Source organism: Acidobacteriota bacterium, assembly GCA_018001935.1.
GTDB lineage: Bacteria > Acidobacteriota > JAAYUB01 > JAAYUB01 > JAAYUB01 > JAGNHB01.
Map to the genome: position 1 here is coordinate 1 of JAGNHB010000042.1, position 50846 is coordinate 50846.

Here is a 50846-nt window from a genome sequence, read left to right on the forward strand (position 1 = left end):
ACCTGGTGTCCACCTTGGGGCTCCGAGAGAAATAATCGTCTTAGGGTATAGTCACCTCTTGCTATATAACGTTCTCTTGCTATAGATTACACCTGTTTGTACGAATAAGTCGGAAAGTCGGGCTAGACAATGGGTCAAGTCCGGTTTGTCGAAGGGAAGACACCTTCCTGATCTGGGAAATGGTTTCGGGTGGTTTCATTACCCAGACGAATGAACTTGTCCACTTCGTGCTCGGGCACGCACAGGGAGCGGCCGGCGATAGAGTGCACCCCCTTCACCCGGACGGTGACGCGTCGGAGCAACTGCACGCGGTCATAGGCAAAACAGTTCCATGCTGTCTTTTCGGCATCGGTTGGTGTGCAACGATGCCTTCAGCATTGTTCCTGTTTGTCGTGTACTCGTCGTCGTCCAGTGAGCGATCCACGGGGAACTCGGTGAGTATTTTTCCGCTCACATTTTGAGCGCTCCCGGATCACCTGGTGGACCTCTTCCGACACCAGGAGACAGAACTGTCAGGGCTTGGCCACAGGCTTCATCTCAATCCTTCCTTATTGTCCTCTAACTCGCTCATCAAAAAAGATATGTCAAAAATCGGACTAGATCCAGACAGGAGCATCTAGCCCCGGGCATGTCCTCTAACAACAACTAAAGTCAAGTAAATAGCCCTTCTTCACATGAAAGCCGCAGGTGCATCATGTGCGATAGGTTGCGGAGCCAGGGGACCCATGCCAATAGCGGCTCAGATTTTTCGCGTGAAAAGCTCGAGAGTAGACAGAAAACTTCCCAGTTTTTTTTGGATTTCTTTTATTGCTTCTCACCGAGCGCCACGATCCTGCGCTCTGTTCCAAGCCGGAGGGTATCGAGGCGGTCCGCCCACCATTGCATCATTCTGGTGCGCTCATCAAGCCGCTGGGCGCGGTTGTAGATCGCCCGGATCCGGTCTTTCGGCTTATGTGCCAGTTGCAACTCCACGGCGTCAGCGCTCCATTTCATGCTCTCATTGAGCAGTGTGCTTGCCGTGGTGCGGAAAGAGTGTGCCACAAGTTGCTCTTTCCCATAGCCGAGCCGGCGCAGGGCCTGAAGCACCCCGGCCTCGGACATCGGCCGGCTGCCGCCCCACCCCGCAGGAAAAACGTACTCGCTCTCGCCAGTGACCGGCCGCAGCTCCTCCAGCTCCGCTACGACCTGGCGGGCCAGGGGCACAAGGTGCGGCAGAGCGTTTTTCATGAAATCTCCGGGGATCTCCACCAAGCGCTTTTCCAGGTCGACCCACCCCCATTTGAGACGGCGCAGTTCCCCGGGGCGAAGAAGCAACAGCGTCGTCAGGCGCAGCGCGGCTTTGACCACGGCGGTTCCCCTGTAGTCCCACATGGCCTGGAGCAACTGCCCGAGTTCATTCTCGTTGGTGATGGCGGGAAAGTGGCGCTGAGAGGGCTTCGCCAAAGCCCCCACCAAATGCGCGGCGGGATCGCTCTTGCATCGGGCGGTCGCGATACCATAGCGAAAAATCTGCCCGATTACCTGACGCTCCCGCCTGGCTGTCTCTTCGGCCCCCCGATCTTCTACCCGACGGAGCACGGCCAACACTTCGGGCGCCTCGATGTCCGCTATGGGTCTGTCCTTGAGCCAGGGGAACACATCACGCTCCAGGCGTTCCAGTATGGTTGCCCGGTGCGTGTCACTCCAACCCGAGGCGTTCCGCTCATACCACTCCCGCCCCACCGCCTCGAAAGTATCCCTCCCGCAATCGGCCATCCGGTCAGCCCTGCGGGCAGCGGCAGGATCACGTCCCGCAGCCAGCTGTTCTCTCAGTCGCTTCGCCTCCTCGCGAGCGGAACTTACCCCAACTTCGGGGTAAGTGCCGAGGGAAAGGAGTTGCTCCTTACCCCGAAAAAGATACCGCAGGCGCCACCACTTTCCCCCGGTCGGGGTCACGAGTACGAACAACCCGTGCCCGTCGTAGAGTTTGAATGCCTTTTCCGCCGGTTTCGCCTGCTTCACTTTAAGATCTGATAATTGAACGATTTGCTTGGGCATTGGGGTAACTCCCTCCGAGCGCTTCCCTGTTACCCCGAAAGTTACCCCGAAAATTTGCGGCTGTCAATGCATTCAAACGGTCTTGGGCGGAAAACCGAAAAACAAAAACCCCTGATTTCTCAGGGGTTTTTGACGTCCGCGCACGGCGGCGGAAATTTAAATGGCGGAGGAGGTGGGATTCGAACCCACGTGCCCCGTTTTGGCGGGACAAGTCGATTTCGAGTCGACCCCGTTACGACCACTTCGGTACTCCTCCGCCCGAAGAGGGTGCACGATACCACAAACGGAAAAGGCCGTCCACAGAAATTTCGGAGGTTCTCCGGGGTCCGGTCCAGGAGGCCTGATGGCGGGAGAGGCCAACCGCCGGAAGCCTCTCGCAAAGGCGCCAAGCCGGTCGCAGAATCCGTTGGAACGTCAGGGGCCTCTTTACACCCCTCGCGTAGAACCGGGATCGAAGACCCGAGAGGTTGGCCGACCCGGTCCGAAAACACCGCGAAAAAAAAGGGGACCCTCGCGGGTCCCCTTGGGGTTCTTGTTCAACCGAATCAGGCGGGCTTGGGTTCCGCCGGCTTGGACTTGAGCTGGTAGCGCTTCATCTTGAGGTCGCCGAGGGCCTTGTTCAGCTCCTCCCACTGGGTGTAGTCCTTGGTGAGCCACATCTTCTGGTTGTAGGCGACGATGAGGCCCTCGATGATCTTGACGTCGTTGGGGTCCTTCTTGCTGGCGTCGGCGTAGAACTTGAGCCCCTCGTCCACCTTGGTCAGGATGGGGAGGTACTCGGCGTCCTCCAGCCTGTCCAGGTCGGAGTTGCGCTGGATGCCCTTGTCCCGGAGTTCGCGGTCGCTCAGGGTGATGACGAACTCGCCCATCATGGCGAGCGGCTCCTTGTTCTCCGGGTCGACCTTCTGCCACTCGAGGATGGAATCCCGCGCCTTCTGGATGAACTGGTTCATCTCGTCCTCGGTGATGATGCTCTTCTGGCACTGGGTGAGACGGGCGTAGAGCTTGGCGATGTTGCGGTAGGCCGAGCTGCTCTTGCGGGTCTCCTTGAGGCGCTGGTAAACCTCGACGGCGCCCAGGGCCTTCTCCTTGTCCGCCACGTTGCTCATGGAGGAGCTGATCTGCTGGAGCTTGGCCTGTGCCAGGTTCTCCCAGGCCAGGTCGAGGTCGGGGTCCAGCTTGGTGGCTTCGGCGAAGAACTTCTCGGCGTCCTCGTACTCCTTGTCCTTGTAGGCCTGGATCCCCTTGTTGAGCTGATCCTTGGCCTTGAGCTTGCCGCAGGCGGTCAGGGAGAGCGCCAGCACGGCCATCAGCAGCACGCAAACAAAACGAATCTTCATCTGGCGCCTCCCGTCACATGTTGATGGTCTTCGTCATCAGGCCGATGTCCGTGACGCCCGCGAACTTCGCCGCCTCGATGACGGCGACGATGTCGCTGTACTTCGTCCCGGGCTGGCCCACCACGAAGAGCTGCTTGTCCATGCGGTCGGAGAAGGTCCGTTCCAGTTTCAGCCGCAGCTCGGTGAAATTCTTCCCTTCGTCGCGGCCCTTGCCGAAGATGACGAACTTCGGGTTGTCGGCCGGGTTGATCTGGATGACGATACTCTGGCTCTGCTGGGGCCGCTCCTGGTTCACCGACTTGCTGGGAACCTTGACCTCGAAGCCGTAGGGTTTCACCGGCGTGATCACCATGAAGATGATCAGCAGGACCAGGAGAATGTCGATATAGGGCGTGATGTTGGGGTCCGATTTGGGACCGCCCCCCGTCCCGACTGCCATTGACATGGTCGTTCTCCTTTATCCGATCATTGGGTCTGCTTCTTCTGATCGACCAGGAGGCCGAGCTGGCCGAAGTTGGACTCCCGCACCACCTCGATCACCCCGATGATCTCCTTGTATTTCACGCTTGCGTCGCACTTGAAAAACACCTGGCCGCCGATGTCCTTGTCCAGCTCCTGGGCCCGCTTGAGGCGGGGGACCAGCTCGGCCTGCCAGTTTCCCTCGATGCCCTTGTTGCCGAGGTAGACCTTGTTGAACCGGTCCATGCCGATGACCAGGGCGCCCTTCTTGTCGGCGGCCTCCATCTTCGAGGCTTTCTCCTTGGATTTCGGCATGTTCACGGAGATGCCCTTCTGCAACATGGGCGCCGTGATCATGAAGATGATCAGGAGCACCAGCATGATGTCGGCCATGGGCGTCACGTTGATGTCGGACGAGACACCGCTCACCGCGCCGCCGGAATGTTTTTTAGCCACGTACGGACCTCCGTTTCAGGAAGTAGTCGATCAGCTCGGACGCGGAATTGTCCATCTCCACCGTGAAGGCCTCGATGCGGGCGGTGAAGTAGTTGTACATCCAGACCGCGGGGATGGCGACCAGAAGGCCGAAAGCCGTGGTGAGCAGCGCCTCGGAGATGCCGCCGGCGACGCTCTCGATGCCGGCGCTCTCGCCGCCGCCCTTGGACATGCCCTGGAAGGCGTTGATGATGCCGACGGTGGTGCCGAAGAGGCCGACGAACGGGGCGGTGGAGCCGACGGTGGCCAGGGAGCCGGTGCCGCGCTTGAGTTCCTCGCGGGTCAGGGCGGCGGCGCGGTCGCAGGCGCGCCGGGAGGCCTCGATGACCTCACCCGGAATGTCCGCGGAGGTGTTGTGGGCCTGGAATTCCTTCAGGCCGGCCACGACCACCATGGCCAGGTGGGACTTGGCGTAGTTCTCGGAAACCATCAGGGCCTCTTCCACGCGGCCCTCGCGGAGGGCGTCGCCCACGGCGGGCGCGAACGCGCGGCTCTGCTTCTTGGCGGCCTGGTAGCGGAGGTAACGCTCGATCATGACGGTGAGGGACCAGATCGACATGATGGCCAGGCAGACGACGACGGCTTTCGCGGCGAAGCCCATCTGGGCCCACATGGAACCAAGATCAAACCCTTGGGATTCAAGCACGAACAAGTTCATTACAGTACCTCCAAGCGTATTTTAATTATCTCAGGGTGAAGTTGACCACCACGGTGCCTTCCACCGGGACGCGAATCCCGTTCAGCTCGGTGGGGGTGTATTTCCACTTCTTCACGGCCTCCATGGCGGCGGGGGCCAGCATGGGGTGACCGCTGTGCACGCTCACGCTCGCGACGTTGCCGCTCTCGTCCACGACGATCTTCAGGATGACGATGCCCTGGACGCGGGCCTTCTTGGCGATTTCCGGGTAAATGGGCTCCACGCGGTTTACCAGTTTCGAGGAGAGGACGTTCCCGCCGACCTTCACGGGCTCGGCCGGGGGCGGAGGCGGCGGGGGAGGCGGGGCGCCGACGCCGAGGTTCGCGGAGCTGTCGGACACCATGAGGCCGGGGGTGCCGGTGCGGGAGCCCGCGCCGCCGCCGCCGATGGCGGTGCCGCCCGGGAGGCCGGCGTCGGAATCGCCGCCGGTGTCGATGGGGGCGACCACGACCTTGTCGGAGACCTTTTCCTTGATCTCCGTCGGTTCCGTGAACTCGTTGGAGGTCACCACCTGGACGTCCTTGGTGTCGGTTTCCTGGACCTCCTTGGTCGCCTTGGCGGCCTCGCGCTTGGCCTGGGCCTGCGGGAAGCTGGCCTCCGGGTTGGGCGGGGCCGAGACGAAGGTCAGGAAGTTGAGTTCCGCGAGGATTTCGTTGAGGAAGAGCGGGACGATGAAGAGAGCCAGCAGAATGGTCGAGTGGAGGACGATCGAGATTATGAACGTGGATGATTTCTTGGTCTTCTCCCGCTTGGCGGCCGATTCAAGCAGTTGGTCGAACATGATTGCCTCCCGCGTCAGGATTACGGGCCAATACCGGCCCATGCTAGCACGATTTTCAAGCCTTCGCAAACAAAAATCGGATCAGGCGAACTTCAGGTTCTTTTTCACCTTGTCCGTGCCCAAATACTTGATCCACCAGCACATAACCGGGCTGGCGATGGCGATGGACGAGTAGGTCCCGACGATGATGCCCACGGTCAGCACGAAGGAGAAGCCCCGCAGCGCCTCGCCGCCGAACAGGAGCAGGCAGAAGACCGACACGAAGGTGAGTCCCGAGGTGATGATGGTCCGGGAGAGGGTCTGGTTGACCGCCCGATTGATGATCTCCTCGAAGGGGCGGTTCTTCTCGTCGGCTTTCTTCAGGTTCTCGCGGATCCGGTCGAAGACCACGATGGTGTCGTTGACCGAGTAACCGACCAGGGTCAGCATGGCGGCGATGGCCGTCAGCGAGATCTCCAGGTTGAACAGGGCCATGAGCCCCAGGCAGATGACCACGTCGTGGGCGATGGCGACGGTGGCGCCGACGCCGTAGGCCAGGCGGAAACGGAAGGCGATGTAAAGGAGCATGACGACCAGGGAGAGGATGACGGCCCACTGGGCTTTCTCACGCTGGACCTTCCCGAAGGTGGGGCCGACGCTGTCCACGCTGAGGATGGAGAAGCTCCCGGTGTAGAACCCCTTTTTCATCTCCTCCACCATCGCGCCCGGGAACGGCTTCTCGCCGTCGCCCACCGCGACCTTCGCGGTCTTCAGGGCGTCGAGGCCGGGGATGAGACCCGAGTGGGAGGTCCGGTAGTCGATCACGGCCTTCGCCAGGGCCTCGTACCCCTCGCGGGTCTTGGGGATGCCGTCCTGCTCGGTCAGCAGGACGCCCCGGGAGGTGAAGTACTTCACCAGGTTCGCCTTGGTGGCCTGGTTGGTGTTGTTGACGTCCATGAACTCGGCCGGGTACCGGTTCTCCCCGGTCATTTCCTTCAGATACTGGTAGAGTTGGCGGCTGAGGTTCTGGAACTGGTCCTTCTGCTCGGTCTTCACCATGCGGAGCTTGGCGCGGACCTCGTTGTCCCTGGCGCTGCCGAAGAGGGCCACTTCCTCGAACTCCTCGGGGAAGGTCTTCTTGAAATAGGCCCGGACCTTCTCCACGTCGGGCTTGGCGGCGAACTTCATCTGGACGATGGTGCCGCCCTTGAGGTCGATGGACAGGGAAAAGCCCTTCGTGAAGACGGCCACCCAGCCCACGACGGCCAGCACGGCCGAAACCGAGATGAACACCCACTTGAGGCTCATCCAGCGAATATTGGCGTTCTTGAACAGTTGCAGCATGATCTATCCTCTTCTTCTCTGGTTATTGACACCCGATTCCGTTCCGGGTTCCCTAGATCGACAACTTTTTCACGCGCCGCTGACCGAGGAACACCTGGAACATGGTCCGCGACACGAAGACGGCGGAGAACAGGTTGGCCACGAGGCCGGCGATGAGGGTCACCGCGAAGCCCTTGATCTGCACCGAGCCGAAATAGTAGAGCACCGCGCCCGAGGCGATGCTGGTGATGTGGGTGTCCAGGATGGTGACGAAGGCCTTGGCAAAACCGGCCTCCGTCGCGGCGTTGACGGTCTTGCCGAGGTGGAGTTCCTCGCGGATGCGCTCGAAGATCAGGACGTTGGTGTCCACGCCCATGCCCACCGTCAGGATGATGCCGGCGATGCCGGGCAGCGTCAGCGACGCGTGGAAGGCCCCCAGGAAACCCAGGAGGATCACCAGGTTCACCACCAGGCAGAGGACGGCGTTTACCCCGGAGAGGCGGTAGTAAAACAGCATGAACAGGACGATCAGCGCCACGCCCAGGAGGCCGGCGAAGATGCCGTCGTTGATGGACTTGAGCCCGAGGGAGGGGCCGACGGTCTTCTCGGCCAGGATGACGATGTCCGCCGGCAGCGCGCCGGACTTGAGGGCGGTGGCCAGGACCTTCGCCTCGTCCATCTTCTCCATCCCGCCGGAGATCCGGCCGCTCTCGGAAATCTTCTCCTTGATGTGGGGCGCGGAGATGATCACGCCGTCCAGCACGATGGCCAGCAGGCGCCCGACGTTCTTGGAGGTGGCCTCCTCGAAGCGGCTCGCGCCCTCGGAGTTGAGGCGGAAGCTGACGCCCGGGCCCCGCTCCTCGAGGGAGTAGGACTCCTCGGCCTTGGCTTCGCGCAGGTGCTGCCCCGTGACGACGGGGGCGGCCTTGACGAGCAGGTACCCGCCCGTGGTCTGGCTCTCGCTCTTGCCGGGTTCGTAGGGCAGCATCTCGTAGCCGTCGGGGACCTTGCCGCCGAACATCTTCAGGATCTCGTCCTGGGAACGCGGCACCGGGCGCTGCTCGTTGGTCATCTGGTCGTGAACCAGCTTGAACTCCAGCTGCGCGGTCTTCTTGAGCAGCTCCTTCACGTCCTCGGGGGTCTCGACGCCGGGGAGGTCCAGGCTGATCTGGTTGGCGCCGCCCGAGGACTGCTGCATGACGTTGTCCTCGAGGCCGTAGGCGTTGACGCGGCGCTGGAGGGTGTCGTAGGTGGACTCGATGGTCCGCTCGACCAGCTCCTTCTCGTACTGGCCCTTGAGGACCAGCTCGATCCTCACCTTGCCGGCCGTGGTCAGGGAGGAGTAGTCGAACTTGTCCATGACCCGGGCCTCGCCCAGCAGTTTCTTGAACTCGGCCTCGCGCTCGGAGGGGACCCCCTCCACCGTGACGGTGCGCTCCTCGGACTTCACGGAGTCCACCGTGACCTTGCCCTCGGCCAGCGTGCGAATCTGCTCGGCCACCTGGTGCACCTCGGACAGCACGACCTTGTCGGTCTTCGCCTCGAGTTCCAGGTGCATGCCGCCCTTGAGGTCGAGGCCCAGCTTGATCTTGTCCTTGCCCTGGGCGTCCTTGGGCGGGTAAAAGAAATAGACACTCCCGGCCAGAACCAGGAGCGTCACGACGATCTTGACCATGACGTTTTTGCCCATAACCGCTTTCCTGTGCCTTGCGTTTGGTATCGTCGGGGATTGCCCGGACGGATTACTTGGTTTCCGGGGTGGAGTCGGCCTGGCGGCCGGCCACCGAGGACTTCAGGACCTCGAACTTCACGTTGTCGGCGACCTCCACGATGAAGGTGGCGTCCTTGACCCGGTCGATCACCCCGAAGATCCCGCCGTTGGTGATCACCTTGTCGCCCCGCTTGAGCTCGGTGAGCATCACCTCGTGCGCCTTCTGCTTTTTCTTCATGGGACGGATCATGAGGAAATAGAAGATGGCGAAGAAGACGGCCAGCATGATGATAGGGGCGAAAGCCCCGGCCCCGCCTGCCTGGCCCTGCAGAATCGGGAAAAACCACGTCAGAGTGTTCATGTTGCTACCCCGGTGTGATAGTGATGGCCCCCGGAGGGGCGGCGATGCCTTTTCAGTGTTTCATTCCTGCGACGGGCGGTATCGTTGAAGGAACCGTTCCTTGAGTTCGCGGAAAGAATCAAAACGCAGAGATTGCCTGATTCGGCCCATGATGTCAAGATAAAAATGGGTGTTGTGGACCGTGTTCAGGATGGACCCGAGCATCTCCCCGCTCACGAAGAGGTGCCGCAGGTAGGCCCGCGAGTACCGCCGGCAGGTCATGCAGCCGCAGTCCTCGTCCACGGGCCGCTCGTCCCCGGCGTAGCGGGCGTTCTTGATGACCAGCTTGCCCCGGCTGGTGAGGAGGCAGCCGTTGCGGGCGTTGCGGGTGGGCAGGACGCAGTCGAACATGTCGACGCCGCGCGCCACGCACTCGAAGAGGTCCTCCGGGGTCCCGACCCCCATCAGGTAGCGGGGCTTGTCCGCGGGCAGGCGCTCGGCGGTCCAGGCCGTCATCCCGTACAGGTCCGCCTTGGGTTCCCCCACGCTCAACCCGCCGATGGCGTACCCGGGGAACCCCATGGCCTGGAGCGCCTCCGCGCACCGCTCCCGCAGGTCGGGGTACGTCCCGCCCTGGACGATGCCGAAGAGCCAGCGGTCGCCCCCGCCGAAGGCGTCCAGGCAGCGCCGCGCCCACCGGAGCGTCAGCTCCATGGACTGCCGGCACGCGTCGTGGCTGACGGGCCAGGGGGTGCACTCGTCGAAGGCCATGATAATGTCCGCCCCCAGGGCCTCCTGGATGCCGATGCTCATCTCGGGGGTCAGGAAGTGGGCGCTCCCGTCGAGGTGGGAGCGAAAGAAGACGCCTTCCTCGGAGATCTTCCGGAGGTCCTGGTGGCTGAAGACCTGGTAGCCGCCGCTGTCGGTCAGGATGGCCCGGGGCCAGGACATGAACCGGTGCAGCCCGCCCAGGTCGCGGATCCGCTCGTGACCCGGCCGGAGGTAGAGGTGGTAGGTGTTCCCCAGGATGACCCGGGCGTCCATGGCCTCCAGGAACTCGTGGGGGAGGGCCTTGACGGAAGCGGCGGTCCCCACGGGCATGAAGACGGGCGTCTCGATCTCGCCGTGGGCCGTCACGATCCGGCCCAGGCGCGCCTTCGAGGACGGGTCGGTGTGGAGGAGTTCGAAGCCCGGCACGGCCGCCATGCTCAGAGGGCCCCCGCCAGCAGGAGAAGGAGCGTCACCAGGTCCCCGGCGTCCTGGGCGCCGTTGCTGTTCAGGTCACCCGCCGTCGGCCCGTAGAGGGTCGCGGCGCCCCCGTCGGCCAGGATCACCGCCAGCAGCACGGCGTCCTGGGCGTCGCAGACGTGGTCGCCGTTGACGTCGCCGGAGGGCCGGATGCCGGCCAGGTGCGCCACGGTGCCCAGCGAAGCCTTGACGTAGTTCGTGAAGTAGTCCGGGTTCAGCGTCGTCCAGGTGTCCGTCGTCTTGTGGTAGTAGGGCGTGAAGTCGTTGTCGCTCTCGATGCCCAGCATGGCCGCGAAACCGTAGTCCCAGAAGGACGCGTGGTCGCTGTACTGGACGCCGTCGTTCAGGACGAGGGGGGTGAGGTAGAGGCCGTAGGTGCTCACCACGTCCTGGAAGAGGAGGCAGAGGTTCATGCTGTCGGGGAGGTGGGAGATGGCGTGCAGGTCGAGGTCGGGCCCGCCGCTGCCGTCGTAGGAGATCATGTCCAGGTTCACCACGCCGCGGATCTTCATCCCGTCGTTGAAGGCCTGGTTGGCGTAGAACCCGCTGCCGACGAGGCCCTGTTCCTCGCCGGTCCAGAGGGCGAAGACGAGGGAGTAGTCGAAGGCGTGGTCCTTGAGGATCCGGGCCGCCGCCATGACGCCGACCGACCCGCTGGCGTTGTCGTCGGCCCCGGGGGCGGTGGGCCCGGGGGGCATGTCGTCGAGGTGGCCGCAGATGATGACGTGCTGGTCGGGCCAGGTGGCGCCGGGCTTGCGTGCGACGACGTTGCGCTGGCCCGCCCCCTGGAAGGTGTGGTACGACGCCTGCAGGCCGAGCGACTGGAAGAACTCGTAGGCGTACTGGGTGGCTTTCTGGATCTGCTCGGTCTTGTAGGAGTTCCGGGTCACGAGGGTGAAGGGGGACCCGCCGATGGTGACGGCGTTGACGCCGCTGAGGTTCTTGACATAGAGCATCAGCCACTCGGTGGAGACGGCGTCGAGGATGCCCTGCACCTGGCTGTTGTAGGCGATGTCCGGGGAGATGGCCGACAGGCGGCGGGGAGCGAGGGGCTTGGGGTAAAGGGTCACCCGCCGGATCTCGAACCCCGACTCCGGGAGGGATTCCGCCCGCGCCGCCGCCGCGCGGACCAGGGCCTCGCCGGCCCCGGCATGCAGGACGGCCACGTCCGGCGGGAGGCGGTCGAGGAGGGCGCGGTCGCGGTAGTGGATGAACCAGTACTCACTCCCCTCGATGCGCCCGTCCAGCACGGTTGCGGGTACACCGGCCCCCTGGAGGAGCGCCGGCGCCCCGTCCGGGAGGGCCGCCAGGAGCGCCCCGTCGGAGAAACGCCCCAGCAGGGCCCCGCCCGTGTCCTCCAGGCCCGCGGCGTCCGGGGATTCGACCCGCACCAGGGACAGCCCGGCGACGGCGCTTTCCACGGCCGGCCCCGTGGGGGACGCGGAAAGTCCCCCGGCGGCAACCGAGAGGATGGCGACGACACACGCAATCAAACCCAACCTGCCCATTTTCATCTTCAACTCCCTGCCCAGCGGGGCTTCATCGTAAACCCTTCATGAAACCACGACCCGCCCCTTTTGTAAAGCCGCATTTTCAGGGATCAAGCGATGCGGGGGATGTGCCGGGGAAGATACGGGAGGGGGAGCCGGCCGGGGCCGTCGAGGGGCGGGCGGGGGAAGGGGGGTGAAAGGACATCAAGGACCCAGAGGACCAAAGGGACATAAAGGACTGATGAGCCCGCAAAAAGTCGCGAAAGGGAGATTTCCCGCGAATAACACGAATCTACGCGAATTTATAACACGAATAATATCTATTGATTGTTGATTTCTGATTCGCGTTCATCCGCGTGATTCGCGGGTAAAAATGACTTTTTGCGGGCCCATCAAGGACTGATAAGGTATGAGATTAATCTTTTGGGGTCCCTTGGGTCCCTTGGGTCCCTTGGGTCCTTTGGCGCTTTAGCGGTCGTGTTTTTACCAAGGTTATTGTTCATTTCCCCCGCGCGCCACCGGGTCCACACCCCGTCAGGGGTGAAACATTTGTAGTCAAAGCGCTGATTTTTTAAGGGATCCGCCCCGCGCGCCGCCGGGGGTAATTCGTGCCGCGGGACGCCATCTCGGGCCGGCGGCGCGCGGGGCGGGGGAAACGAGGGCCCCCCAAGCTACAAATGTTCGCTCCCTACGGGGGCGGGGCCGGTCGGTCGCGGGGCGAACGGTGGTGACCCGCCAGGCTCTCCAGAAACCCATTCGCATCACACATAAAAAAAGGTTGTGAAATGCGGTTTCTGGTCGACTGGACGGCGACCCCGCCGTCCCCCGCTATAAATATTTCACCCCTATGGCGAAGACGCAGAGGGCATGACCCTGACAGGGTGGGGACGCGGCGTACACGACCCTGGCGCGGTGAAGCCCTGAGAAAACAGTTCTATTTTGTCCACAAAGACGTTATGATGCGTTTTTGTGCGGGCACCGGGCCGGTGACGGTCCTTCAGCCGGCCCCGTTCCCAACTCGTCAACAAGGATAGCTGTGATGTGTCGATGGATCGGAATCCTGTCCCTTTTCGGGGCCTGTTCCACGTTTTACCTGGTGGGAAGCTGTCTCGCCGTCGGTCCGGCGGCGTCCGGCGAAGTCGGGGGCGAAACCCCGGAGGGGCTGGACCCCGCCCTGTGGAAACGGGCGGTGAAACTGACCCGCGAGGCCCTGGTGGCGGACACCCACTGCGACACCGCGTTCCACTTCGATCGCCCCGGTTACCGTTTCGACCAGCGCCACGACGAGGGGCACGTCGACCTGCCCCGGATGCGCCAGGGCGGCGTCAAGCTCCAGGTCTTCGCCCACTACACCCCGCCGGACGTCCAGGGTGACGCCGCCGTCGGGGACGCCCGGGAAACCCTGGCCCTCATGACGAAGACCCTGACCGCCGCGGGCGTGACGGTCGCCCGCACCCCCGCCGAGCTGAAGTCCGCCGTCCGGCGCGGCCGGGTGGCGGCCATCCTCAGCCTGGAGAACGGCAACCCCCTGCCCCCGGGCCGCCTGGACCTCCTGGAGGAGTACCACGCGGCGGGGGTCCGGGCGCTCGGGCTGTGCCACTGGCGTCCCAACGACCTCTGCGACGCCTCCACCGACAATCCGCGCTGGAACGGCCTGAGCCCCTGGGGCGAGACGGTGGTCCGCGAAATGAACCGCCGGGGGTGGATGGTGGACGTTTCCCACCTCTCCGACGACAGTGTCCGGCGCATCCTGGCGATCTCCGCGGCCCCGATCATGGCCTCTCACTCCGACTGCCGGGCCCTCAACGACATCCCCCGGAACCTCCCCGACGACCTGATCCGGGCCATCGCCGCGAAAGGCGGCCTGGTCGGCGTGAACTTCTCCCCCGCCTTCCTCGATGCCGACTACCTCCGGCAGGACGACGAGCGCCTGGCCCGCCTCCAGCCGCAACTCGAGGCCCTGGAAAAACAGTACGGGGAGGACCGGCGCGCTTACCACAGGGCCCGGCGCCAACTCCTGGCCACGGTCCCGGTGAAGCTGCCCGGCGTGGCCCGACTGGTGGACCACATCGACCACGTCGTCACGGTCGGGGGCATCGACGCCGTCGGGCTCGGTTCCGACTTCGACGGGATCGGCGCCCTGCCCGCCCCCATGGAGAGCTGTGCCGACATCCCCCTCGTCACGTGCGAACTCCTCCGGCGAGGCTACACGGAACGTGACGTCCGGAAAATCCTCGGCGGGAACTTTCTCCGCTTCTTCGAAAGCGTGACCCGCGCCGCGGCGGCGCCTTCAACCGGGAAAACGAAAGCTCTCGACTAGTTCGGCCTCACGCAAAGGAGCAAAGGCGCAACGCCGCAAAGCCTCGCAAAGCAGAGTCGACTCGAAAGGGACCGCCTTTGCGAGGCTTGGCCTCTTCGCGCCTTTGCGTGAGGCCGCGAGAGGAGTATTTTTCCCGAAAGACCGCGAAAGGAAGCGATGCGCACGGCGAGGCGCAAGCCGGGAATTTTGCAACTTTTCATGTGGTCGACCATCTTTCCGGCGTAAGCACAGGCACCGCTCCTTCAGCCGGATGCCCGCGGGTGAACCATGAAACCGACCCGGAACACCATCCCTTCCATGCCCGTAAACAACGGGTGTCCTGTCGCCGCCGGCCCGGCATTCCTTTTCATTCAGTATTAATCCCGGGCCCCTTGCGGCGCCAAGGGACCCTCACTCCCTCCGGGGGGGTGCCGCGCTCTTTTTTCATCGCAGGTGACCGTCATGTTCCGAAAACTCCTCCGATCCTACCGCGAAGCGTTCTCCGGGCTCCCCCGGGACGCCTGGCTCATCGCCGCCGCCGAGTTCGTCAACCGCTGCGGAACCATGGTCCTTTTCTTCCTCGTCCTCTACCTGAAGCTGCGACTCGGCTTTTCGCTCCCCGCCGCGGGGACCGTCCTCGGCGCCTTCGGCGTCGGCGCCCTGGCGGGGGCCTGGCTCGGCGGCGCCCTGTGCGACCGCGCGGGGGCCGTCCGGGTGCAGGTGATCAGCCTTTACGCCGCGGGGGCGCTGTTCGTCCTGATCGGCTTTCTCCGCGACTACACCACGCTGGTGTCGGCCGTGTTCCTGCTGGGGATCTTCGAGGAAGCCCTGCACCCGGCCGGCGCCACCGCCCTGGTCTCCGCCTGCCCGCCGGACCTGCGGACCCGGGCCTTCGCCCTCCACCGGCTCGCCGCCAATGCCGGGGTCACGGTGGGCCCGGCCCTGGGCGGGGTCCTGGCCATGGTGGACTACGGCCTGCTCTTCTGGGTGGACGGCGCCACCTGCCTGGCGGCTGGCGTCCTGCTCCAGGCCTGCTTCCGCGGGCGCACGGGGCGCCGCCCCGCCGGCGGCGCCGCCGTTGACGTCCCGGCGGCCGCGGCGGCGCGCACGCCCTGGCGGGACCCGGCCTTCCTCTGCCTGGCGCTGCTGATCTTCGGGGTGTCCGTGGTCTTCTGCCAGCTCTTCGGCACCTTCCCGCTCTTCCTGCGGGAGGGGTACGGCTTCCCGGAGTCGGCCATCGGGCGGCTGATCGCCGTGAACACCGTCCTGATCATCCTGACGGAGATGGCCCTGACCAAGGCCCTCGAGCGCCGGGCCCCGCTGCCCCTGGTGGCGGCCGGCGTGTTCCTGGTGGGCCTGGGTTTCTCGCTGATGCCGCTGGGGTCCGGGTCGCTCTTCGCCGCTCTCACCGTGGCGGTCTGGACGGTGGGCGAGATGCTCTCCATGCCCTTCGTCATGGGGTGGGTCGCCAACCGCGCGGGCGAGGGCGCCCAGGGGGCTTACATGGGGGTGACCAGCTTCTGCTTCGCCCTCGGGCTGACCGTCGCCGCCCCGCTGGGGACCTGGGCGTACGCGCGCCTCGGGCCGGGGCCGTTCTGGGCCGCGGTGGGCGCCCTGTCGGCGTTACTCGCGGCGGGCTTTCTGCTGCTGCACCGATGCACTGCCGCGGGACCGGTGGAGACGCTCGCCCCCGCGGCGGACGTCACCGAAGCCTTCGAGACCCTTTCTCGATGACCACCCGGGGGACCGCCGAAGTCCCCCGGGCATTCTCACCAGGAACAGGCGTCTGCGCCCGGATTGCAAGCGACGGGCCATCAGAAGATTGCCGTGCAATTCCGCCCTTCGACCGGCTCCGTGCCTCTGTGAGAGCCGTTTCCGGATGTTCTCTCACGGGGGCACGGGGAAGACGCAAAGCGCAAAATCGTGAAAAAACGAAAAAAAGTTCGGAAGTTTCCTGTTGAAAACGTTAGTGGCTCGATCGGAGAGATCCTGTCGTCCGGCTCCGTGCCTCTGTGCCTCCGTGAGAGGCATTCCGGATTTTCGTCCACCGTTCACGGGGCACGGACACCCGCGCCGGGACGGCGCGTGCGAACGTGGGCGCGTGCAAACATTGGCGCGTGCGAACGTCAGCGGGCGCGGAGGAAGGCGCCCAGGGCGCGGCAGAAGGCGTCGCCGAACTGGTGCCGGAAGGCGTCGCGGTTGACAGGGCCGTCGTCGCGGAACTCCTCCTTCCGGAAGAAGGGGATCTCCAGCGAATTCAGCCGGAAGGTGTCGCGGTCGATGTCCACCCGGAGGCGGAGGTTCGCCCGCACCTCCTCCGCCGGTTCGCCGTTGAAGACCACGTAGACCGTCACGCTCTTCGAGCGGGCGATCTCGAGGGGGTCGTAGGGGCGCCCCTCGGGCACGTACTCCCGGAGCACCTCCCGGACGGCCTCGGGCGCGTTGCGGACCATGAACCACGTCCGGATCTCCGGCAGCTCGTTGGAGACGGCGCTGATGACGTTCCGAACGAAGAGCGCGATGTAGAAGTACTCGGGGATCATCTCCCCGGGGTCCTTGAGGAAGAGGCGGAGGTGCGAAAAGTCGAAGACGTACGCCAGGGCGCAGTTGTAGAAGGAGCTGTCGTCCCGCTTCAGGAAGAGGATGTCGTTCTCCGCGTACTTCACGCAGAAGAGGTCTGCCTTCCCCAGCTCCTCGCCCATGTAGATCAGCTCGGTCTTGAGCATGTGCTCGGGCTCGCCGGGCTCCGGCGTGATCTCCGAGTAGCCCCCCGTGGGGTAGCGGCTCGCGGAGTGCCGGCGGAAGAAGCTGCCCAGGACCGTGCGCAGGCGGAAGTTCTCGCGGTCCACCCGGTCGCGGAGCCAGCGGAACCGCTGGAGGGCCAGGAGCAGTTCCCGCGCGGTGTCGGGGAGTTCGAGCACCCGGATGCGGGCGCGCTCCCGGAGCCGCGCCAGGAAGCGCCGGTCGTAGACCAAAGATTCCAGGACATTCAGGTAGTCGGCCATGGCGGCCACCTCGCCGGGCCCCGGCGCCTGCGCCGCGGCGGCGCGCAGCACGGACGCGTCCAGGAAGAAGGACGCCTCCTTGGCGTCCAGGATGTTCACCGGGGCCGACAGCCCTTCGAAGAGGAGCGGGACCAGGACCTCCGGCGACCGGTCCCTCGGGGCGGCGCCGCCCTCTTCCCCCTCCCGGTCGTGGCCGAGTTCCCCCGCCGCCACCTCCACCGCCCGGACGGAGCGCCCCAACAGCGTCACTTCTTCCGGGCCCAGGGCCGCCTCGGCCCGGGCCGGGTCGTAGGACAACGTCACCCCGGACAGCGCCAGGCGGAAGAAGTGGAACAGGTGGAAGGGCACGAAGACCAGGGTCTCCCGCAGGTAGGCCGCGTAGCCCGTGAGCGAGACCTCGATCTCCTGCTCCACCGGCGTGGCGAGCCGGATCGCGAAGTCGAAGAAGGGCCCGGGGACGGCCATGGCCTCAGTTCCTCACCAGGATATCGTCCACGGCGGTCCGCAGGCGGTCGAAGTCTTCGTCCTCCTCGCCGATGTACTTGAGCACCGCCAGGTTCTCCGTTCCCAGCGTCCCGTCGCCGAAGAGGAAGGCGTGCGCCCGCAGGAGCTTGTAGATCTTGATGACCTTCCGGTCGCTGATGAAGACGTTCAGGTCGTTCTTGAAGACCGCCAGGGTCTTGATGACCAGGTCCAGGATCCGCGACGGCGCGAAGGCGGCCATGTCCGCTGTCGCGTTGGTCCAGCAGGACTTCAGGTAGGCCCGGACCGCCAGGAAGTCCTCGAAATGGAGGAAGTCGACGGGTTTCACCGTGCTCCCCTCGTTGGCCAGCCCGCGCCGGATGAGCTCCAGGAAGCGCTGCTCCTGGACCGGCTCAGTCTTGATCTTCAGGGTGAACCGGTCCTTGAGCGCCTTGAGTTCCTCCTCCACCGACACCGAGTTGGTGGCCGCGAAGAGGAGTTCCAGGGGCACCGGCCGCGGCCGCCCGCCCTGGTAGAACTTCTTCTCGTTGATGATGGTCAGGAGGACGTTCAAGATGGCGCTGTTGGCCTTGAACACCTCGTCCAGGAAGACCACCCGGGCCTCGGGGAGCTTCCCCTCGGTGTTGCGGATGAACTCCCCCTCGTTCTTGAGCCTCAGGATGTCCACCGGGCCGATGATCTCCGAGGGCTCGGTGAAGCGCGTGAGCATGTACTCGAAGAAGTCCCCTTCCCGCTCGTAAAGCCCCAGGAGCCGGACGAACTTCACCACCATGTCCGACTTGGCCGTGCCGGGCTCGCCCACGAAGAGGAGGGGTTCGCCGGCCACCGCGGCCAGGACCATCATGTCCACCTCCTCGTCCTTCCCCACGAACCACTTTTTCAGGGTCCCGGCGAACTCCAGGATGTCGCCCCGCTTCGCCAGCACCGTGTCGATGTTCCACTGTTCCGCCATCCCGACCTCCAAAAGGACATTTTCAACCACGAAAACACGAAGGAGTTTTTTTCAACCACGAAATACACGAAATACACGGACGGAATTCATAACCACGAACCACACCAACCACACGAACGGGATTCAGGAGTCCAGACGTGATGTCCAAAAGGCCACGATTCAAGAAGTCCTGATGGTGATCTCACAGGGGCACAGAGGCGCGGAGAAGAGTCATAAGGCTTTTTGATTCTGTTACATACAATACACATTTCTCCGTGCCTCCGTGCCTTTGCGAGAGAAAAAGGCATTTTGAAGAGAAGTCAGTCTTGTTTTTTCGATCGTCGTTCCTCCGCAAGTTCTCCGCCCTCTTCGATCCGTGTGAACCCGTGTTCATCCCTGGTGGATACCTGATTTCGACAACCCGTGTGTCCGCGTTGTTCGTGTGGTTCGTGTGGTTCGTGGTTCCATTCATCCGCTCAACCCCGATTTCCCGGGAAAAGCCTGTCCGTGTATTTCGTGTATTCCGTGGTCCCTCTCATGTTTCGATCTTTGTTTTCCCGCCCGGGGCTGCCGTCGGCGGTTCCTCGCGCCGGGACTCCGGCGCGGCGCCGGGGTCGGCGTCCACCTGCACGTCCGCGTCGGGGCCGGCCAGCTCGCGGACCAGCCGGTCGTGGGCGCGGTTGTGGCGCCGGAGGTCGATCACCTTCTGGTCCATGTCCACGAGGATCTCGTGCCGACCGGTCTTCTTGTCGTACACCACCGTGATCTTAGCCCTGGCCATGCAGCACCTCCCGGATGTCGTCCGCCCCGAGGGTCTTCCGCTCCAGGAGCATCTCCCGGAGCCTCAGGATCGTCTCGCGCCCCGCCGTCACCAGTTCCTCGGCCCGACGGGAGGCCGACTGGATCATCCCGTTCACCGTCTCGTCCACCTTGACCTTCCAGGCCTCGGACAGCTCCGCCTTGCCCTCGAAGCTCATGGGCCCCAGGTCGCTGAACCCGTAGACCTCCACCATGGCCCGGGCCACCTGGGTCGCCCGCTGAATGTCCGCCGCGGCCCCCATGGAGAGGTCCCCCAGCAGCACCCGCTCCGCCGCGCGCCCGCCCAGGAGGGTGACCAGGTAGTTGTCCATGTCCTCCCGGTTGAACTGGTAACGGTTCTCCTTCAGCGCCGACTCCGTGATTCCCAGGGAGTCCTCCGTCTCGGCCAGGATGGACACCTTCCGCACCTCGCGGTCCGGTATGAGCCGCGCGATCGCCAGGGCGTGGCCCGCCTCGTGCACCGCCACCACCCGCTCCTCGGCCGGCGACAGGGCGATGCGCCGGGTGGAGAGGCCCAGGGCGCGGTCCGCCGTCTCCCGGTCGGACGGCCGGCCGGTCTTCACCTGTTCCCGCTTGAGGAAGCGGGCCACGGCGCAGAGGTGGTCGCCCGAGAACCGCGTGCCCCGTTCCCGGTCGATCCAGTCGCCGGTCTTCTCCACGAGGTAGTCCTTCAGCGCCGGCGGGAGCCCCATCTCGTACTTCCGGTCGTAGATGGCGAGGATCTCGCGCCGGGCGGCCTCGTCGGGGTAGTCGATGCAGACCTTCAGCTCCACCCGTCCGGGCCGAAGGAGGGCCGGGTCGATGGACTCGAGGAAGTTGGTGGTCCCCACGAAGATGACCAGGTTGTCGGACCGGAAGCCGTCCAGTTCGGTCAGGAGCTGGTTCACGATGGAATGCTCCACCCCCGCCCCGCCCTGGTACATCCCCCGGGTGGGCGCCACGGCGTCCAGCTCGTCGAAGACCACCACCGCCGGGGCGTTCTTGCGGGCCTGGAAGAAGATCTTGCGGATGCGCTCCTCGCTCTCGCCGAACCACCGGGACTTGATCTCGGGCCCGCTGATCACCTGGATGGAGGCGTGGATCTCGCTTGCCAGCGCCTTGGCGAAGAGGGTCTTGCCGGTGCCGGGCGGGCCGTGGAAGATGATCCCCCGCGGGATGAGCTGCTCCATCTGGCGGATCCGGGCGGGGTCCTCGATCCCCTCCAGCGTCTCCAGGACGGAGAGGATGTTCTCCTTCAGCTGGGTCTTGACGGCCGCGTAGCCGCCGATGTCCCGGTCCAGGCGGATGTCGGGGATCTCGAAGCCCTCGGTGACCGTGAAGTGCCGGACCTGGTCGATCACGGCCTCCCGGGGCCCGGACGCCGCCAGGATCCGCGCCTTGTTCCGCCGGACGGCCTCCATGATCTTCCGGAACTTCACGGCGTTGAGGCCCGAGGTGTACTTGAAGAGCGTCAGGGGCGTGACGCCCGCCGCCTCCAGGAAGCCCTTCTCGTCCTCGGCCAGGAGGTCGCTGCGGAGGTTGTCCCGGGTGATGCCGGAGAACCGGACCCGGGAGGGGAAGTAGTCCTGCAGGCTCTTGTGGCAGGTGAAGCCGGGGTCGAAAAAGCCCACCACCACCGTGTCCGGGTAGGAGGAGAGGACCTGGAGGAAGAGCTTGGTGACCCCCGTCAGGCCCGAGTCCGCCGCGGTCATGAGGTCCAGGTGCGGCAGGAGGAAGATCTTGTCGGCGGACTGGGCCACCTGGGTCTCGAACTCCTTGAGCATGGCGGCGTAGGTGGGGTCCTCGGCGTTGAGCTTCGCCCCCACCAGCCGGGCGGTCGTGCGGCGGCCGGGCGAGCGGTCCCGCACGGAGCGGGCGATGGCCTCGCAGACGGGGGAGAGGAGGTCCTTCTCCACCTCCACCAGGGTGGAGAGGCCCCAGAGCGCCCGGTCCGCGACAGTGACGATCTCGTCGCGGTAGACCCGGGCCACGATGGCGTTGACGTCCGGCGCTTCCGGTTCCAGGTACGGCTCGTTCATGGCGCCGCCTCCAGCTCGATGCTCACCACCAGCTCGCCGTCGGTCTCGGACCGGGTCACCCGGGCGGCGGGGTCGAGGGCCCGGGCCTTCTCCACCACGGCGTCGGCCACGGTGGCGGGGACGTACTTCCGGAGGAACTCCCCCCGGACCTTCTCGATCCGGCCCTCCAGTTCATCGGTAAACTCGCGTCGGATCCGGCCGGCGATCCGCCGGCGCGCGGCGTCGAGGTCCTCTTCCGGCTCCGTCTCGCCGGTGCGCGGGGCTTCCCGCTCCAACGCCACCGTGACGGTGCCTGCGGCGGGGTCGCAGACCTCGCTCCCGCCGGTGGACCGGCGGGCGACCTTGTCCCCCTCGGGCACCCACCCGTCGCCCAGGAGGTGCTTCCGCAGGATCTCGCCCAGGCGCTCCCGCGGCAGGAGGCCCGGCAGCCGCAGGTCGAGGGTCTCCTCCCCCGCCAGCGTCAGCTCGATGTTCAGTTTCACACGTCTCCGAAGGCTCACGTTTTTCCTCCTTCCCAACTCATTCCCCACTCCCCTCCCATCGGGGTCGGTATCGGTATCGGTATCAGTATCGCAATCGGTATCGCAGTCGCCATCGCCGTCGCAATCGGTATCGGTCGCTCTCGGCATCCCTATCGCCCCCGACTACGAAACCCGATCTCTCCCCGCCCTGAAATTCAACCACGAACCACACCAACCACACGAACCAAGAAGTCAGGAGGCAGGAGACCGGCGATGGCAATTGGCCTGTTCACGGCAGTCGGAGGCGCCTCTTCTCCGTGCCTCCGTGCCTTGGTGAGAGAAATTCCGGAAGGGTCTCTCACGGAGACACCGAGGCACGGAGGGCGCGCCGGGGAGGTTCCCGCACCCCTCCGGGGTGCAGAGCGTCAGAGGCGTCCCTGACCGGTGGGAGCACCGCCTCCGGCGGAGCACCCACCGGCTAATATCTTCTATCCCTTCGGGATAGGCGCAATACCGGTTCGACATGGTCACGGTTTCACCTCGCTCACCGGTTTTCCACTCCTCCTCGATCACCGCTTGTCCGCTCCTCCTCGCCATGGGAATCGCCGGCGTCGCGATCCCGGTGGCGGCTGTATCCGATTCCACCCATGACGGGAAGCCCTCCGAACCCGTCTGAACTCTCTAGACTGCGATTGCGATCGCCATTGCGATCGCCATTGCGATTGCGACTGCGATTGCGATACCGATTCCGATACCGATTCCGATACCGATTCCGATACCGACCCCGATGTGAATCCCTCCGGACCTACAGCCTACAGCCTACAGCCTATAGCCTACAGCCTATAGCCTACAGCCTAATGCGTCGGCTTGAAAAACGCCCGCACCTCCCCCACCCGCAGGGCGAAGAGCAGCTCCGCCAGGTCGTCCAGCGTGCCGCGCCCCGCCACGGCGTTTCGCACCTCCAGACGGCGGCAGGTGCCGCCCTCGTCCCACAGCAGGTGCAGGGACGTCACGTCGAACACCCGCCGCAGGATCGCCGGCGGCAGTTCGGGGGAGAGGACCCGCCCCGTCCGGACGTAGACCACGTCCTCGAAGACGCTGTGGTAACGGCCCTGCGCCAGCGACCAGAGCGCCTCCCCCCGCGGCCCCGTGAAGCCTTCCCGGGCGAAGAGGAGGATTCGCCGGCCCTCCGGCGTCGAGACGAAGAGGAACGAGAGCCCGAGGGGCTCCAGCGACGCCCGCTCGGGGCCGGCGTCCAGGCGGTCGAGCCCCAGGAGCCGGCAGAGGTCCTCGTAGTCCGCCGGGTCGAAAACCAGGAGGGACGGCGGGGACGTCCGCCCCGGCACGAGCCGCAGGGGCACCCCGTAGGTCCGCTCCGCCCCGCGGGTCGCCACCGTGACCGGGGGGAGCCGCGGGACCACGGACTCCAGCAGGTTCCGCGCCTGCCGGCGGTCCAGCCGGGTCACGGAGCCGTCCCGGCGCAGCAGCCGGTCCGACTCCATCGCCGCCAGCGCCTGCCACCCCCAGGGGACGAAGGCCCCGCCCTCGTCGCCATAGAACGTCTCGACCCCCGCGTCCAGGAGCTTCAGCACCGTGTAGGCCCCCACGGGACGGGCGAGGACCAGGGGGTCGGGCCCCTCGAACAGTTCGGCCACCGCGGGGGGCCACAGGCACAGGGTGCGCACGGCTGCCTCCAGCCCGTCCGCCCCGGGCGCCGCCAGCACGGTGCAGGGCTGCCGGAGCCGGTGGAAGGAGTTCTCCCTCACCAGCCGCACGGCCGGTTCGAAACGCCCGGGGTCGAATCCGTTCAACGCCATCGTCACACCCTCAGCGTGAATTCCCGGAGCCGGATCGCCGCCAGCTCCTCCTCGACCACCTTCTGTAGCCGCCACTTCTCCCAGCGGCGGCACGTGAAGCGGAAGTCCTCCTGCTTCATGGAGAAGGTCCGGAGAAAGTGCTTCAGGTTGGTCTTGACCTCGCCCAGGAGCCGCGGGGTGGGGAAGAGTGCCTGCCGCTCCAGCCGCTCCAGCCGCCCCAGGATCCGGGAGACGATCCCCATCTTCTCGTTCGGGGAGAAGTGCAGCATCTGGCAGAGGACCTCCATGAGGACGTCGCGCCGGTCCACCTCGTTGCCCAGCTGCTCCTGCTGGCTCTCCGTCAGGACCTCGATGAAGGCCAGGAAAGCGCCCAGGTCCCCCGTGGCCTCGTAAACCGCCCGCTCCAGGGCGATCTGAACGATCCGGGCAAAAAAGAGTTCCCGCTGGTTCACGATCCTGGGGATGAAGACCGTGCGGATGACCGACAGGATGGCGCGGGCCGGGTCACGGAACCGTTTGTCGGCGGCAAAGCGCACCAGGTTGTGCCGCAGTTCGTGCCGGACCAGGCGGATGGGGGCGTACCGACGGATCTTGTCGCTGGTGCCGAAGGCGTCGATCACCCGGCCCAGGAACCGGAAGTAGCGCTCCGCCAGGGCCGGGTCGGCCCGCTCGCCCCCCGCAAAGGTAAAGACCCGCTTCAGCGCGTCCACGAAATCGTCGTAGATCCCGTCGTCCAGGGGGTCCGAATCCAGGTAGTCCTCCAGCCGGGGCCGGTCGTACGGATCCCGGGCGGGCCGTTCGTCCTCCTTGAGCGAACCGTCCCGGAAATCCGCGGGCTGCCGGTCGTCGGCGGGGTCTCCCCCCAAGGCGTCGATCCGCCCCGTCACCGCCTTCATCTGGCCGACGAGCGAGCGCTCCGTGAGGCCGAACACCTTCACGAGGTCGTCCACCGGCAGTTCCTCGATGAACTTCGGGAGGTCCGTCCCGAAGGCGAGGCCGTCCTCCTCCAGGTCCCGGAGCAGTTCGTCCCGCTTCCCGAAGGCCCAGAAGTAGTCGAACCGTGCCCGGGTGCTGAAGAAGACGTGGCTCCAGCGGGCCTTCAGGTTGAGCCGCACCGGCGGGTCCTCCCGCCCCGTCTCCTCCTGGAGCAGGAAAGCCACCTGCGGGCCGAAGCGTTTCACCCAGGCCCGCAGGGCCGTGTCGCCCCGCAGGCGGTCCAGCAGCGACCGGTCCTTCCACAGCGCGTTGAGGAGGCAGATCTGGGCGTCGGCACGCAGGGCCTCCAGGCGGGTGGAGGGCAACTCCTGCTCCTGCAGGGCGTTGGTCTCGATCCACGAGCGGACGCGCCCCTCCCCGTCCATCGACAGGCCGGCGAACTTCAGGAAGAGGGCGAACCAGGCGCCGGGGTCGTCCTCGGCCAGCGCCGCGATCTCCGCCGCGGTGCCCCCCGGGAGGGGTCCCCGGGACAGGGCCGCCGGCAGGGGCTTCGCCTCCAGGGGGTCAACGGGCTCCGGCAGCCGGACCGGCGACGGCGGCAGGTTCTTCCCGGCGGCGGGCGGCGGCGAAACGGGCCGTTTCGGCCGGGGGCCTTCGCGGACGCCGGCGGCGGAAACCGCGGAGGCACGGACGGGCCCGAACCCCAGGTAGGCCCGGGACAGCTCCCGGTGACGCAGCGGCTCGGCCTCGACGGTCTCCGGGAGCGCAAACGTCAACAGTTCCCCCAGGGGCTGGTGGAAGCGCTTCGGGAGACAGGTGACGGCGAGGCCGCCGTCCGGGCCCTCGTCCAGCAGGACGTAGCCGGGGTCGTCGGGGAGTTCGACGGACGAGAGCAGAAAGTCCGGCTTGAAGTCGGGGACCGGGAGCAACTCCCGCCGGATGTGGACGGCGGGGTGTCCCTGGTAGCGGATGAAGCAGACTTCCAGGTCCTCCGGCGGGAAGTAGGACTCGATCCCCGGCCCGAAGAGGGCGACCCGGCCGTCCCCGAAGGGGAGGGCGCCGAAGGCGGAGTAGACGGCGGCGAAGTGGCAGCGGGCGGGAAACAGCCGCAGGGCGCCCTCCTTCAGGACGGCGGCGTCGCAGCGGCGGGGCACGCTCCCGCGCCGCCGGATCCGGATGTCCAGCATCAGCTTCACGGGGCACCCCCCAGTTCGTCGAGCTGGCCCATCCGGTGCGCCAACCGGTCCCGAAGGCCGTCGTCCAGGGTCTCGAAGAGGGCCCGCTTGGCGTCGCGGTGCGGGTCCCCCAGGGGGTCCACCCGAACGTCCAGGAGCCGGGCCAGGGGGGTGAACACGCCCCGCAGCCGGCCGTACAGGGCGTTCCGGTCCTGGATGGTCTGGGTGGCGTCGCGGATGGCCTGCCGCGCCCCCCCCAGGTCGAACTCGAGGTAGAAGGGGATGAAAAAGGTCATCAGCGGGTGGCGCCCTTCCCGGTCCATCCAGGCGAAGACGGTCTCCAGGAAGCCGGCCAGGCCGTCGAGGCGCTCCGGCAGGGCGTTCGCCTTCGCCGCCCGCTGGATCGCCAGCCGGGCGCGGACCGCGAACGTGCGCTTGAGGAGCGGGAAGACCAGTTCCCGGTGGGAGGTGTCGGGGGACGGGAGCGAGGGCAGGCCCAGCTTGCGGGCCCAGCGGCGTGCCGGCGGCTCCGGTTCGGGCAGGAGTCCCTTCACGCGGCCGTCGGAGGGGTAGGTCTCCGGGTCGGTGAGGGCGGGGTTCCAGCAGGAAGTACCGGGGACCGCCCGGCCCGGCGCCCACTCCCAGAAGGTGTGGGCCAGTTCTCCCGCCACGGCTTCCCAGAGCGTGGGCCCGCCTGCGTAACCCGGTGCCTCGGGGGGTTTCGCCGCGTCGGCGGTGAAGAGGCGCGTGGCCAGCCTGCGGAGAAAGCGGTCGGAGAAGGCCGTCGGCGCCGGGATGGCGAAGAAGGGGACCCGCTCGTACCCCCCGGCCGGCCGGGGGATCGGGATGCGCTCCCGGTCCAGGCGCTCCGCGCTGGCCAGGTAGTGGAACATCAGGAGACGAAGCAGTTCGCCCCACGCGGCGAGTTCCGCGGCGGTGAGGGAGAGAAGGCCGTCGAAAGGCGAGGTCCTGGGCGCGGTAAAATCGTGGCCGGGGCGGGGACGAAAGCCGGGCTCCCGGAAGATGTCGGCCAGGTCCCGGTGATGCCCGATCCGCCGAAGCGTGGTTTCCCGCAGGGAGTTCAGGGGGAGGGCGAAGCAGGGATCGGCGCTCACGGCGCTCCCTCCGTCCTCGGGTTCCCGCCCACTCCTTCCACGATCACCTGGATCGATCCCACGATCCCTCCCCGATCGGCCATCCGGTTCCTTCCCTCCATCCTACCCGCGTCGGCATCCCGAATCAACGGAAAGCTGAGGCACAGGGAAGACACAGTTCCCATCGCACGGAGGCATCGCTCGACCGCCCCCATGTCATGGATCATTCATGAAGCTCGAAGAGACCGGCTCGGTAACGGCCACGCGTCCGGCTCCGTGCCTCCGTGCCTCCGTGAGAGATCATTCTGAGGCTCGGCCAGGCTCAGTCGGCGTAGGGCCCGAGGACGCCCGGGAAGCCCGTGATCTCCACCTCGCCGTCCCGGACGCGGACCTCCAGCCGGTTGGGCCCGGTGAGATCCCCGGGCCCGAGCCCGGGCCCGAGGACATGGACCCGCTGGTTGTCGGACCCGCGCAGGTAGAGCCGGTCGGTGTGACGCTCCGCCAGGTAGGGCCCGTCCACCAGGGCGTCGGTGCCGGCCAGGACCGCGTCCGTCACCGGGTCCCGGCGTGCCCGGAGCGCCTCGAGGGTGTGGCCGGTGAAGAGGAGCACGTCCAGGCCCAGGCCGCGGGCCGCGGCGACGATCCCCCGCAGGGCCTCCGGCTGGTCGAAGGGCTCACCGCCCAGGAGGGTCACGCCGCGGAGGCCGTGCCGGTCGCGGGCCGCCCGCAGGCGCGCGGCCACGTCCCCGACGGTGGCCCCGTACCCCCCGGCCGGGTCCAGCATCCCCGGGTTGGCGCACCCCGGGCACCGCAGGGAGCACCCCTGGAACCACAGGGCGTAGCGCTTCCCCGGCCCCTCCGCTTCCGTGCACGCCGCCTCGTCCGCCAACCGGACGGGGACGTCGTACGTTCCGGCGGCCGGCGTCGCCCGGGTCTTAACCGACGGAATCGATCCTGCACCCATCGCCGACCTCAACATTACCCAAGCGAAGTCAGGGGGCTTTTTCTGCCGACCTCACGCCCCCCCGTTTTCATCCGGCTTCTTTCGTGTGGTTCGTGTGGTTCGTGGTCAGGATCCGGTCTATTCCGTGTGGGGCCTTCCTGACAGTTGGGGGGTCGGCTTCGTCTCCCCGAATTCCTTCATCTGCTCCTGCATGCGCTTGTAGGCGTGCTGTACCGCCGGGTCCGAGCGGAACCGGGCATACTTCCGGTCCACGGCCCGGGCGGCGTCCGAACTGCTGATCTCCTTGATGATCTTCTGGAACTCCTCGAGGGCCGGGAGCACTTCCTTCGCGGCGTCCCGGTTGCGGGGGTTCTGCAGTTCCGGGTGCGTGATGCGGAACTGCTCCATCCGGTCCTGGAACTTCTCCATCGCGTCGCAGAAGCGCTCGATCTCCGCGGCGAATTCGGCCGGGCTCTCCGACGAACTCAGCTCCGTCGCCAACCGCCGGAAGGCGTCGGTCATCTCGTTGAGGACGTCGACCCCGTCGTCGAAACGCCGCACGATGGGCTGGGCGTCACTGCCGGAGAGGCTGAGGAGGGGCACCGCGGGCCTGTCGGCAGGCTTGACCGCGGGCTTGTCGGCGGCGTTCCCCGGCGGGGGCGCCTTCTCCTGCGCGGGAGGCTCGTCCGTGCCGGCGGGAATGGCGCTCAAGGCACCGAAGGCCACGACAAAAACGACGGCGAAACACCAACGCATCCGGTTCATACTCACCTCCGGCGGATTGTTCTGCGGGCACGGCGGCAGGAGTCGCAGGTCGCTTCATTATACACCGCCGCAAACACCCGGCAAGTGAAACCGGAAACAAACCGCGAACCACGATTCCGTGGTTCGCTTTTCGGTTTACCCGGGTTGGGGCTTGCGGTCGAACCAGCGGTACATCGCCGGGAGCACCCAGAGGGTCGAGAGGGTGGAGGTGACGAGCCCCCCCACCACCACCACGGCCAGGGGTCGCTGGATCTCGGCCCCCGGACCGCTGGCGAAGAGCATGGGGACCAGCGAGAAGACGGTGATGGACGCCGTCATCACGATGGGCCGCAGCCGGTTCCGGCAGGCTTCCAGGACGGCGTCCGCGACGTTGCCGCCCCCCTCCCGCAACTGGAGGACGCGGGAAACCAGCACCAGCCCGTTGAGCACGGCCACGCCGAAGAGCACCACGAAGCCCACCGACGCGGGCACCGACAGGTACAGCCCGGAGAGCCAGAGGGCGAAGAGGCCGCCCATCAGGGCGAAGGGAAGGTTCAGGAAGACCAGCGCCGCCGGCCGGGCGGCCTGGAAGGTCATGAACAGCAGCAGCAGCACCAGGAGCACCACCGCGGGCATGACCAGGGAGAGCCGCCGCACGGCCTGCTGCTGGTTCTCGAACTGGCCGCCCCAGGACACGGTGTAGCCGGGCGGCAGGGACACCTCCCGGTCGATCCGCTCCCGGGCCTCGGCGACGAACCCCCCGATGTCCCGCCCGGTGACGTTCACCTCGATCCCCATCCGGCGTTGCCCGCCTTCCCGGCTGATCTGGACCGGCCCTTCCTCCAGCTCCACCGAGGCCACGGCCGACAGCGGGACCGACGTTCCGCCCCCCGTGCCCACGGGAAGGCCCAGGAGCGTCTCCACGGAGCCCCGCAAGCCCTCGGGCAGCCGGACCGTGAGGTCGATGGCCCGGTTCTCCTCGTAGACCCGCGTGGCCGCCGTCCCCGCCATGGCCGTCTCCACGGTCTCCAGGATCTCCCGCCGGGAGAGCCCCCGGCTGGCGGCCTGGGCCCGATCCACGCGGACCACGAGGTAGGGCTGCCCCGCCACCTTCTCCACCACCATCTCGCTGGCGCCCGGGACCTTCGACAGGACCACGGCCATCTCCGCACACTTGGCGCGGAGCACGGCCAGGTCCTCCCCGAAGAGCTTGAGGATCACCTGGGCCCGGGTCCCCGCCACCAGTTCATCGATCCGGCACTGGATGGGCTGGCTGAAGCTGAACGCCATCCCCGGGATGTCCTCGAGGGACTTCCGCATCTTCGCCATCAACAGGCCCTTGTCCTTCGCAGTGGTCCACTCGGCGCGGGGGCGGAGCGACCCCACGAAACCGGTCTTGTCGACCCCCCGCGCTTCCAGGGCGATGCCGGTCTGCCCCGTCCGGGACACGAGGGTGTCCACCTCCGGGAACGTCATCAGGCGCCGGTGGACTTCCGCCGCTACCGACCCGGCCTTCTCCAGGGAAACGCCGGGGAGGAGCTGGAAATCCATGTCGAAGGCCCCCTCGTCCATGACGGGGATGAACTCCGTCCCCAGGTGGGGAATGAGCAGCAACGCCCCCGCCACCAGGGCCCCGAAGACTCCCAGCGGGACCCAGGGGTGCCGGGTCCCGTGGCGGAGCAGCGGCTCGTAGAGCCAGCGGGCCCCCTCCAGCAGGACGTTTCGGCGCTCGGCCCCCGGGCGCAGGAAGGTCGCGCAGAGAACAGGGACGACGAAGATCGAGAGGAGGAGCGAGGCCAGCAGGGCCACGGCGACGGTGAACGCCAGCGGGGAGAACATCTTGCCTTCCATCCCCTGCAGGGTGACGATGGGCACGAAGGTCAGGGCGATGATGAGTTCCCCGAAGATGCTCGGCCGCCGGACCTCCAGGACCGCCTTCAGGACGGCCGCCGAGGTCCCGGCCCGGGAGCGGTCCGTCTCCTCGCCGAGGCGCCGCTGGGCGTTCTCCACCTGGATGATGGTGGCGTCGATGATCATGCCGATTGAGATGGCCAGCCCCCCCAGCGACATGAGGTTGGCGCCCAGCCCCAGGGCCCGCATGAGGATGAAGGTCAGCAGGAGGGAGAGGGGGAGGGCGAGGATCACCACCAGCGCCCCCCGAAGGTTGCGCAGGAGCAGGTAGAGGACGATCGCCACCAGGACGGCCCCCTCCAGCAGGGTCCGCAGGACGGTGGCGACGCTCGTCTCCACCACGCCCGAGCGGGTGTGGAAAGGCCGAATCCGGGTCCCCTCCGGCAGGACGTTCCCCCCGTTGATCTCCCGGACCTTCTCCTCGACCCGGCGCACCACCGCCAGGCCGTTCTCGCCCTTGAGCATCATGACGATCCCGCCCACGGCCTCGGCGCCGTTCTTCAGGGCGAGCCCCTGGCGCGGGACCGCTCCGGCCTGCACCCGGGCCACGTCGCCGACCCGGACGGAGACCCCTTCGTGGGGGGTTTTGACCACCACCGCGGTGATGTCCGCCTCGTCCCGGAGCAGGCCGATCCCTCGGACGATGTACTGCTCCGAGGACCGGTTCACAAAACCGCCCCCGACGTTGAGGTTGTTCGCCCGCAAGGCCTCGGTCACGTCCTGGAACGCGAGCCCGTACTTCCGGAGTTTCTCCGGTTCCGGGAGCACCTGGTACTCCTTGATGTACCCGCCGAAGGAGTTCACCTCGTTGACGCCGGGGACGCCTTTGAGCAGGGGGGAGACCACCCAGTCCTGGAGCGTGCGCAGCCGGGTCAGCTCCGCGACCCGGTCGTCCCCCGGCGCCGGCGGGGGCCCTTCCAGGGTGTACTGGTACACCTCGCCCAGGGCGGTGGTCACCGGCCCCAGTTCGGCCTTCACCCCGTCGGGCAGGGTTTCCGACACCGAGGACAGGCGTTCGAAGACCAGTTGCCGGGCGAAGTAGATGTCGGTCCGGTCCTCGAAGACCAGGGTGACCACCGCCAGGCCGTACTTGGTGACGGACCGCAGGGTCTCCAGCCCCGGAAGGCCGCGCATGGCCGTCTCCACGGGGTGGGTGACGGCACGCTCGATCTCCGGGGGCGAGAGCCCGGGGGCGCTCACCATCACCTCCACCTGGACGCTGGTGACATCCGGGAAGGCGTCCAGGGGAAGGTCCCGGATCGCCACCACCCCCAACCCCGCCACGATCAGGACCACGAACAGCACCAGGACGCGGTTGCGGAGGGAAGCCCCCATCAGTTTTTCAATCATGGTGGTGCCCCGCGCATTCCGACTCGGGCTTGTTCAGCTCGGACTTCAGGGTGAAGGCCCCCCGGGCGGCGTACCGCTGGCCGGGGCGGAGACCGTCCAGGATCTCCTGCTTCCCGTCGATGACCCGGCCCAGCTTCACCGGTTGAGGCCGGAAACCCTTCTCGGTCCGAACGAAAACGCTCGGGGCGCCGTCCACGAGGAGGACCGCGTCAACGGGCAGGCGGACGGGGCCGGCCTTCTCCGCCAGCACCATCCGGGCCGTGACGAAGAGGCCGGGGCGCCACCGCCCGCCGGCGTTGGGGATCACCGCCCGGGCATGCACCGTCCGGGTCTGCTCCACCACCGTCGGCTCGATGTAGGCGATCCGGGCCGTCACCGCCGGGGCGCCCGGACCGCCGGACAGGATCACCTCCCGGCCGACGTGGACGGAAGGCAGGTCCTTCTGGTGAACGTCCAGGTCGACCCAGACGGTCCCGAGGTCCGCGACCCGGAAGGCGGGGGTGTCGTCCCGGAGCACCGAGCCCGGGTTGACGGTCTTCTCGATGACGGTGGCGTCGAAGGGCGCCGTCATCTCGTACCGCGTCACCGGCGCATCCTCCGCCGCGGTCAGTCGCTCGATCTCCCCGTCGGGGTACCCCAGGGCCTGGAGCCTCTGCCGGGCGGCCTGGAGTTCGATCTGCGCCTCCGTCAGGGCATTCCGGGCGTCGATGAGGTCCTGGCGGGCGGAGATGCGCTTCGCCTGCAGCTGCTCCTCCCGCTGGACGCTCTCCCGGGCCTTCTCGGCCCGTTGCCGGGCGGCGCGGTACCCGGCGAAGAGGTCCGCCAGCTCCCGGCTCTCCAGGACGGCCACCACCTCCCCCCGTCGAACCGTCTGCCCCAGGTTCTTCCGGACTTCCCGCACAACCCCCGACACCCGGGGCACGATCTGGGCGATCCGGTCCGCGTTCATCCGGACCTCCCCGACCAGGTCCAGCGCCACCGGGTCCGAACCTTCCTCCACCGTCGCCACGGCAATGCCGTAACGGCGTATCGTCGCTTCGTCCAGTTCGAGTTCCCGGTCGTCTTTTTCATGGTCGTGGTCCGCGTGTTCCGCCCCGTTCTCGTCCGGGTGGTCCCGCTCAGCGGCGCCGGCGAGGGGCGTCGCCGGCCGGCCGGCCAGGCGGAGACCGGCCAGGACCCCCAGGCCCAGCAGGGCGAAGCCGCCCAGGATCAACCACACCCACCGCCGGGTCACACGACCCCGCGAAACGTCCCGTCGCCCTTCCGGCGATGGTTCAATCAACGGAATTACAATCGTTTCCCCGTTCGATTCCCGGGTTGGCACGCGTCCCTCAGTCATGGGTCACCTCCTCGCCGGCGTTCAGGAAGCGATAAGGGTCGGGCGCCCCGTCGGGCGACGACAGCCGGTGAAGTTCCACCGCCGCCTTCAGGGCGGCCGCCACGGCGTCCACGATGCGCATTTCCACGTCCAGGTGGGTGCGCTCGGCGTCCAGGACGGCCAGGAAATCGAACTTGCCCAGCCGGTACCCCTCCTGGAGGGACTCGAGGGCTGCATGGCAGCCGGGCAGGATGACCCCGGAAAGGTTCCGCTCCTCCAGGCAGGCGAGGTCGAGGGCGTGCCGGGCCCGCCGCCAGGTCGAACGCAGTCGCGCTTCCAGCGACCGCAGTTCCGCCCGCGCCTGTTCGACCCGGACCTTCGCCTCGGCGATGGCCCCCTGGCGGCGGTCGTACCGGTTCAGGGGGATGGAAAGCCCTCCCACGAGGGCGACCCCCTTGCCGTCATTGAGGTAGCGGACCCCGGCGCTCACCGTCAGGTCGGTTCTCGCGGCGGACGCTTCCGCGGCCGCGGCGGCCTCGCGGGCTGCCAGCACGGCCTCGGCCTTTCGCCGCTCGGGGTTGCCCTCGAACGCCGGCGGCACGTCGGCGCGTGCAGCCTCGGGGAGCCGGAACGGCGCGCTCACCCCGTCGAAGTCCGCCTCCGCGTCCCCCCAGAGGCCGGCCAGGCGGTCCCGGGCCGCCCGGAGTTCCCCGTTCGCCTTCTCCACCTCGAGACGGGCCGAGGCCAGCGACACGGCCGCCCGGGTCTCTTCCACCGGTGAGTCTTTTCCGGCCTCCACCCGGATCCGGACCGTCTCGTGGATCCGCCGGGAGAGGTCGAGCAGGACCTGCCCGTTGGCCAAGCGTTCCTGGGCGTGCATGACGTCCACGAAAGCGGCGGCGGCTTCCGCGACCACCTCGGCCCGGCGGGCCTCCACCTCCCGGCACGCGGCGTCCCGCTCCGCCTCGGCCGCCCGGACGCGGGCGGAGCGCTTTCCGCCGCCCTCGATCCGGTGCGCGTAGACGGCGGTGGCCTCGGCAGAGGCCCCCAGGCCCACCTCACCGGTCCCCAGGACGTTCTCGATCTCGAAGCTGAGTTCCGGGTTCGGCTTCAGGCCGGCCTGGACCACCCGCCCCTCCATCGCCCGCGGCTCCTCCGCCGCCGCCTTCAGGCCGGGATGGCGCTCCAGGACCCGGCGGGCCGCCTCCGGCCAGGTGAGGGCCCGCCGGTACTCTGGGGCCGGACCGCGGACCGTCGGGCACCCCGCCGGGAAGCCGACGTGATGCGCGGCCGCCAGCATCATGGACAGGAGGACCGGTTTTACCCATTGCTGCATGATCATTCGTCAACTCCTCCGCAAGCTCCCCTCTCGAACCGGCGACACCGGCCGTGCGGGAGGACGCGAACCGGTGTCCCGGGCGGGTGCGGGCCCCGTGGAGGGCGCCCCTGGCCCGGGCTTCAGCCTGTGGGACACGGCCATGCGCGAAGGGCACACGCCGCTCATTCGGATTAGATTCGCAGGGGGGGAATTCGATTGCCGGGGGCGTGGGATAAGGGAGGGCCGCCCGGCGGCGAGGGCCGGGGCAAGGCGGTGTCCGGCGGGGCCCCGCCCGGGACCGCGGCGCACACGGGCGCCCCGGGCGTCACGGGGCCCGCGGCGGGCGCCGGCCCGGCCCGGTGCAGGCCGGGGAAGGGGCGGAGAGAGAGGTCGGAACAATCATCCCCGTCGCCGGGGCCGGCGAGGGCGGGACTGATCACGGGGTGAGTCGTCGTGCCCCGGTCGGACGGGTTCGCCCGGGGGTCGCCGCACCAGCCGGCGCAGGAAGCCGGGCCGCATGGGGCCGACCCCGAAAAGCCCCCGCCCGTGGGCTCGACCCGGACCGTCCCGTCCGCTTCACGGCACAGCACGAGACCGGCCGGGAAGGCCTGGCCGACGGCCTGGAGGGCCAGCAGGAGGTGCAGGATGAAACGGTGTGCCGTCATGCGTCCCCTGTCCGCCGCAGCGCCGGGGCACGGCGCCGGTGCGTTTTCCGCGATGCGCCCGCCGCCCGGGCAGACGCGGCGTGTCCAGCGGCAGTGTAAACGACCCGGCCGCGGGATGCAACCGCTTTGACGATCATCGCAACGGCCGCGGGATCGTCCCCCCCTTCGGCCCACGATCAGAGCCGCGCGCGTCGGCAAGCGGTCGCATTCTCCAGGTATTGCTCACCCCGGCGGCTGTTCCCGGGGAATGCGGGGCGGGCCGGGGCCGGGGGGGGGCCGTTTTCACTCCGGGGCGAAGGGGGCGTCCGTCCCGGGCGGGAGGGGAAGCTCGAACGCCTGGCCCACCATCCCCATGATGGCGTAGAACCCGCACAGGGTGACGATCTCCACCAACGCGGCGGCGCCGAAGCGCTCCAGGGCCTCCGCCTGGAGGTCGGGGGCCAGGGAGCGGTACGCCATGGCGGCCTCGGCCACGGCCGCGGCCGTCCGGTACGGCTCCGGGACCCGGAGCGGGTCGTCGCGGCGCAGGGCGTCGAGGACGTCCGGTCCCAGACCGGCGGCGGCCGCGGGCCCCGCGTGCGTCGCCCAGACGTAGGGGACCCGGTGCCGCCGGGCGAAACAGAGCACGACGAACTCGTAGAGGTCCCGGGGCAGCCGGGACGCGTAGCGCAGGTAGAACCCCAGGTCGTCCACCCGCTCCGCCAGGTGCGGCTGGTGCAACAGCGGCCCGTACGGCCCGGGCAGCCCCGCGCCCACCGCCTTCCGCCGCTCGGTCATCCGGCGAAGGGTCTCCGCCCCTTCCGCGTCGAGCCGCCCCGTCGGGTCCGTCAACCTCGCCATCCCGTCCTCCTCCCGCCTCGCGTCGCCCCGGTGCGAACGCACCCGGGCGCTGAGTGCAGGTAACCAGAAAACCCTGGAAATTGCAACCCCCATGCCGCAAACCCCGCGGTAGCGGCGCCCGGCGCTTGCATCCCGGCGGGTGGTCGGCTATGATGGAGGCGAGACCGGAACCGACGGGAGGCCCGCCATGCTGACGTTCGCCGAAGAGATCCTGCTCCTGGCCCTGGACGACACCGAGGGAACGCTCCGGGAACTCCCCGTCCTCTCCCTCGAGAACGCCCTGGGGGCCGCCGTCCTCATGGAACTCGCCTTCCTCGGGCGGATCGACAACGACCAGAAGGTCCTCCGGGTCGTGGACCCCAGCCCCACGGGCGACGCCGTCCTCGACACCGCGCTGGGCGACCTCCGCGCCCTCGGGGAGGACACCCCCATCACCGACGGGCTCGACACCCTCTTCCTGCGGGCGGGGGAGATCCGCACCCGCATCCTCGACCGCCTGGTGCACAAGGGCGTCCTCCGCGTCGTGGACCGCCGGATCCTCTGGGTGTTCGCCGTACGGCGCTACCCCAAGCGGGAGGGAAAGGAAACCCAGGAAGTCCGCGGCCGCCTCCGGGGGCTCCTCCTCTCCGACGAGATCCCGGACCCCCGGGACGCCGCCCTGGTGGCCCTGGTGGACGCCTGCCGGCTGTGGGACACCGTGTTTTCCGAGGCGGAACTCGACCGCGCCGCCGAACGCATCCGGGACGTCGCCCGCATGGACCTGATCGGCCAGGCGACCCTCCAGATGATCCGCCGCCTCGGCCAGATGCTCTTCACACCCCAACCGTTCTGACGCCAGGGGGAAGGCTGTTGGGCTGAAGGCTGTTAGGCTGAAGGCTGTTAGGCTGAAGGCTGTTAGGCTGAAGGTCCGGAGGGTTCACGTCGGGGTCGGGGTCGGTATCGGTATCGGTATCGCTATCGGGGTCGGTATCGGGGTCGGTATCGGTATCGGAATTCGCCATCGCCATCGCCTTTTCCATCGGCAACGTTCTCGCTCCCCCGTTCTCCTGTGGCCGCTCTTCGCCCAGCGACCCCGGCAAAGTCGACAGGAGAATTGGAAAGGACAAAAGGACCCAAAGGACAGCAGGGAAGGAAAACCCCGAATCTCGACCCTCCGCCTTGCCTCCCTGCGCCTTTAATCCCTCGACCCTCCGCCTTGCCTCCCTGTGCCTTTAATCCCCCGACCCTCCGCCTTGCCTCCCTGCGCCTTTAATCCCTCGACCCTCCGCCTTGCCCCCCTGCCGCCTTTAATCCCCCGACCCTCCGCCTTGCCTCCCTGCGCCTTTAATCCCTCGACCCTCCGCCTTGCCCCCTTGCCGTCCTTTAAGTCCCTTAAGTCCTTTTGGTCCTTTCGTCCTTTCGGGCATCATCCGGCGAAGGGCTCCCGGTTCCCCCCGCAAAGAGATTGCGGATCCGGCACCGTTGTGATACTTTCCCCGGATGTTGCCGGAAGCGGCTTCACCAAGCCCGCCGGAAGCTCGAGCACCCCGCGGAACCGCGCATCGGGAGAAACCGGACCATGAACCTATCCACCATCGACTGGCAAGCCCTCCTGCTGGGCTACCCCGTTCTCCTGCTCTCCCTCTCGGTGCACGAGTGCGCCCACGCCTGGACCGCCAACCGCCTCGGCGACCCCACCGCCCGGCTCCTGGGACGGGTGACCCTCAACCCCATCGCCCACATCGACGTCTTCGGGACGGTCCTCTTCCCCATCATCTCCATCCTCACCCACTTCCCCCTGATCGGCTGGGCAAAACCCGTGCCGGTCAACCTGCTCCACCTCAAACGCCCCTCCCGGGACAACATGCTCGTCTCCATCGCCGGGCCGGCGAGCAACCTGTGCCTGGCCGGCTTCTTCTTCGCGGCGTTCGCGGTCTTCCTGAGCGCGGCCCCGGAGGACATGAACCGAGGCATCGCCCAGCCCGTCGCCATCATCCTCTGGCACGGGACCCTGGTCAACCTCCTGCTCATGCTGTTCAACCTGATCCCCATCCACCCCCTCGACGGGAGCCACGTCCTGGAGCACTTCCTGCCCTACGAAGCCCGCCAGATGTACAACCAGGCCCGCCAGTTCGGCTTCATCGCCATCCTGCTGCTGTTCTACCTGGGCCTGACCGGCCTCGTCTTCCGCCCGGTGATCGGCTTCGTCAACAGCCTGATCATGCTTCTCCCCGGGCACGAAAAACTCTTCACCTGGTTGACCTGATGCCGGACCTCGCCCCCGCCCCCCTGCCCCCGCCGGTCGAGGCGGGCCCCGCCGCACCGGGCACCGAAATCGTCATCCACGGCGACCGGAACGAGATCCGGCTTCCCCTCTTCGAGGGGCCCATGGACCTCCTGCTGACCCTGATCCGCAAACAGGAGATCGACATCTACGACATCCCCATCGCCCTCATCACCGAGCAGTACCTGTCCTACCTCGAGGCGATGCAGGAACTCAACATCAACGTGGCGGGGGAGTTCCTGGAGACGGCGGCCACCCTCATCCTCATCAAGTCGAAGATGCTCCTGCCGCCGGACCCCGAGGAGGAAGGCGAGGAGGACGCCGTGGAGGACCCGCGGAAGGAACTGGTGGACCGCCTCCTCGAGTACGAGAAGTTCCAGGAGGCCGCCCAGGAGCTGTACACCCGGCAGGAACTGGAGGCCGGGACCTGGTCCGTCTCGCGCCTCGGCGAGGTGGCGCCCGACGCCGACGAACTGGTCTGCGTCTCCCTCATGGACCTCGTCGGGGCCTTCCGGAGCGTGCTGCAGCGCCTGGAGGAGCGCCGGGTGGTGGAACTCGACCGGGAGGCCGTCACCGTGGCGGAGAAGATCGACCAGATCCGCCAGATCCTCCGGCACCGGAAGACGATCCGGTTCTCCAGCTTCCTCCGGGAGGGCGTCACGCGCCTGCACGTGGTGGTTCTGTTCATCGCCGTGCTGGAGCTGGTCCGGACGAAGGACGTCCTGGTCCGCCAGGAAGGCTTCGACGACGACATCCTCATCATCCGCCGCCAGAAGAGGGTCTCATGAGCGACGCGGCCCTCAAGGCGACCCTGGAAGCGATCCTCTACGTCTCCGAGGAGCCGGTGTCGACGGACCAGCTGGCCGAGGCCTTCCCCCAGACGCCTCGGGAGGCCCTCCAGGCGGCCCTCGACGAACTGGCCGCCGACTTCGGGGCGCCCGACCGGGGGGTGACCCTCCGCCTCGTGGCCGGAGGGTGGCGGCTCTCCACCCGGCTGGAGTACCACGAGCCGGTCCGGCGCTTCCTCAAGTCACGGCCCGGCTTCAAGCTCTCCATGGCGGCCCTCGAGACCCTGGCCATCATCGCCTACAAACAGCCGGTGACGGTCCCCGAGATCATGGCCATCCGGGGCGTGAAGTCGCCGGGGGCCGTCAAGACCCTGCTGGAGAAGAAGCTCATCGCCCCGCGCGGCCGACGGAAGGTGGTGGGCTCCCCCATGCAGTACGGCACCAGCAGGGAATTCCTCCTCCACTTCGGGCTCTCCTCCCTCAAGGACCTTCCCACCTTCGAGGAGTTCGAGGAGATTTTCGGCGACAAGGCCGACCAGATGAAGCAGAAGAGCCTCTTCGACGCCAAACTGGAGGGGATCGCCGCCAGCGGCGACGTTTTCGCCGACGAGGGCCCGGGCGAGGGCCCCGCGGAACCCGGGGGGGGCGACACCCTGTTCTTCCCGGACGAGGGCCCGCTGCTTCCCGGGATGGACGAGCGCTGAAGGGGAGCCGGCCGCTTTCCCCCCGCCGCGGCCCATTTTTCACGGAAAGCGGAACTTTTCCCTTGTTTCCCTGAAGATCCATTTCATATAATTAACGTTTAGAATGCATCGAGGGAGTGTGTCCGCATGGCGCAAATTTCCCACGTCGACAAGGAAATCAAGCTCAAGGTGGTATATTACGGGCCCGCCCTCAGCGGAAAGACCACGAACCTGATCTACATCCACCAGGTCCTCTTCCCCAACCAGAAAGTCAAACTCTTCTCCATCAACACCGGTGACGACCGCACGCTCTTCTTCGACCTCCTCCCCCTGGAGCTGGGCGTCATCAACGGTTACAACGTCAAGATGCAGCTCTTCACGGTCCCCGGCCAGGTCAAGTACAACCAGACCCGGCGGACGGTCCTGGGGAAGGCGGACGGCGTGGTCTTTGTGGCCGACTCCACCCGGAAGATGCAGGACGACAACTGGGAGAGCTTCGAGAACATGCGGGAGAACCTGAAGGCCAACAAGCTGGACTTCAAGACGATCCCCCTGGTCTACCAGTACAACAAGCAGGACCTCGAGGACATCCTGCCCGTCGAGGAGATGGACGGGATCCTCAACGAGCGGTCCGTGCCCTCCTTCGGCGCCATCGCGGTGACCGGGGTGGGGGTCCTCCAGACGCTGAAAGCGGCCATCATGGCGGTGCTCCAGGCCTTCAACCGGGAGTTCCCCGACTTCTCCATCGCCGAGATCGAGGACAAGATCGACCGGAGCTTCGAGGCGGTCCTGGACACCTACCAGCGCAAGATCCGCCCCTCCGGCACCGCCTCCGGCGAGGCGGAGGAACCGCCGGCGGCCAAGCCGTCCGCGACGGGGACGCACAGCGTGAAGGTGCTGGAGCGGCGGGACGACATCTCCCAGGCGCGGCTGCTGGAAAAGGCGGTCGAGACCAACATCGAGATGGTCGAGCTCTACAACGAGCTCAACACCCTCAAGAACCAGATGGAGCAGCGGAACCGGGAGTTCACCATCCTGAGCCAGATCAACCAGGCGCTGACGGAGAAGTTCGACCCCGAGAACCTCCCGAAGCTGATGTTCAAGTCCATCCTGCTCACCTTCCAGACCTCCTACGGGTCCCTGCTCGAGTTCAACCGCTCCGCCGGGCGGTTCAGCGACAGCCTCCTCACCGGCTTCAACCGGGACCCCCTGGCCAACATCCAGCTCGGGGGGAACGAGTCCTTCGCCCTGCAGGTTTTCAACTCCCTCAAACCGGTCTGCTTCAACATCTTCTCCTACGAAGACCAGAACATGCCGCCGAAGCAGCGGATCGCCCTCGCCGACGAGTTGAAGCGCATGAAGATCATGGCCTTCATGAGCGTCCCCCTCCACGCCGGCGGCACGGGCTACGGCCTTCTGAACGTCTACCAGATGATCAACGAGTCGAGCGTCCTCAAGGCGTACGGCAACGAGGACCTCCTCTTCCTCTCCCGGCTGGCCACCACCATGTCCCTGGCCTTCGAGAAGAAGCTCTTCGTCCGGAAGCTCATGGAGAGCACCCGCGACGTCGACGCCAAGGTCGAAAAGGCGACGGCCCAGCTCCGGGAGGAACTCAAGTCCGTCTGGCTCCGGAACCAGGATGTCCAGATGAAGCTGAACAACCTCCGGGTCATGCTGGACCCCGTCATGCGGATGGAGATCCAGCGCGACGCCCGGATGCGGGACTTCAAGACCGAGATCAGCAAGCCGATCTCCTCCATGCTGATGGCTTCGCGGATCGTCGAAAAGGTGGGCTCGAGCAACCCCGATAATATCGAGAAGGTGGTCGGAGTCTTCCGGGAGGAATCGTCCAAGCTCAACCGGATCCTGGACGGTCTCGATTCGGGTTCGCGCCAGTACTTCAAATCCGCCGACTTCGTCGACGAGGTCTTCCCGATCCGCGAGATCATCGACGAGCTGCGGAACGGTTTCCAGCCGATCCTGCGTTCCCGGGGGCTCGTGTGGCGGGAACACCTCCCCGAGCGGAACCTCTTCGCCAAGGTCGACAAGGAGAAGGTCCGTTTCGTGCTGAACCAGCTGGTGGACAACGCCATCCGGTTCACCCCCGTCGGCCACATCGAAATCAGTGTCCAGTACGACCCCGTCTACAACGACCGGTACATGGTGGTCTCCTGCGCCGACACCGGGCAGGGCATCGAGCGGGAGCACCTGGCCCACATCTTCGACCGCTTCTACCAGCGCCCGGCGGAAAACGAATCCGCCGACCACTACGGTCTGGGCCTCTTCCTCTGCAAGGAGATCATCGAGCACTACGGCGGCAAGATCTGGGCGAAGAGCGAGGTCGGGGTCAGTTCCACCTTCTACTTCGAACTCCCGGTCAAGATTCCCTGATGGCCCCCCGCGGGGAAAGGTGAACCATGCTATTTTTCGACCGTGACGCCCTCATGCAATCCGCCGCCCACTGCGTGGCGAAGGGGAAGCTCGAGAAGGCCGTCGCAAAGTACCGCAAGATCCTGTCGCGCAAGCCCGACGACAAGGAAGCCCTCGGCCTGGCCGGGGACCTCCTGATCCAGTTGGGGAACAAGAAGGTCGGTTTCCAGTGCCTGGACCGGGCCGCCGCCCTCTACCTCGAGAGCGGGGAGTGGGCCAAGGCCATCACCGTCTACAACAAGATGCTCCGGCACGACCCCGAGAACGAGACGCTGATGACCACGGTGGCGGACATCTACCAGCAGAAGGAGAAGACCCGGGAAGCCGTCGAGGTCCTGCTCAAGGCCGCCAAGGTCAAGAGCAAGACGGACCCTTCCAAGGCCATCTATTTCCTGGAGCGGGTCACCCGGCTCGCCCCCGACAACCTGGAAGCCCTCGAGATCCTCGCGGACCACTACGACAAGCAGAAACTCACCGGCCGCGCCCGGGACTGCCACCTGGCGGCCGGGAAGAAGTACTTCGAGCGGGGGGAGTTCGCCCGGTGCTGCCTGCACCTTTACGAGATCATCCAGGCGGAGCCCGACAACCGGGAGGTCAGCCTCATCGTCCTCCAGGCGCTGGTCAAGCTGGGGAGCCACGAGGACGCCCTCGTCCTGCTCAACAGCATGGGGCTCGGGGAAGAGGACCCCGACCCCCAGCTCATGCCCTACCGGATCAGCCTCCTCTTCGAACTCGAGAAAAAGGACGAGTTGATCGGGCTTCTGCACAAGCACTTCATGATCTCCCCCAAGGGGGACGAGATCCTCTTCCAGTACGTCGAACGGGCGATCCAGAAGAAGCGGTACGGCCTGGCCATGGACATGATCGGCATCCTCGACCTGTCCCGCTACCACGAGTACGGCGGGAAGCTGACCGACATCCTCCAGCGGATCCTGGCCGAAGACGAAGGCAACACCCAGGCGCTGCAGAAACTCGCCGAGTTCAAGATGTACGTGGGCGACATCCAGGCCGTCCAGGGACTGTACCCGAAGCTCTACGAGATGTTCGTCCGGCAGAGCGAGAACCGCAAGGCCTACCAGCTCCTGGAGAAGTGGCTCAACCTGGACGAGAGCAACGAGTGGGTCCGGCACGAGATGCGGCGGCTGAAACTGGCGCTCGACGAGGAATCCTACGGGAAGATGGACCTGATCCGGGGAAAACTCGAGGAGATCGGCCTGGAGGACGTCATCCAGATGCTGGAATCCGCCCGAAAGACCGGGATCCTGCGCATCCGCTTCGCCGACCGGGAAGGCCACGTCTATTTCAACGACGGGAACATGTTCCACGCCATCTTCAAGGAGAAGATCGGGCAGCACGCCATCATCGAGCTGAAACGGCTCAAGGGCGGCGACTTCATGTTCGACCCGAAACTCCCCGAAAACCCGCCCGAGACGCTCCGGGGCTCCAACATGGCCATCGTCCTCGAGGCGCTGCGCGTCATCGACGAGGAGGCCATCCGGGAAAAGGACGCCCTGGGGCTCGACGAGATCACCCTCTGAACCCCGTTCCGGCCGGCCGGCCGGCGGGGACCACCCCGTCCGGATCATCCGGAAAGGGAACCACGGAATACACGGGCAGGCATCCGGGGCCGGGGCATGATGTTCACGGCAGCCGCGATTCACCTCAGGATTCTTCTCCGTGCCTCTGTGCCTTTGTGAGAGACCTTCCGGAAGCTTCCTCCCGGAGGCGGGGCGACCCGGTGAAGGTCAGCTTTCGTGCCCCCTGGCCGCATCCCCGGCAACTCGTTTTTCTTTGCGGGCTTGGCGCCTTGGCGAGATCAGGATCCGGATCGGCTCTCGCCAGGGCGCCAAGACCGCAATGAAACCGGACCGTGATCTCGCCAGGGAAGACCGCTATCGCGCCGGCTCGTGTGGCATGCCCCGTCAGCACCGTCCGCCGCGTCGGGGTCGCGCCGCTCCGGCGACCTGCGCGGCGCGATCAAAGCGGCGCTCCGGCAGCCTTCGCGCCGCACTCCGCAAGGAAGGGGGTGGATCGAGGGTTGCGACCGCGATTGCGACCGCGATTGCGACCGCGATTGCGACTGCGACTGCGATTGCGACGGCGATTGCGACTGCGACTGCGATTGCGACGGCGATGCGATAGCGACGGCGATTGCGATACCGATACCGATGAAAATGACTCCGGACCTTCAGCCTTCAGTCTAACAGCCTTCAGCCTAACAACCTTCAGCCTAACAGCCTTCAGCCTAACAGCCTTCAGCCTAAAAGCCTTCAGCCTTACCCGCGCCTACGGCCCGACCTCCACCAGGGTCGTCGCGTCGGGGTCGAGGTGCCGGCGGGCCGCCTCGCGGACCCCCCTCGCAGTGACGGCCCCCACCAGTTCGGGGAACCGGTCGATGTAGTCGAAGCCCAGGCCGTAGACGTGGGCGGCCAGGATGAACGAGGCCACCTGGGAAAGGGTCTCGAACTTGAAGACGAAGCTCCCGGTCAGGTAGTCCTTGGCCGCTTTCAGCTCGTCCTCGGACACCCGGTCGTTCCGGATCGCCCGAATTTCCCTCAGCATCCCCTCGAGGGCCTGGTCCCGCTTGTCCGGCGACGTGCCGATGTAGGCGGTGAAGGTCCCCGGGTCGGGGCCGGCGGAGGAGCAGATCCCCGCCCAGGTGGTGTAGGCGAGCCCCATCTCGTCCCGGAGTTTCCGGGGAATCCGCGAGGTGAAGCCCGGCCCCCCGCCCAGGATGATGTCCATCACCAGCAGGCGGTAGTAATCGGGGTCGGTTCGGCGAATCCCCAGGTGCCCGAGGAACAGGTGCAGCTGTTCCCGGTCGTCCACCCGGATCCGCCCCCCCAGCGCCGCCCGCTGCCGCCGGAGACCGAGTTCCACCCGCTGCAGCCGCTCCCCCCGGCGGACGGCCCCCAGCCGCTCTCGGACCACGTCCGCCATCCGATCCGGCTCGAAGTCCCCCACCAGGGTCAACAGTGCGTTCCCCGCGTGGAACCACTTCCGGTGAAAGTCCGCCAGGTGCTCCCGCCGAACGGCTGGCACCGTGTCCTTGTAACCCGCCAGCGGGTGGGCGAGAGGGGTGCCGTCGTAGACCAGGCGATTGAACTCCCTGGCGCCGAGGTACTCGGGGCGGTCTTCCATGGAGGCCAGGCGGCTCAGGACCTGCGACTTCACCAGCTCCAGCCGGTCCTCGGGGAAGCTGGCGTCGAAGATCATCTCCGCCAGGAGGTCGAACGCCCGGGGGAAATCCTCCGACAGGACCTTGAACGTCACCCCGGCCGACTCCCGGGTGGCGAAGCTCTCCATGACCCCGCCCCGTTCGTCGAAGTAGGCCGAGATCTCGGCGTGGGAGTGCCGGCTGGTCCCCTCGTCCAGCAGGTTGCCCAGGAGGTATCCCATCCCCTGGAGGCCGGGGGGGTCCTCCCGCCCGCCGGCGAGGACCATCGCCGAGGCGTAGACGGCGGGGATGCGGGGCATCGGGCACAGGAAAACCCGAAGGCCGTTGTCCAGGACGAGTTCCCGGATGTCCAGGTGGACCCGCGGCCCGCCGTGACCGGCACGGGGGTGCGCCGGCGCCGGGGCGGGCCGTTCGGGGTTCCCGTCACGGTAGTGGCACCGGAAGACCGGTCCCGGGATTTCCGGTTCGTCCTCCCCGGCAGGCCCGCCGACCACCACGCCCTTCCGGCTGGCGGCCATCCGCCCGATCACGCACCGGTCCGGGGTGAAGATGCGCCCCGCCGTCTCCCGGATCTCCCCGGCGGTGACCTGGAGGGCCTTGCCCAGGAATCCCGTGTAGATGTCGTGCGACCCGATGCACTCGTACACGCCCAGGTTGACGGCCACGTTGACGATGTCCTCGCTCTCGAAGATGAAGTCGGCCAGGAGCTGGCGCCGCGCACGCTCCAGTTCGGCCTCGGCGACCCCGTCCTCCGCCACGCGCCGCAACTCGTCGAACACGGCGTCCTCCACGGCCTCGAAGGGCACTCCCGGCTTGATCTCGGCCGAGAGGCTCACCAGGGAGGGGTCCATCATGTCCTCGAAGGAGAGCGAGACCGCGGAGACCGTCTGGTCCTTCTCCACCAGGCGCTGGTAGATGCGGCTGGTCTTCCCCTCCGACAGGATGTACTGGAGGATGTTGGCCGCGTGAAGGTCCGCCCCGAACGTGGACGGCCCGTGAAAAGCCACGAGAAGCCTCGCGCCGTGGGACGGCATGTGGGAAGTGAACCGGATCACCCCGTCGGGAGGCGGGTCGGGTGGCAGCTTCCGGTCCTTCACGGGGCGGCCGGGAAGGGCCCCGAACCGTTTCTCGACCGCTTCCAGGGCCCGGTCCGCCTGCACGTCCCCCGAGAGGACCAGGAAGGCGTTGGCCGGGTGGTAGTGATCCCGGTACCAGCGGCGGACCTGGGCCCGGGTGATCCGCTCCAGGTCCTCCCGCCAGCCGATGATGGGGTTCCGGTAGGGGTGCCGGCGGAAGGCCAGCGACAGAACGTTCCGCCGGAGGTGTTCCCAGGGGTTGTCCTCGCCCATGGACAACTCCTCCAGGACGACCTGCTTCTCCATCCGGAACTCGCCGGGGTCGAGGAGGAGGCCTGTCATCCGGTCCGCTTCGATGTCCAGGGCGGTTTCCCACCGGTCCGAGGCGAAGGCGAAGTAGTACCCGGTGTAGTCGTAGGAGGTGAAGGCGTTGTCGTGGCCGCCCAGGCGGAGGGTCACGGCGTCGATGGCGCCCTTGGGGAACCGTCGCGACCCCTTGAACATCAGGTGCTCCAGCAGGTGGGAGATGCCGGTTTCGCCCGATTTCTCGTCACGAGCCCCCACCCGGTACCAGATGGTGGAGCAGACGATGGGGAGCGCGTGGTCTTCGGCCACCAGCAGGCCGAGGCCGTTGGGGAGGGTGAAGGCGCGGACCTCGGGGATGCCGGGGTGGCGTGCGGGGTCCCGGTCGGTGCGCTCAGCGGGCATTCCCGCCGTCCTTCCCGCCCTCCGCGGGTTCGAAGGCCTGGTTCCGCCACATCCGCTTCATGTCGTAGGGCGCCGGCGCCCCCCCCAGGTAGGTGTGAAACCAGTCGAGGTGCGCGTTGTAGTAAAAGGGCATGCTCTTGACGGCATCCGGCCAGTGGCCGTCGTTTTTGAACACGATGAGCCGCGAGGGGACCTTCATCTTCTGCAGGTCGGTGAAGAAGTGGAGGCTCTGGGTGTAGGGCACCCGGTAGTCCCGCTCCCCCGTGATCACCAGGCAGGGGGTCCTGTAGTTCGCGACACGCTCCGAGGGGTTCTGGGAACGGTAGATCGGGGATTCCCACGGCACCCCGCCCAGGTCGTACTCGGGGAACCACAGCTCCTCCGTGGCCCCGTGCATGGAACGCAGGTCGTACACGCCCATCATGGCCGCCAGCGCCTTGAAACGGGTGGCCTGCCCCTCGAGCCACATCATGGCGTAACCGCCCCAGCTCCACCCCATGGCCCCCATCCGGTCGGGGTCCACGTACGGCAGCGCCGCCAGGGCGTCCGTCACCTTCAGGACGTCCTCGATGACCTTCCCGTTCCAGTCCTTCGAGATGGCGTCGGTGTAGGCCTGCCCGTAACCCGTGGAACCGTGTGGGTTGGGGAAGGCCACCACGTAACCTGCGCCGGGGTAGACCTGCCAGTCGCCCCGGAACGCGTCGGCCCACATCATCTGGGGCCCGCCGTGGACGTTGAGGATCAGGGGGTACTTCTTCGCCGGGTCGAAACCGTGGGGCTTGACCACGAAGACGTGCACGTCGGCGCCGTCCGCCCCCTTGACCCACATCTCCTCGGCCGGGCGGAAGTCCACCTCGTCACGGACCGCCTGGTTGAGCGTGGTCAGGCGTTTCAGCGTGCCGTCGGCCAGGTCGCAGCGATAGAGGTCGGCCGGCTCGCCGACGGCGTCCTTCACGATCACGGCCCAGCGCCCCGTGGGGTCCAGGTCCCAGGCCCGGACGTGGACGTCCCTCACCAGGCTCTCCGGCTTGCCGCCCTCCACCGGGACGCGGCAGAAGGCCGTCCGGCCCTTCACGTCCGCGGTGAACAGGAGGGACTTCGAGTCCGGCGCCCACCGGAACTCGCCCACCCAGTCGTCCCAGTGGCGGGTCACTTCCCGGCGCTCGCCCGTGGCCCGGTCGAGGACCATCAACCGGAACCGGTCCGCCTCGAACGTGGGGACCGCCTGGGCCAGGTAGGCCAGGTACTTCCCGTCGGGGGAGTAGAGCGGCGCGGTGTCGGACGCCTTGTTGTCCGCCGTCAGGCACCGGGGCTCACCCCCGGTGACCGGGACGGTCCAGAGGTCCGTGTTGGTGGTGGAGGCTTCGTCGGCCTCCCGGTTGGACACGAAGCAGATCTCCCTCCCGTCCGGGGAGAGGTCGTACCCCCGGCCGCCGGTCGAGAAGGCGGGGGAGTCGTAGTCCCCGGGCGTCAGGTCGGTCACCGCGCCCGTCTTCACGTCCACGCACAGCACGTGGGAGCGCCGGCCGTCGGCCCAGTCCGTCCAGTGGCGGTAGAGCAGCCGGTCGGCCAGGTGGGCCTGGAGGGGGCCCTTGTCGAGGCCGTCCTGGATTTTCTTGTTGCAGGCGTCGTCGGCGCCGCACTCGGGGAAGACGGAACTGGTGAAGAACACCGTGGCGCCGCCGGGGGCCCACTCCGCCGCATCGACGCCGGTGGAGAGCTTCGTCAGCTGGCGCGCCTCCGCGGGTTCCACCGGGAGGGCCCAGGCCTGGGACCCCTCTTTGCGGCCCGACAGGAAGAGGATCGACCGGCCGTCCGGCGACCAGCGGGGCGCCCGGCTGGACGCCTCGGCCCGGGTCACCTGCCGCGGCTCGCCCCCCTCGGCGTCCACGACCCAGACCTGGGTCACGGACTTGCCCTTCGCCAGGTCGCTCTCCGACACGGTGAAGAGGACCCGCTGGCCGTCCGGGGAGATCCGGGGGTCCCCGATCCCTTTCAAGCGGTAGAGGTCGGCGATGGTGCAGGCGCGCTTGCCCGCCGCGAAGACCGCGACGGCGCCCAGAAGGCCGGACAGGGCCACGAGGGCCAGGATGACTCGCTTCATCTTGTTATTCCTCCCGGGAACGAAACTGCCGGCCTCCCCGGGGAAGACCGGCGGAAGACCGCCCATTATCCATCACCCGTTCTCCCCCCGCAACCGGATATCCGCACTCTTTTTTCCGCGGGGTTCAGGAGGCGACGACGGAACGGATGAAGGCGTCCACGTCGAACTTCGCGCGGCAGCCGCCGAGGGTCATGCAGCGGATCTTGCCGAAGATGGGGCGCTCCGGCCACGGCCGGTCGTGGACGCCGGCGACGGACCAGGCGATCCCGGCATACCCGTTCGGGTCCCGGCCGTCGAGCTGGTAGCGGTCGTTGAGTTCCACCGCCGCGGCGAAAGCCTCCTCGGGGGTGGGGCTCCACTCCAGGATCTTCTTCGCCCAGTACATCCGGAGGTAGCCGTGCATCCCCCCCCTCCGGACCAGCTCCACCTGGGCGGCGTTCCAGAGGGGGTCGTGCGTCCGGGCATTCTCGAGGGCGGCGAGGTCGTAGGCGTACGGGCGCCGGTCGGCACGGTGGGCGTCCAGGGTGGCTTTCGCCCAGGCCGGGGCGCAAGCCAGGGAATCGTACGCCGGTTCGAAGCGGCAGAAATTGTCCGACAGTTCGCGGCGGACGATCAACTCCTCGAGGAAACGGTCCTTCGCTCCCGGCGGCGCCGGGGCGTCCTGAACGGCCAGGGCCACCCGCCGGGGCGAGATCTGGCCGAAGTGAAGGTAGGGCGACAGGCCGGACACCGCCCCCGCGTTGGGGTCGGAAGCGGAGTCGGCATAGCGGGGCAGCCGCTCCCGCAGGAAGGACCGGAGGACGACGGCCGCGGCCGCCTCGCCCGGCGCCACCCGGGAGATGGGCCCCGCCCCGCGGTCCACCGACAGGCGGCGCAGAACCTCCAGGGGCTCGGGGGCATCCGGCAGGGGTGTCCAGGGAAAGGGGTGGTCTTCCAACCCCGGGAACTCCACGAGAAATTCCGGCAGCAACCGGGTGATTTTCGGACGAAGCGTCCGGGCGCCCACCTCCTTCCGCCCCGAAGCCAGGTGCACGGGGACCACGTTGTGGGCATCCACCACGAGGAAGGCGGCCTTCGTCCGGTCGCGCACGCCGGCCCGCCAGGCCGTCTTGACCCGCAGGGGGTCGTAGTCGGTCACCACCGCGCTCACCCCCCGCTGTTCGCAGAATGCGGGCAGCGTCCGGTCCGGTTCCCCGTCGAGCAGCAGGAAGGGGATCCCCCGGGCGGCCAGGTCCCGCCGGGCCGCCGAAAGCCCCTGGATCAGGAAATCGTACGCCCGCCAGGTGGCGCCGGGGAACTTCGGGTCCAGGCAGAAAACGACCCCCAGGGGCCGGCGGGTCTCCAGGGCCAGGCGCTGTGCGGCGAGAAGGGCCGGGTTGTCCGCGGCGCGCTGGTCCCGGCTCATCCAGTAGACCACGGGGCCGGGGAGGTCTTCCCCGCCGCCGCGCGCTTCCACGACACAGCGCCCGAGGGGCCCAGCGGCCGCAAGAGCAGCTTGAAAAACCGGCTCGGACGTCAACCTGTCACCCCCTGGAGCGGCCATCTCGTGGAAGCCGGTCCCTCCGGACCTGCAGCCTGCAGCCTAACCC

At 67.1% G+C, this 50846-nt stretch carries 37 protein-coding genes and 1 tRNA gene; 8 read left to right on the plus strand and 30 right to left on the minus strand.

Annotated features, from left to right (window positions below; translation table 11 throughout):
• Positions 1–804: 804 nt before the first annotated feature.
• The 12 genes from KA419_14705 to KA419_14760 all read right to left on the minus strand — a co-directional run bounded on the left by KA419_14705 (position 805) and on the right by KA419_14760 (position 11924).
• Positions 805–2037, minus strand: coding sequence for an integrase arm-type DNA-binding domain-containing protein (locus tag KA419_14705; GenBank protein ID MBP7867185.1), 1233 nt, complete (start codon positions 2035–2037; stop codon positions 805–807).
• A gap of 161 nt (positions 2038–2198) precedes the next feature.
• A tRNA-Ser gene (locus tag KA419_14710) sits at positions 2199–2293 on the minus strand.
• Between the two features lie 289 nt (positions 2294–2582).
• Entirely contained in the window at positions 2583–3377 is a 795-nt protein-coding gene (locus KA419_14715) for a hypothetical protein (protein ID MBP7867186.1), read from the minus strand.
• Positions 3378–3390: 13 nt separating this feature from the next.
• On the minus strand, positions 3391–3822 hold the full coding sequence (locus KA419_14720) for a biopolymer transporter ExbD (GenBank protein ID MBP7867187.1): 432 nt from the start codon (positions 3820–3822) through the stop codon (positions 3391–3393).
• Positions 3823–3842: 20 nt separating this feature from the next.
• On the minus strand, positions 3843–4292 hold the full coding sequence (locus tag KA419_14725) for a biopolymer transporter ExbD (protein ID MBP7867188.1): 450 nt from the start codon (positions 4290–4292) through the stop codon (positions 3843–3845).
• Positions 4285–4932: a MotA/TolQ/ExbB proton channel family protein gene (locus KA419_14730; protein ID MBP7867189.1), complete on the minus strand. Its 648-nt coding sequence runs from the start codon at positions 4930–4932 to the stop codon at positions 4285–4287. The genes KA419_14725 and KA419_14730 overlap by 8 nt, the downstream gene beginning before the upstream one ends.
• Before the next feature lie 82 nt (positions 4933–5014).
• The gene (locus tag KA419_14735) at positions 5015–5809 is read right to left on the minus strand and encodes an energy transducer TonB (GenBank protein ID MBP7867190.1); all 795 of its coding nucleotides are present in this window, start codon (positions 5807–5809) and stop codon (positions 5015–5017) included.
• An 81-nt stretch (positions 5810–5890) separates the two neighbouring features.
• Positions 5891–7132: a protein translocase subunit SecF gene (gene secF / locus KA419_14740; GenBank protein ID MBP7867191.1), complete on the minus strand. Its 1242-nt coding sequence runs from the start codon at positions 7130–7132 to the stop codon at positions 5891–5893.
• A 52-nt stretch (positions 7133–7184) separates the two neighbouring features.
• Positions 7185–8801, minus strand: coding sequence for a protein translocase subunit SecD (gene secD / locus KA419_14745; GenBank protein MBP7867192.1), 1617 nt, complete (start codon positions 8799–8801; stop codon positions 7185–7187).
• Between the two features lie 52 nt (positions 8802–8853).
• Positions 8854–9183, minus strand: coding sequence for a preprotein translocase subunit YajC (gene yajC, locus KA419_14750; protein MBP7867193.1), 330 nt, complete (start codon positions 9181–9183; stop codon positions 8854–8856).
• 60 nt (positions 9184–9243) lie between these two features.
• A complete protein-coding gene (gene tgt / locus KA419_14755; protein ID MBP7867194.1) occupies positions 9244–10368 on the minus strand; it encodes a tRNA guanosine(34) transglycosylase Tgt in 1125 nt (374 codons plus the stop codon).
• 2 nt (positions 10369–10370) lie between these two features.
• Positions 10371–11924 carry a M28 family peptidase gene (locus tag KA419_14760; protein ID MBP7867195.1) on the minus strand — a complete coding sequence of 518 codons (1554 nt, stop codon included), beginning with the start codon at positions 11922–11924 and terminating at the stop codon, positions 10371–10373.
• Positions 11925–12939: 1015 nt separating this feature from the next.
• Between KA419_14760 and KA419_14765 the strand changes: the two genes are divergently transcribed.
• Complete coding sequence (locus KA419_14765; protein MBP7867196.1) at positions 12940–14220, plus strand: membrane dipeptidase; 1281 nt, start codon at positions 12940–12942, stop codon at positions 14218–14220.
• 441 nt (positions 14221–14661) lie between these two features.
• The gene (locus KA419_14770; protein ID MBP7867197.1) at positions 14662–15933 is read left to right on the plus strand and encodes an MFS transporter; all 1272 of its coding nucleotides are present in this window, start codon (positions 14662–14664) and stop codon (positions 15931–15933) included.
• Between the two features lie 392 nt (positions 15934–16325).
• Here KA419_14770 and KA419_14775 read toward each other — a convergent pair whose 3' ends face one another.
• From KA419_14775 to KA419_14845, 15 genes are all read right to left on the minus strand, one after another.
• Positions 16326–17669 carry a hypothetical protein gene (locus KA419_14775; GenBank protein ID MBP7867198.1) on the minus strand — a complete coding sequence of 448 codons (1344 nt, stop codon included), beginning with the start codon at positions 17667–17669 and terminating at the stop codon, positions 16326–16328.
• Between the two features lie 4 nt (positions 17670–17673).
• Positions 17674–18639 carry an AAA family ATPase gene (locus KA419_14780; GenBank protein ID MBP7867199.1) on the minus strand — a complete coding sequence of 322 codons (966 nt, stop codon included), beginning with the start codon at positions 18637–18639 and terminating at the stop codon, positions 17674–17676.
• Between the two features lie 514 nt (positions 18640–19153).
• Entirely contained in the window at positions 19154–19399 is a 246-nt protein-coding gene (locus KA419_14785) for a hypothetical protein (protein ID MBP7867200.1), read from the minus strand.
• Positions 19386–21455 carry an AAA family ATPase gene (locus tag KA419_14790; GenBank protein ID MBP7867201.1) on the minus strand — a complete coding sequence of 690 codons (2070 nt, stop codon included), beginning with the start codon at positions 21453–21455 and terminating at the stop codon, positions 19386–19388. Before KA419_14790 ends, KA419_14785 begins: the two co-directional genes overlap by 14 nt.
• Positions 21452–21955: a hypothetical protein gene (locus KA419_14795; GenBank protein ID MBP7867202.1), complete on the minus strand. Its 504-nt coding sequence runs from the start codon at positions 21953–21955 to the stop codon at positions 21452–21454. The genes KA419_14790 and KA419_14795 overlap by 4 nt, the downstream gene beginning before the upstream one ends.
• Before the next feature lie 815 nt (positions 21956–22770).
• Positions 22771–23733, minus strand: a complete 963-nt coding sequence (locus KA419_14800) for a hypothetical protein (protein MBP7867203.1) — start codon at positions 23731–23733, stop codon at positions 22771–22773.
• A gap of 2 nt (positions 23734–23735) precedes the next feature.
• The gene (locus KA419_14805; protein ID MBP7867204.1) at positions 23736–25865 is read right to left on the minus strand and encodes a hypothetical protein; all 2130 of its coding nucleotides are present in this window, start codon (positions 25863–25865) and stop codon (positions 23736–23738) included.
• Positions 25862–26959 (minus strand): hypothetical protein, encoded by a 1098-nt coding sequence (locus KA419_14810; GenBank protein MBP7867205.1) that lies wholly within the window; start codon positions 26957–26959, stop codon positions 25862–25864. Before KA419_14810 ends, KA419_14805 begins: the two co-directional genes overlap by 4 nt.
• Before the next feature lie 301 nt (positions 26960–27260).
• A complete protein-coding gene (locus tag KA419_14815; GenBank protein MBP7867206.1) occupies positions 27261–27902 on the minus strand; it encodes a radical SAM protein in 642 nt (213 codons plus the stop codon).
• 117 nt (positions 27903–28019) lie between these two features.
• Entirely contained in the window at positions 28020–28646 is a 627-nt protein-coding gene (locus KA419_14820) for a hypothetical protein (protein ID MBP7867207.1), read from the minus strand.
• A 135-nt stretch (positions 28647–28781) separates the two neighbouring features.
• Positions 28782–31886, minus strand: coding sequence for an efflux RND transporter permease subunit (locus KA419_14825; GenBank protein ID MBP7867208.1), 3105 nt, complete (start codon positions 31884–31886; stop codon positions 28782–28784).
• Entirely contained in the window at positions 31879–33120 is a 1242-nt protein-coding gene (locus KA419_14830) for an efflux RND transporter periplasmic adaptor subunit (GenBank protein MBP7867209.1), read from the minus strand. Before KA419_14830 ends, KA419_14825 begins: the two co-directional genes overlap by 8 nt.
• A gap of 97 nt (positions 33121–33217) precedes the next feature.
• Positions 33218–34546 (minus strand): TolC family protein, encoded by a 1329-nt coding sequence (locus KA419_14835; GenBank protein MBP7867210.1) that lies wholly within the window; start codon positions 34544–34546, stop codon positions 33218–33220.
• Between the two features lie 167 nt (positions 34547–34713).
• Complete coding sequence (locus tag KA419_14840; protein MBP7867211.1) at positions 34714–35187, minus strand: hypothetical protein; 474 nt, start codon at positions 35185–35187, stop codon at positions 34714–34716.
• Positions 35188–35469: 282 nt separating this feature from the next.
• Positions 35470–36027, minus strand: a complete 558-nt coding sequence (locus tag KA419_14845; GenBank protein ID MBP7867212.1) for a hypothetical protein — start codon at positions 36025–36027, stop codon at positions 35470–35472.
• A gap of 187 nt (positions 36028–36214) precedes the next feature.
• On the opposite strand from KA419_14845, the gene KA419_14850 reads away from it, so the two are divergent.
• The 6 genes from KA419_14850 to KA419_14875 all read left to right on the plus strand — a co-directional run bounded on the left by KA419_14850 (position 36215) and on the right by KA419_14875 (position 43729).
• Complete coding sequence (locus KA419_14850) at positions 36215–36859, plus strand: GPP34 family phosphoprotein (protein ID MBP7867213.1); 645 nt, start codon at positions 36215–36217, stop codon at positions 36857–36859.
• A 726-nt stretch (positions 36860–37585) separates the two neighbouring features.
• Positions 37586–38272, plus strand: coding sequence for a site-2 protease family protein (locus KA419_14855; protein MBP7867214.1), 687 nt, complete (start codon positions 37586–37588; stop codon positions 38270–38272).
• Entirely contained in the window at positions 38272–39078 is an 807-nt protein-coding gene (locus KA419_14860) for a segregation/condensation protein A (GenBank protein MBP7867215.1), read from the plus strand. The genes KA419_14855 and KA419_14860 overlap by 1 nt, the downstream gene beginning before the upstream one ends.
• Positions 39075–39782, plus strand: coding sequence for an SMC-Scp complex subunit ScpB (scpB, locus tag KA419_14865; protein MBP7867216.1), 708 nt, complete (start codon positions 39075–39077; stop codon positions 39780–39782). The genes KA419_14860 and scpB overlap by 4 nt, the downstream gene beginning before the upstream one ends.
• 126 nt (positions 39783–39908) lie before the next feature.
• The gene (locus KA419_14870; protein MBP7867217.1) at positions 39909–42152 is read left to right on the plus strand and encodes a hypothetical protein; all 2244 of its coding nucleotides are present in this window, start codon (positions 39909–39911) and stop codon (positions 42150–42152) included.
• 26 nt (positions 42153–42178) lie between these two features.
• Positions 42179–43729, plus strand: coding sequence for a DUF4388 domain-containing protein (locus KA419_14875; protein ID MBP7867218.1), 1551 nt, complete (start codon positions 42179–42181; stop codon positions 43727–43729).
• Between the two features lie 748 nt (positions 43730–44477).
• Here the strand turns inward: KA419_14875 and KA419_14880 are convergent.
• From KA419_14880 to phrB, 3 genes are all read right to left on the minus strand, one after another.
• Positions 44478–47153: an insulinase family protein gene (locus KA419_14880; GenBank protein MBP7867219.1), complete on the minus strand. Its 2676-nt coding sequence runs from the start codon at positions 47151–47153 to the stop codon at positions 44478–44480.
• Positions 47143–49257, minus strand: coding sequence for a S9 family peptidase (locus tag KA419_14885; GenBank protein MBP7867220.1), 2115 nt, complete (start codon positions 49255–49257; stop codon positions 47143–47145). The genes KA419_14880 and KA419_14885 overlap by 11 nt, the downstream gene beginning before the upstream one ends.
• Positions 49258–49381: 124 nt before the next feature.
• A complete protein-coding gene (gene phrB / locus KA419_14890; protein ID MBP7867221.1) occupies positions 49382–50800 on the minus strand; it encodes a deoxyribodipyrimidine photo-lyase in 1419 nt (472 codons plus the stop codon).
• Between the last annotated feature and the right edge of the window lie 46 nt (positions 50801–50846).

What these genes read in the sequence shown, in the direction of transcription:
- KA419_14790 (MBP7867201.1), bottom strand. Translation starts at nt 21,455, where the DNA reads ATGAACGAGCCGTACCTGGAACCGGAAGCGCCGGACGTCAACGCCATC.
- KA419_14825 (MBP7867208.1), bottom strand. Translation starts at nt 31,886, where the DNA reads ATGATTGAAAAACTGATGGGGGCTTCCCTCCGCAACCGCGTCCTGGTG.
- KA419_14870 (MBP7867217.1), top strand. Translation starts at nt 39,909, where the DNA reads ATGGCGCAAATTTCCCACGTCGACAAGGAAATCAAGCTCAAGGTGGTA.
- KA419_14835 (MBP7867210.1), bottom strand. Translation starts at nt 34,546, where the DNA reads ATGATCATGCAGCAATGGGTAAAACCGGTCCTCCTGTCCATGATGCTG.
- scpB (MBP7867216.1), top strand. Translation starts at nt 39,075, where the DNA reads ATGAGCGACGCGGCCCTCAAGGCGACCCTGGAAGCGATCCTCTACGTC.
- secF (MBP7867191.1), bottom strand. Translation starts at nt 7,132, where the DNA reads ATGCTGCAACTGTTCAAGAACGCCAATATTCGCTGGATGAGCCTCAAG.
- KA419_14760 (MBP7867195.1), bottom strand. Translation starts at nt 11,924, where the DNA reads ATGAAAATGGGCAGGTTGGGTTTGATTGCGTGTGTCGTCGCCATCCTC.
- KA419_14780 (MBP7867199.1), bottom strand. Translation starts at nt 18,639, where the DNA reads ATGGCGGAACAGTGGAACATCGACACGGTGCTGGCGAAGCGGGGCGAC.
- KA419_14705 (MBP7867185.1), bottom strand. Translation starts at nt 2,037, where the DNA reads ATGCCCAAGCAAATCGTTCAATTATCAGATCTTAAAGTGAAGCAGGCG.
- KA419_14730 (MBP7867189.1), bottom strand. Translation starts at nt 4,932, where the DNA reads ATGGGCTTCGCCGCGAAAGCCGTCGTCGTCTGCCTGGCCATCATGTCG.
- KA419_14885 (MBP7867220.1), bottom strand. Translation starts at nt 49,257, where the DNA reads ATGAAGCGAGTCATCCTGGCCCTCGTGGCCCTGTCCGGCCTTCTGGGC.
- KA419_14785 (MBP7867200.1), bottom strand. Translation starts at nt 19,399, where the DNA reads ATGGCCAGGGCTAAGATCACGGTGGTGTACGACAAGAAGACCGGTCGG.
- KA419_14770 (MBP7867197.1), top strand. Translation starts at nt 14,662, where the DNA reads ATGTTCCGAAAACTCCTCCGATCCTACCGCGAAGCGTTCTCCGGGCTC.
- KA419_14855 (MBP7867214.1), top strand. Translation starts at nt 37,586, where the DNA reads ATGAACCTATCCACCATCGACTGGCAAGCCCTCCTGCTGGGCTACCCC.
- KA419_14765 (MBP7867196.1), top strand. Translation starts at nt 12,940, where the DNA reads ATGTGTCGATGGATCGGAATCCTGTCCCTTTTCGGGGCCTGTTCCACG.
- KA419_14715 (MBP7867186.1), bottom strand. Translation starts at nt 3,377, where the DNA reads ATGAAGATTCGTTTTGTTTGCGTGCTGCTGATGGCCGTGCTGGCGCTC.
- KA419_14845 (MBP7867212.1), bottom strand. Translation starts at nt 36,027, where the DNA reads ATGGCGAGGTTGACGGACCCGACGGGGCGGCTCGACGCGGAAGGGGCG.
- phrB (MBP7867221.1), bottom strand. Translation starts at nt 50,800, where the DNA reads ATGGCCGCTCCAGGGGGTGACAGGTTGACGTCCGAGCCGGTTTTTCAA.
- secD (MBP7867192.1), bottom strand. Translation starts at nt 8,801, where the DNA reads ATGGGCAAAAACGTCATGGTCAAGATCGTCGTGACGCTCCTGGTTCTG.
- KA419_14800 (MBP7867203.1), bottom strand. Translation starts at nt 23,733, where the DNA reads ATGGCGTTGAACGGATTCGACCCCGGGCGTTTCGAACCGGCCGTGCGG.
- KA419_14850 (MBP7867213.1), top strand. Translation starts at nt 36,215, where the DNA reads ATGCTGACGTTCGCCGAAGAGATCCTGCTCCTGGCCCTGGACGACACC.
- tgt (MBP7867194.1), bottom strand. Translation starts at nt 10,368, where the DNA reads ATGGCGGCCGTGCCGGGCTTCGAACTCCTCCACACCGACCCGTCCTCG.
- KA419_14815 (MBP7867206.1), bottom strand. Translation starts at nt 27,902, where the DNA reads ATGGGTGCAGGATCGATTCCGTCGGTTAAGACCCGGGCGACGCCGGCC.
- KA419_14875 (MBP7867218.1), top strand. Translation starts at nt 42,179, where the DNA reads ATGCTATTTTTCGACCGTGACGCCCTCATGCAATCCGCCGCCCACTGC.
- KA419_14860 (MBP7867215.1), top strand. Translation starts at nt 38,272, where the DNA reads ATGCCGGACCTCGCCCCCGCCCCCCTGCCCCCGCCGGTCGAGGCGGGC.
- KA419_14775 (MBP7867198.1), bottom strand. Translation starts at nt 17,669, where the DNA reads ATGGCCGTCCCCGGGCCCTTCTTCGACTTCGCGATCCGGCTCGCCACG.
- KA419_14735 (MBP7867190.1), bottom strand. Translation starts at nt 5,809, where the DNA reads ATGTTCGACCAACTGCTTGAATCGGCCGCCAAGCGGGAGAAGACCAAG.
- KA419_14880 (MBP7867219.1), bottom strand. Translation starts at nt 47,153, where the DNA reads ATGCCCGCTGAGCGCACCGACCGGGACCCCGCACGCCACCCCGGCATC.
- yajC (MBP7867193.1), bottom strand. Translation starts at nt 9,183, where the DNA reads ATGAACACTCTGACGTGGTTTTTCCCGATTCTGCAGGGCCAGGCAGGC.
- KA419_14720 (MBP7867187.1), bottom strand. Translation starts at nt 3,822, where the DNA reads ATGTCAATGGCAGTCGGGACGGGGGGCGGTCCCAAATCGGACCCCAAC.
- KA419_14820 (MBP7867207.1), bottom strand. Translation starts at nt 28,646, where the DNA reads ATGAACCGGATGCGTTGGTGTTTCGCCGTCGTTTTTGTCGTGGCCTTC.
- KA419_14840 (MBP7867211.1), bottom strand. Translation starts at nt 35,187, where the DNA reads ATGACGGCACACCGTTTCATCCTGCACCTCCTGCTGGCCCTCCAGGCC.